The following is a 55,674-nucleotide window of genomic DNA, read 5'->3' on the forward strand; positions in this document are numbered from 1 at the left end:
GGCCCTCACTGCGGTTGCGGCTCAGGCTATCCCGAATCGCCTGATGACATTCCTTCGCCTGGCGCACCGCCGGCGCTACAGCGATCTTGGCTATGTCATCCACGACAAGGGCCGGCGCATCATCGATATAGGGGACGGCAAGAGCGGTAGCTTTGGGACGGCGGTCAAGAATGCAAAGCTGCCCGGCGTAACGCCGCACACGCTCCGGCACACCTGCGGCACGTGGCTGGCGCAGAAGGGGGTGCCGCTATTCCAGATCGGGGGGTGGCTTGACCACTCCGACGCGCGGACGACAGAGCTTTATGCCCATCATCACCCTGATTTTCAGGGCGAGGCGCTGGATGCTTTCTATCGAAGAGGTTGAGCGATTTCCGCTTGCATGGCCGGACATTCCGTATATGATTCCGGACATGGAAGAAGCGATGGACGCAAGTTGGCGCAACTACCTCACGCCGTCAGAGGCGGAGGAATTGGCAGCGATCGAGCGCGCAAGGGATGCTGGAAAGGCACAGGCGCGAAGGATTTATGACCGCTGCCGGAAGCGCATGAAAAGAGCGTAGCGCACACATTACCGCACACGATGACCAGATACCGGTCATGGCAGGAGTGGCTAAGTTGTTGAAAAATTGGTGCACCCAGCAAGATTCGAACTTGCGGCCTTTGCCTTCGGAGGGCAACGCTCTATCCAGCTGAGCTATGGGTGCATGACGCCGGTCAGAAGGGGCGCTTAGCAAAGGGCTTCGAACCGCGCCAGCCACAAAATCACCTGTTCCCGAAACTTATTTCGGGGCCTTCACCATCGGCTGGAATTTGCCCAGGCCACAGCTGGCACCCGGTTGCAGGCCGGGGCCGGCATTGAACAGCACGGTGATGATGTCGACCGAACACAGCTGGGACATGCTGGTGCGATAGGAAAAGCGCCGCTCGAAGCCCAGGCTGGGGCAGCTGTTGGGCAGGCTGTTGCGGTAGATCTTCTTGCCGCTCACCTCGAAATCGATGGTGCGATCGTCGCGCACGCTGCTCGACCGGATCTGGCTGATGGAAATGCAATCGACCGGATCGCCGCTGGGCACATAGGGATCCGGCTTGTCCTTGGTCTTGGCGAAAGCAGGCGTCAGGCCACAGGCCAGCAGCAGGCCGGCGGTGAGAATGGGGCGGATGGACATTGTCTCTCTCCTTCGTGCTGACAAGACGATTCGCGGAGCTGATTTCCGTACCGATCCTAGCACCGCTGGCCGGCGCGATCAGGCGGCTTTCGCGACGCTGCCGGGTTCCGGCGTCTTGGGCTTGAAGCGGCACAGGTCCGACAGGATGCAGCGCCAGCATTCGGGCTTGCGCGCCTTGCAGACATAGCGGCCATGCAGGATCAGCCAATGATGCGCGTCGCGGCGGAAGGGCTGGGGCACGCGCTTTTCCAGCTTGTCCTCGACCGCCAGCACCGTCTTGCCCGGCGCCAGGCCGGTGCGGTTGCCGACGCGGAAGATATGGGTGTCGACCGCGAAGGTTTCCTGCCCGAAGGCGGTATTGAGCACGACATTGGCGGTCTTGCGGCCGACGCCGGGCAGGGTGGTCAGCGCGTCGCGATCCTGCGGCACCTCGCCGCCGAAATCGCGCACCAATATCTCGGACAGGGCGATGACATTCTTCGCCTTGGTGTTGAACAGGCCGATCGTCTTGATGTGCTGCTTCAGCGCATCCTCGCCCAGGTCGACCATCTGCTGCGGCGTTTCGACCTCGCGGAACAGGGCGCGGGTCGCCTTGTTGACGCCGACATCGGTGGCCTGCGCCGACAGGGTGACCGCGACCAGCAGCTGATAGGCATTGCCATATTCCAGCTCCGTCACCGGCGCGGGATTGGCCTCTGCCAGGCGGCTGAAAAAGTCGAAGATCTGCGCCTTGTTCATGGCATCAGAGCCCCAATACGCCCTTCATGTCATAGCGGCCGACCGGCTGGCCGGCGAGCCAGCGGGCGCCCTTGATCGCGCCGCGCGCGAAGATGCTGCGGTTTTCGGCGCGATGGCCAAGCTCGATCCGCTCGCCCTCGGTCGCCAGGATGACCTGATGGTCGCCCGCGACCGATCCGCCGCGCAGCGCGGCAAAGCCGATCGCGCCCTTCGCCCGTGCGCCGGTGATGCCGTCACGGCCGCGCTCGCTATGGTCCGCCAGCGCGATGCCGCGCCCCTTCGCCGCTGCTTCGCCCAGCAGCAGCGCGGTGCCCGACGGCGCGTCGACCTTGTGGCGGTGATGCATCTCGACGATCTCGATGTCCCAATCGTCGCCCAGGCTGGCGGCGGCCTTTTCCACCAGCGCGGCGAGCAGGTTGACGCCCAGCGACGTATTGCCGGTCTGCAGCACCGGGATGCGGGCTGCCGCCTGGTCGATCAGCGCATGATGCTCGCCCTCCAGTCCCGTCGTGCCGATCAGGATCGGCTTGTTCGCGGCGATGCAGGCGTCGAGATTGGCGGAAAGCGCGGCTGGCACGGAAAAGTCGATCAGCACGTCGGCCGCCTGTGCCAATGCCAGCGGATCATTGGTGATCGCGACGCCGGGGGCCAGTTCGCCGCCGCCGTCGCGATCGGTGCCGCCCGCCACGGTCAGCCCGGCTTCCGCCGCGGCCTGCGCGATGGCGCGGCCCATGCGCCCGGCGGCGCCGAAAATCCCGATGCTGGTCATGCCCTGATCCGTTCCTTGGCTATAAGTCAGCGCGCGATGCCAGAGCGGCGGCCCTTTGTCATCCGGCACCATGAATTTCTTGGGAAAGGCGACCGACCATGGCTAAGAGATGGCCATGCTCGATCTTCCCCGACTCTCCGTTCCGACCCTGCCGATCGACGGCAGCGCCGATCGCTTTCCCGTCCGTCGCATCTTCTGCGTCGGGCAGAATTATGCCGAACATGCGCGCGAAATGGGCGGCGATCCCGATCGCGCGCCACCCTTCTTCTTCACCAAGCCGGCCGATGCTGTGGTCGAGAATGGCGCATCGCTGCCTTTCCCCACGCGCACGCAGGATCTGCATCATGAGGTCGAACTGGTGGTCGCGCTGGGCGCCGGCGGCACGGATGTCGCGGTCGAGGATGCGCCGGCGCTGATCTATGGCTGGGCGGTCGGCATCGACCTCACCCGCCGCGACATGCAGGCCGTTGCCAAAAAGGCGGGGCGTCCCTGGGACATGGCCAAGGGGTTTGATCGCTCCGCGCCGATCGGCCCGATCCGCCCCGGCACGCCGCCGGCCAGCGGCGCCATCGCGCTCTGCATCGAGGGCGACCCGCGCCAATCGGGCGACCTGTCCGACATGATCTGGTCGGTGCCCGAAATCATCGCCAATCTCTCCACCTATGTGGAACTGGCGCCCGGCGACCTGATCTTCACCGGCACGCCCGCAGGCGTCGGCTCGATCGCGCCCGGCCAGGCGGTGCAGGCGACCATCGCGGGCCTGCCGCCGCTCGACATCGCCTTTCAGAACTGACCATCAGAACAAGGACAAACAGGATGGATATCGACATTCCCCATGACCTCGGCCGGGACGAAGCGAAGCGCCGGGTGGAGCAGGGCCTGCCCAAGCTGGAACAGCATATCCCCGGCGGCGGCACCATGACCGCGACCTGGCCGTCCGACTATGCGCTGGACATGGAAATCTCGGCCATGGCCCAGACCATCCCGGTCAAGCTGTTGATCGAGGAGGACCGGGTGCGCGGCACCGTATCGATCCCGATGTTCCTCAAGATGATGTCCGGCCCGATCTCCGACTTCATCAAGACCAGCGCCCAGAAGATGCTGACCAAGGCGTAAGCCTGCCTGCCGAGGTGCCGCCATGCCGACCGACATCAGCAATATTGTCATCCTTACCGGCGCGGGTATTTCGGCCGAGAGCGGGCTTGCCACCTTTCGCGGGCCGGATGGCTTGTGGGAGGGGCATCGGGTGGAGGATGTCTGCACCCCGCAGGCGCTGGCGCGCAATCCGGCCTTGGTGCATCGCTTCTATGACGAGCGGCGGGCGAAGCTGGCGGAGGTGGCGCCCAATCCCGCGCATGATGCGCTGGCCGCGCTCGACCGCGCCTGGCCGGGCGATCTGCTGATCGTCACCCAGAATGTCGATGACCTGCATGAGCGGGCAGGGGCGAGCCGGCTGCTCCACATGCATGGGGAATTGAAGTCCGCCCTCTGTGCCGCCTGTGGCAAGGCGGTGGCCTGGGCCGATCCATTGCCGCCCGGCAGCGTCTGCGCCGGTTGCGGCGCGCCCAGCCTGCGGCCCGACATCGTCTTCTTCGGCGAGATGCCCTATGATATGGAGCGGATCGAGGAAGCGCTGGCGCAGGCCGACCTGTTCGTGTCGATCGGCACGTCGGGCGCGGTCTATCCGGCCGCCGGTTTCGTCCAGATGGCGCGCCATTATGGCGCCCGCACGCTGGAGCTCAATCTCGATCCGTCGGCGGGCAGCAGCTATTTCGAGGAAAGCCGGCTTGGCCCGGCAAGCGAACTTGTGCCCCAACTGGTCCGCGACCTGCTCGGCTGATCGGCCTTATTCGCCGGGTGCCGCCATGATGTCGGCGCCATCGGGTTCGTCGCGATAAAGCAGCATCACCGATCCATCCTCGCCATTCACCGCGCGGATCGGCAGGCTCAGTTGCAGCGCGGAGAGAAATTCCTTGCTGTCGCTGACGCGGAAGCGCCCGCCGACCCGCAGCGAGGAGACGCGGGCGTCGCCGATCAGGATCGGCGCGCGGCGATAGCGGTTGAACTCGCTGGCTGCTTGCTCGATCGTTTCTCCGTCTAGCTCGACCATCTGGTCGCGCCAGGCGGTGCGCTGGTCGATCAGCTTGGGGCTGAGATGGGTGAGGTCGATGCTGCGGGACTGGATCACGGCGCCGCTGCCGGCGCTGACCTTTTCCAGCCCGCTATTACCCGAATGGACCGTCACCGTGCCCTGCGTGACGGTCAGTTCCACCACCGACGGGCGCATGCGGACGTTGAAGGCGGTGCCGACGGCGCGGATCTGGGCCGATCGCACCTCCACGTCGAACGGGCGGCCCTTGTCATGGGCCACGTCGAAGGAGGCTTCGCCCTTCAGCACGCGCACCTTGCGGCCTATGTCGGTGAAGCGGACTTCCGCCTCGCTATTGCTGTTGAGGTGCAGGATGGAGCCGTCGGCCAGTGCGACGTCGCGGATCTGGCCCACTGCCGTCTCATAACGATCCACGCCGCTGAAGGTGCGGATGGTGACGATCGCGGCGACGATGAAGAAGGCGATGGCGATGCCGGCGGCGATCATGATGTTGCGCGACAGGCGGCGCTGCTGTTCCTCGCTGACGATCGCTTCGAGCGGGGGCAGATTGACTTCGGCGGCGGCGCTCTTCAGCCGCTCGGCCGCGTCCCAGGCGGCTTCGGCGCGGGCAAAGGCCACGCCATGGCGCGGATCGGCCTCGATCCACGCACATATCTCGTCTTCGTCCTGGGGGGTAGGGTCGCTGTTAAGCCTGGCCAGCAGGCGCGCGGCTTCCAACGCGATCGCGTCCCTGTCCCCGCTGTTTGAACCTGGTCCCGACGCCTGCACGTTCGAAATCCGTTTCCTCACGTTCTGCCCAGGCCCGCATAACTATGCCGATCGCTTTGGCCAGATGTTTTTCAACAGTAGAAACGGACAGAGACATTTCCTCCGCTATTTCCAGCATCGATTTTTCGTGGATACGGCGAAGAATGAAGACGCGGCGGCACTGGGTGGGCAGCGAATCGACAATCGCCTCGACCTGGCGGAGCGCCTCGCGGGCGTGAAGCTGTGCCTCGATGGTGTTTTCGCCGCCCAGCAATTCCAGATCGGCGATCGTCTCGAAGCTCACCACCTTGTTGCGGCGGGCCGTGTCGATGACGAGGTTGCGGGCGATGGTGAAGAGATAGGCGCGCCCGGTTGTGACATTTTCCCAGTTCTCCGTGGCATAGGCACGGGCGAGAACTTCGGCGACCATGTCCTCCAACTCGTGGGTGGAGGGCAAAATGCGACGCAGGCGGCCCCTCAAGGCAGCTTCCTGCGGCAAAATCACGGTCTTGAACCACTCTAGCTTGGCGCGAACCCTATGCACGTCGACCCCCTTTTATGTCAGCGCGCCTCTCCTGAATTTCTTTTTGTTGTCACATTTCAATCATGGATTCCGGGGGGTGTCCAGCACGTGATTACGCATATTCCGTAATCCGCCATAAAAAGTTCCACCCTGTTGCAAAAAAGTTTTCAGGTGCCTTCTTTTGTTGCGTGGTTACGAAATTATGTCAGGCGGAACCTCGTCCGGTGCGCTGTCGGGCTGGTCATAGTCGGGTTGGCCAGGGATGATTTCGGGCGGCTCGTTGATCGGAGTCTCGTCCGGAGTCGCGGGCGGCGGCGTTTCGGGCGGCGACTGGGGTTCGATCCGGTCGGGCGGGGGCAGGGTGTCGGGCGCTGGATCGGGCTGGGTGGCCATGCTATGCTCTCCTGCAAAGAAGAAGCTACGCGCGGGCAAGGACGCCGGTTCCACCAATGCATCCATATCCCTTGCTCTCGCCAATGCTTTTCTCTATGCCGCGCCGACCGGCGACCGATGCGGGCGTGGCGAAACTGGTAGACGCGCCAGATTTAGGTTCTGGTATCGCAAGATGTGGGGGTTCGAGTCCCTTCGCCCGCACCAGTGTCAGGCTTGGCTTGATCCGGCGCCAACGAGATTCAGCTAAGAAAGCGTTTGAGAGAAGAGATGCAGACTGTCGAGACGTTGAACGAGGGCCTGAAGCGCGCCTACACCGTGACCATCACGTCGAAGGATATCGACGCCCGCGTTGAGAAGGAAGTGCTGGCGATTGCGCCGCAGGTGCGTATGCCCGGCTTCCGCCCCGGCAAGGTGCCGGCGAACCTCGTCAAGAAGATGCATGGTGAAAGCCTGCAGCGTGACGCCCTCAACAATTCCATCCAGGAAAGCGTTCAGAAGCTGATCGCCGATCAGAAGCTGCGTCCCGCGATGCAGCCTTCGGTCGAGCTGGACGAAAGCTTCGAGTTCGGCAAGGACGCACAGGTCAAGGTGGAACTGGAAGTTCTACCCGTGATCGAGGTCCCGAGCATCGACGGTCTGAAGCTGGAGCGCCTGACTGCCGAAGTCAGCGACGCGCAGGTCGAGGAACAGGCCGGCCGCATCGCGACCCAGCAGGGCGCGCTGGAAGAATATGCCGCCAGCCACAAGGCGAAGGACGGCGACACGCTGGTCATCGACTTCGTCGGCAAGGTCGACGGTGAAGCGTTCGAAGGCGGTTCGGCCGAAGGCGTGAAGCTGAAGATCGGTTCGGGCCAGTTCATCCCCGGCTTCGAAGAGCAGCTCGGCGGTGTGAAGAAGGGCGAAGAAAAGACCATCGAAGTCACCTTCCCCGAAGATTATGGCGCCGCGCACCTCGCCGGCAAGGCCGCGACCTTCGACGTGACCGTGCAGTCGGTGCTGAACGCCGACAAGCCCAAGCTCGATGACGACTTCGCCAAGTCGCTCGGTCTGGAAGGTCTCGACCAGCTCAAGGATCTGCTCAAGGGCCAGATCGAGCAGGAGCATAACGGCCTGACCCGCACCTATATGAAGCGCAAGCTGCTCGACCAGCTCGCCGCTTCGCACGACTTCGACGTTCCGCCGAGCATGGTGGAAGCCGAATTCAACCAGATCTGGCAGCAGCTTCAGCATGAAGCCAGCCACGAGGCCGATCCGGAAGCCGCTCTGGCCGAAATGGAAGCCGAGAAGGAAGATTATCGCGGCATCGCCGTGCGCCGCGTGCGCCTGGGTCTGCTGCTGTCGGAAATCGGCCAGGCCAACAATGTCGTCGTTTCGGACAATGAAATGAACCGTCTCATCATGCAGGCTGCCCAGCAGTACAGCCCGCAGGATCGTGAGCGTTTCGTGCAGTATGTCCGCCAGGATCCGATGGCCGCCGCCCAGCTGCGCGCGCCGCTCTATGAGGACAAGGTCGTCGACTTCCTGTTCGAAAAGGCGGAAGTCAGCGACCGCGCTGTCAGCCGTGAGGAACTGGAAGCCGCGATCGAAGCCGAAGATGGCGATCTGAAGCCCCACGTCCACGGTCCGGGCTGCGGCCATGACCACGACCATGACGACAAGCCCAAGGCGAAGAAGGCCGCTGCCAAGAAGAAGGCCGAGCCCGCCGAGGCCGAAGCCGTAGCCGAGGAAGCGCCCGCCAAGAAGGCTCCGGCCAAGAAGGCTGCCGCCAAGAAGGACGACGCCCCGGCTGAGGAAGCTGCCGCCGAGGAAAAGCCCAAGGCGAAGAAGGCTCCCGCCAAGAAGGCCGCTGCCAAGGCTGAATAAGCCGGCAGGCTAGAGACGAGAAGGGCGCCCGGCTTCCAAATGGAGGTCCGGGCGCCTTTTCTTTATATCGTCCCCCGCATTCTTGGGGCAGGGCGGTCGAAATATTAACCATGGCTGGGCCATGGCAGGGGCAAGAGAGGCGCAGGAGCGTGCGGCAGATGAAGGAATTTCCGGCGGTGGCGAATGGCGAGGGCGTTGCGGCCCCGCATGTCGCAGTGATCCTGCCCTGCTATAATGAAGCGGGTGCGATCGTACAGACGGTGCAGGATTTCCGCCGCGCGCTGCCCGAAGCCGACATCTATGTCTTCGACAATAACAGCACCGACGGCAGCCGCGAACTGGCGGCTGGGGCAGGGGCGATCGTCCGGCGCGTGACCCAGCAGGGCAAGGGCCATGTCGTGCGCCGCATGTTCGCCGACGTCGACGCCGATATCTACATCATGGCCGATGGTGACGCGACCTATGAGGCCGCTGCCGCACCGGCGATGGTCGCAGCGATGCTGCAGGATAATCTCGACATGGTGGTGGGCTGCCGCCGCGACCAGGTGGAGGAAGCCTATCGCCGCGGCCACCGTTTCGGCAACTGGGCGCTGACCAGCCTGCTCAAGCAGCTGTTCGGCCGCAGCTTCACCGATATCCTGTCGGGCTATCGCGTCTTCTCGCGCCGTTTCGTCAAGAGCTTCCCGGTGTTGTCCGCCGGCTTCGAGATCGAGACCGAGATCAGCGTCCATGCCCTTGAACTGGCGATGCCGGTGTCCGAAGTGATGACCGCCTATGGTGCGCGGCCTGAAGGATCGGTCAGCAAGCTGTCCACCTATCGCGACGGCTGGCGCATCCTGCGCACGATCATCACCCTCTATCGCATCGAGCGGCCGATCCTCTTCTTCGGCATCATCGCGGCCTTCCTCGCGGCGCTCGCGCTCGGCCTGGCCGTGCCGCTGATCGTCACCTATGCGCAGACCGGACTGGTGCCCCGCTTCCCGACCGCAATCCTGGTCACTGGGCTCATGATCCTGGCGACCCTGAGCGGCATGTGCGGCCTCATCCTCGACACGGTGGTGCGCGGCCGCCGCGAAGTGCGGCGGCTCGCCTATCTCGCCTTCCGCGCGCCCAGCGACTACGCCTTGAAGGACTGAACCCGGCGACGCAGCCGCATCGCCAGGATCAGCAGGGTGACGCCCGTCACCAACGCGTAGAAGCCGATACCCCAGCCCAGCATCGCTACCGATACATGCGGGTTGGCAAGGGCCAAATAGAGGACGAACAGGCCCAGCAGCAGCGAGAGCAACCCGCTCAGCGCCAGCAGCCATTCGCCCTCTATCTCCTTGCGCAGCCGGATCGCGGCGATGATTTCCAGCCCGCCGGCGATGATCGCCCAGCCCGCGATCAGGAACACGGTGAGCAGCGCATAGGTGATCGTCATCGCGATCGGCGTGACGATGAAGATGATTCCCACGGCAATGCCCAGCAGCCCGCGCAGCAGCATCGCGCCCCAATGGCGGCCATGTCCCATCCGACGAAAGGCGCTGATCGCCGAGAATATGCCGTCGACCAGCGCATAGACGGCGAAGATCAGCGTCAGCGCGAACAGCGCGCTGAACGGGTAGGCCAGGGCGATGATGCCCAGGATAATCGAGGCCACGCCACGCAGCGCCAGCGCCTTCCAACCGAAGGAGAAGGCGGCGATCAGCCCCGGTCCGGCCCGGCCGTCATGGGGCGGAATATCGGAATGCACGTCGGAAACCATCGGCTTGTTCCCCCTGTCACGATTTGAAACGATTGTGGAACGAGAGGGGTGGCACATGGTTCCCCCTTGAACCAGTCGGGTTTTGTGCCGATGTAGGGGGTCGGGCAAAAGCACCTGACTGAAAGAGCACAATGACCAACATCATGCATGATCCCATGGCCGCGCTGGTTCCCATCGTCATCGAGCAATCGAACCGTGGCGAGCGCAGCTTCGATATTTACTCGCGTCTTCTGCGCGAGCGGATCATCTTCGTGACCGGCCAGGTCGAGGACCATATGGCCTCGCTGATCGTCGCCCAGCTTCTGTTCCTCGAATCGGAAAATCCGAAGAAGGACATCTGGATGTACATCAACTCGCCGGGCGGCGTCGTCACGGCGGGCATGGCGATCCACGACACGATGAAATATATCCGCCCCCAGGTCGGCACCGTCTGCATCGGCCAGGCCGCCTCGATGGGCAGCTTCCTGCTGGCCGCTGGCGAGCCGGGCAAGCGCATCGCGCTCAGCAACGCCCGCATCATGGTCCACCAGCCGTCGGGCGGCGCCCAGGGCATGGCGTCGGATATCGAGATTCAGGCCAAGGAAATCCTTCGGATTCGCCGCCGCCTCAACGATCTCTACGTGAAATATACCGGCCAGTCGCTGGAAGCGGTGGAGCGGGCGATGGACCGCGACACCTTCCTGGAGGCTGACGAAGCCAAGGCGTTCGGCTTGGTCGACGAAGTGTTCGATCGCCGCCCGGCCGCTGCGGAATCCGCAGAAGCCTAAAGGCGATCTTTACCGGGGCGCGGTATATCACCCCTTGTGAAACCGCCGTGCCCCGGTCTAGGATGGCCTTTGGACCAGAATATCCCCGGCCAGATCCGGCATGGTGCCGACGGCGGGGAGGAAAGATTGGCGAATGACTAAGCTTACGGGCTCCGATTCAAAAAGCACGCTTTACTGCTCCTTCTGCGGCAAGTCGCAGCATGAGGTGCGCAAGCTGATCGCGGGGCCGACCGTCTTCATCTGCGATGAATGCGTGGAACTGTGCAACGACATCATCCGCGAGGAGACCAAGGGCGGTCTCGTCGGCAAGAAGGATGGCGGCGTGCCGACCCCGCAGGAGATCTGCGATGTGCTCGACGATTATGTGATCGGCCAGAAGCGCGCCAAGCGTGTCCTGTCGGTCGCGGTCCACAATCATTACAAGCGCCTCAACCACGGCTCCAAGCCGGGCGAAGTGGAACTGGCCAAGTCGAACATCCTGCTCGTCGGCCCGACCGGCTGCGGCAAGACGCTGCTGGCGCAGACGCTGGCCAAGACCTTCGACGTGCCCTTCACCATGGCGGATGCCACCACGCTGACCGAAGCCGGCTATGTCGGTGAGGACGTGGAGAACATCATCCTCAAGCTGCTTCAGGCCTCCGACTATAATGTCGAGAAGGCGCAGCGCGGCATCGTCTATATCGACGAGATCGACAAGATCAGCCGCAAGGCCGAAAACCCGTCGATCACGCGCGACGTGTCGGGTGAGGGCGTGCAGCAGGCGCTGCTCAAGCTGATGGAGGGCACGACCGCCTCGGTTCCGCCGCAGGGTGGTCGCAAGCATCCGCAGCAGGAATTCCTGCAGGTCGACACGACCAACATCCTGTTCATCTGCGGCGGCGCGTTCGCGGGTCTGGAAAAGATCATCGGCGACCGTCTGGAAGCCAAGTCGATCGGCTTCGGCGCCCATGTCGCGGCGCCCGAAGAGCGCAAGACGGGCGAGCTGCTGCGTCAGAGCGAACCGGAAGATCTGCTGAAGTTCGGCCTGATCCCCGAATTTGTCGGTCGTCTGCCGGTGATCGCGACGCTGGAGGATCTGGACGTGACCGCACTGGTCAAGATCCTGGTTGAGCCCAAGAACGCGCTGGTCAAGCAATATGGCAAGCTGTTCGACATGGAGAATGTCGAGCTGAGCTTCACCGATGATGCGCTGACCGCGATCGCGAAGAAGGCGATCGAGCGCAAGACCGGCGCTCGTGGCCTGCGTTCGATCCTGGAAGCGATCCTGCTCGACACCATGTTCGACCTGCCCTCGATGGAGGGCGTTGGCGAAGTGGTGGTCGACAAGGATGTCGCTGCCGGCACCAAGGAACCGATTCGCGTGTTCAGCGAGAAGGACAAGCGCGCGGAAGACGCCGCCTAGTTCATTCGCCGTTCAGGCTGGAACAAAAGGGGCCGGTGGACCATCCACCGGCCCCTTTTTCGTGCAAGTCTTTCGCACTGCACAAAATTTCCTGCGCCGTTGCATAATTGCACCAGTGTTGGTGTGGCGTAAAATTTCGACATATTATACAATAAAATCAATGTGATAGATTGGTGTTTCGGGCTGTTTTTCAGTGTCTTGCCAGAACGTCCGCCCAATTGTGACAGTCCCGCACCTGCATTGTAACATAATTGCAATCATAGCATCACAGGGGCGTCGCCAGTGGCCGCCAGATGCGGCGCCGGCTCGAAGAGCAAAATGGTTATGGCGCCGTGGGGCGCACTCTTGAAAAAGGGACAAGGGTCAATGAAGCAGTTTCTCAAGTGCAGCGCCGCGATTCTCGCCGTCGCTGCCCCGGCTGTCGCTTTCGCGCAGTCGACCGGTTCGGACGATTTCGATTCGATCATCGTGACGGGCGCCGTCGTCAACCAGGGCGTTGGCGGCGTGAAGATCCCGGACTCGCCCAAGGCGAAGGTCGTTCTGGGCCAGGAAATCATCCAGGCACAGCGTCCTGGCCAGTCGGTCAACGAAATCATCAACTTGGTGCCGGGCGTCAGCTTCACCAACAACGATCCCTGGGGTTCGTCGGGCGGCAGCTTCACCATCCGCGGCTTCAGCTCGGACCGTATCTCGCAGACCTTTGACGGTATCCCGCTCAATGACTCGGGCAACTATGCGATCTACACCAACCAGCAGGTTGACGCCGAACTGATCGAGAACATCAACGTCAACCTGGGTTCGACCGACGTCGACAGCCCGACCGCCGCTGCGGTTGGTGGCACCGTCAACATCAAGACCCTTGAGCCGAGCGACGATTATGGCGTTCTGGCCAGCGTCAGCTACGGCAACATCGTCGCCGACGGTGCGGGCGATCGTCCCTATTTCCGCATGTTCGGCGTGGTGAACACCGGTGACCTCACCGGTCACGGCACCAAGGCCTGGATCTCGGCTTCGCGCATTCGCAACGACGCCGCCTTCGCCAATTATGGCAAGGTGTCGAAGCAGCAGTATAACGCCAAGATTTGGCAGGATATCGGCAGCAACGGCGACTTCATCTCGGTCGCTGCCCATTATAACCAGAACCGCAACAACTTCGGTGGTTCGCCCTTCCGCGCCAGCGCCTTCACCGGCGACAAGAGCGATCGTTTCTACGACATCGCCGGCGGCTATCCCTGCCAGGTCAGCCAGACCAGCACCCCCAACGCTTGCGGCACCGATTTCGAGCGTCGTTTCAACCCTTCGAACACCGGTAACGTCCGTGCGAACTCGAAGTTCACCCTGGCTGAGCGTCTGACCCTGTCGGTCGACGGCGCCTATCAGTGGGTGAAGGCCAATGGCGGCGGCACCACCAGCGCCAACGAAACCTTCTTCACGGATTCGACCGGCTTCACCGGCACCGGCAACTATGGCGGCAGCTTCTATTTCGGTCGTGACCTGAACGGCGACGGTGTGCTGGGTCGCGTGACCCTGCTCCAGCCGAGCCAGACCAACACCCGTCGCTGGGTCGGCATCGCCAACCTCGCTTACGAGATCAGCGATGGTCAGCGCGTCCGTCTGTCGTACAGCTATGACCGTGCCCGTCACCGCCAGACCGGCTATGCCGGCTTCCTGGATCAGGGCGGCACGCCGTTCGACGTGTTCCCGATCAACGATCCGGTCCTTGATGCTGCCGGCAACGCCCTGCAGAAGCGTGACCGTAAGTCGATCGCCGAACTGAACCAGATCGCCGGTGAATATCGCGGCCAGTTCTTCGAGGACAAGCTGTCGGTACTGATCGGTGGCCGTCTGCCCTTCTTCAAGCGCGAACTGAACCAGTATTGCTTCACCACCAGCTCGGGTGGTTTTGTGAACTGCGTGCCGGAAGACCAGCAGGCCGACTACATCGCGACCCACCCTTACAGCTTCAACGAGACGACTGGCCGTGCGACCGGTTCGGCTCTGCCGCAGGCGCGCAAGCTGAAGTATGACAAGTTCCTGCCGAACGTCGGCGCGACCTTCAAGATCACGCCGGAAATCAGCATCGCGGGCAGCTATGCCAAGAACCTTTCGGTGCCCAGCACCGATGCGCTCTACAACGCGTTCATCTTCCCGGTTGATAGCGACTCCGCTTATCGCGCGCCGGAAACCTCGGATAGCTTCGACGCCAGCCTCCGCTACACCTCGTCGAAGGTGCAGGCTGCTGTCACCGGCTGGTACTCGAAGTACAAGAACCGTCTGGTCACTGCCTATGACATCGACGGCAACGGCACCGACACCAACCTGGGTCCGGTGAAGAAATATGGCGTCGACGCCAATATTTCCTACAGCCCGATCAAGGAAATCACCGCCTATCTGTTCGGTTCCTACATCAAGTCGGAAATCCAGAACGACGCCGTGACCGGCAGCTGCGCCGCGACTAGCGACATCGCTCTGGCGGGCCTGTGCTATGTGCAGGATGGCGTTGCCTATCTCCGCACCTCGGGCAAGCGTGAACGCAGCGCGCCGAAATATCTGTTCGGTGGCCGTCTGCAGGGCAATCTGGGTGACTTCACCCTGGGCGTCCAGGCGAAGAAGACCAGCTCGCGCTATCTGAACGACATCAACGGTGAAATTCAGAGCGTAACGCTCACCGATGGCACCAGCAAGATGATCTTCCCCGGTGCGAAGTTCGGTGCCTACACCGTTGTCGACCTCGACCTGCGCTACTCGCTGGCCAGCGTCGGCATGGAGAAGGGCGCGATCCAGCTGAACGTCAGCAACCTGTTCGACAAATATTATGTCGGCTCGTTCAGCGGCGGTCTGGATACGCTCGCCAGCTCGTCCTCGGCCTTCGTGAACTTCGGTTCGCCGCGCGCGATCAGCGCTTCGCTGATCATCGGCTTCTAAGTCAGACGCCGACAGGCAAAAAGGAAGGGAGGTGCGGAGCGATCCGCGCCTCCCTTTTTCATGTCCTATTCGCCGCCGCTCGATTATGCTTGGGGTATGGCAGTGTGCGCTTTCCGATAGGATCAGGGCAGCGCAATAAAATGTCGAAATGTGCGGGAAATATGGGAAGTTAAGCGCCCGATTTCCTATTTTCGGGCGCTTGGCCGCTGTCTCAGTTCAGGCAGTCGTCCAGCCCGTCGCGCTGCACCACCGGGATGCGGGCGGAGATGCTGTTGCCATAGCGGCGGGTGAAGCCATGCGGGTCGATCGCCTCGCGCTTCTTGGGTAGCGGCAAGACCGCCGCCAGCCGCGCCGCCTCCGCCCGGCTCAGCTTGCCCGCACCATGGCCGAAATAGCGGATCGACCCGGCCTGCACGCCATAGGTGCCGATGCCGGTCTCCGCGACGTTCAGATAGACTTCCATGATCCGCCGCTTGCCCCAGATCGCCTCGATCAGCACGGTGAACCAGGCTTCGAAGCCCTTGCGGACGAAACCGCCACCCTGCCACAGGAAGACATTCTTCGCGGTCTGCTGGCTGATCGTGGAGCCGCCGCGAATGCGCCCGCCGCTGGCATTGTGGCGCATCGCCTGGGCAATTGCGACCGCGTCGAAGCCGTGATGGCTGCAGAAGCGGCTATCCTCCGCCGCGATCGCCGCGCGCGGCATGTCCGGATCGATCGCGTCCAGCCGCTTCCATTCCTTGGTGATGCCATTGGGGTCGAGCAGCATGGTGATCGTCACCGGCGGCGGCACGAAGCGATAGATGACCACGGTGCCCACCGACAGGCCGACAAAGCCGATGGCGACCTTGAGGGGGATGCTGATCCAGCGGGAGCGACGTTTCTGGGTGGAGGCAGGCTTGGGCGCGGCTTTGGCTTTTTTCATGGCCGCAAACTAGCGCCCCTGCGCGCCGCCGTCATCGATTCCTTCAGGCTGTCGCCAGGCTCGGCGTGCGGCCCCGGTTGATCAGCAACACCAGCGCCGCACCGATCAGGCACAGCACCCCCGCCGCGATGAAGGCGGGCATATAGCTTTGCCAGGCGGTGCGCGACAGGCCGCCGGCCAGCGCGGCGCTCGCCGCGCCCAGTTGATGCCCGGCAAAGATCCAGCCGAACACGATATTCGCCTTCTCCGGGCCGAAGCGCTGCGCCGTCAGCTTCACCGTCGGCGGCACCGTCGCCACCCAGTCGAGGCCATAGAAGATGGCGAACAGCGACAGGCTGTAGATCGAGAAGTCGCTGAACGGCAGGTAGAGGAGGGACAGGCCGCGCAGCCCATAATAGAAAAAGAGCAGCCAGCGATTGTCATAGCGATCGCTGAGCCAGCCCGATGCCAGCGTGCCGGCAAAGTCGAACAGCCCCATCATCGCCAGCATCGACGCAGCGCCCACCGCCGCCAGCCCATAATCCCCACACAGCGAGATGAAATGGGTCTGGACCAGGCCATTGGTGCTGGCGCCGCAGATGTAGAAGGAGAAGAAGAGGATCCAGAAGGTCGGCACCTTCGCCACGTCGCGCAGCACGATCAGCGGCGTCGCCAGCAGCGCGCCCAGGCTGGCCGGTTGGGCAGGCACGGGCTGGATCGCTTGCTCGCCATAGGGGGCAAGGTTCAGGTCCGACGGCCGGTCGCGCATAAGCAGCATGACCGCGACGGCCGCGACCAGGATTGCGCCGCACACCAGCAGCATCGCCGCGCGCCAGCCATAGCTGCCGGTCATGCTGGCCAGCAGCGGCAGGAAGGCGAGCTGACCGGTCGCGGTGCTGGCCGACAGCAGCCCCATCACCAGCCCGCGCCGCTCGCTGAACCAGCGGGTGGCGACCGTCGCGCCCAGCACCATGGCGGTGAGGCCTGTGCCGACGCCGATCACCACGCCCCAGAGAAGGACGAGCTGCCACAATTGCGTCATGCCAAGCGACAGCAGCAGGCCGCCAATGACGATCGACAGCGAAATCAGCATCATCCGCCGCACGCCGAAGCGGTTCATGAAGGCGGCGGCAAACGGCCCCATGCCGCCGAACAGCAGGAAACGGATCGCCAGTGCGCCTGAAATATCCGCCGCGCTCCAGCCAAATTCCTTTTGCAGGGGGACGATGAACACGCCCGGCGCGCCGACCGCGCCGGCCACCACCAGCATGGTGAGGAAAGTCGTGCCCGCGACCGCCCAGCCATAATGGACATTGCGCGCGGCCAGGCGGCGGGCGAACATGGTGGACAGCATCGACTTCCCCTTGGATTGGCCCTTGGACTGGCCCCTGAACTGCTTCTTGAGCCGGAAAACGGACTGGCGTTAAATGATAGGTATCATATATAAGGTCAAGAGGCCAATTGGAGATGCAGGATCATGAAAGTCAGCCGTGAACAGGCCGAGCGCAATCGCGAGAAGGTGGTGGATGCGGCGTCGCGCCTGTTTCGTGCCCGTGGTGTGGAGGGCGTCGGCATTGGTGAGGTGATGCGCGAATGCGGCCTTACTCATGGCGGTTTCTACAATCAGTTCGAATCGAAGGAGGCGCTGGCGGCCGAAGCCTGCGCCACGTCGCTTGCGCGGGGCGCGGCCAAGTGGCGTCGTCTGTCGGCCGAGGATGGGCCGGATGCGATCACCGCCGATTATCTGAGCGCCCGTAACCGCGACGCGCCCGAAACCGGCTGCGCCCTGATTGCGCTTGGCCCGGACGCCGCGCGCAAGGGCGGGCCGCTCGCCACCGCCTTTCGCGAAGGGTTTGAGGATCTGACCGCCGCGTTGCAAAATGCCGGTATCGCCGATCGCGACGCGGCGCTCGCCCGCATGGCCCAGCTGGTCGGCACGATGGTGCTGGCGCGCGCGGTGGACGATCCTGCGCTGTCGGAGGAATTGCTGGCGGCCAATCGCCGCGCCCTGGGTGTCGAGGCATGAGCGGCAGCGCCCAGTGGCGACCGATGGGGCAGGGGGATGTAGACGCAGCGGCGGCCATTTCCGACCGGGTCCATGGCGCCTATACGGAGAAGCCGGCCATCTATGCCGAACGGCTGCGCCTCTATCCGGCGGGTTGCTTCCTGCTGGAGGGGGACGGGCAGGTGCTGGGCTACCTCGTCACCCATCCCTGGGCCGGCGACCGGCCGCCGGCGCTCGACCAGTTGATGGGCAGGCTGCCAGACGCGGCCGACCGCTATTATCTCCACGACCTGGCGCTGCTGCCCGAAGCGCGCGGCACCGGCGCTGCTGCGGCCGCCGTGGACCTGGCCGTGGCACAGGCGCGCGCCGCCGGCTTCGACCGCATCACCCTGACCGCCGTGAACGGCGCGGATGCCTTCTGGCGCCGACAGGGTTTCGTCGACGCGCCGGTCGCCGCCGACAGTTATGGCGCGGACAGCGTCTCAATGGTGCGAATGCTCTAAGACGAAAAAAAAAGCCCCGGATCGCTCCGGGGCTTCTTCTTTGCCTGTATCGCCGGATCAGGCCGCGGCGAAGCGTGCCATCTTTTCCAGCTTGCCGCCGGCGATGCGCATCATCGCCTTCTGCAGCTTCTCGAAGGCGCGAACCTCGATCTGGCGGACGCGCTCGCGCGACACGCCATAGACCTGGCTCAGTTCCTCAAGGGTCTTGGGCTCCTCCGCCAAGCGACGCTCGGCCAGGATATGCTTTTCGCGATCGTTGAGGTCGGTCATCGCCTCGACCAGCATCTCGTGACGCTGGGTGCGTTCCTGCTCCTCGGCGACGCGTTCGTCCTGCAGCGGATCGGTGTCCTGCAGCCAATCCTGCCACTGGCCATCGCCATCCTCGCGCATCGGAACGTTGAGCGAGGTATCGCCGCCCATCGCCATGCGACGGTTCATCGACACCACGTCATCTTCCGACACGCCCAGATCGGTCGCGATCTTGGTCACGTCCTCGGGGCGCAGATCGCCATCCTCGAACGCCTCGATGTTATTCTTCATCCGGCGCAGGTTGAAGAACAGCTTCTTCTGCGACGCGGTAGTGCCCATCTTGACCAGGCTCCAGCTGCGCAGGATGAATTCCTGGATCGACGCGCGGATCCACCACATGGCGTAGGTCGCCAAGCGGAAGCCACGGCCGGCCTCGAACTTCTTCACGCCCTGCATCAGGCCGATATTGCCTTCGCTGATCAGTTCGCTGACCGGCAGGCCGTAGCCGCGATAGCCCATGGCGATCTTCGCCACGAGACGCAGGTGAGAGGTGACGAGCTGGGCCGCCGCCTCGGGATCCTGATGTTCCTCGTAGCGCTTCGCGAGCATATATTCCTGCTCAGGGGTCAGCAGCGGAAACTTGCGAATTTCCGACAGATAGCGGTTGAGGCTGGCTTCACCGCCCAGCGCCGGAACCGCGGGGACATTGCTCCGATTGGCCATGTCACAATTCCTTCCCTTTACATGCGCGCCAGGCGGACCCGAAAGTGGCATCCGCTGGCCGCGCAAACTTGTCAGAACCTATACGTGAAGCTCGCTTAACAGTTCCTGCATATCTGCAGGCAGGGGACTGTCGAAAGCCAGGGGTTCCTCCGTCACAGGATGTATGAACCCCAGCCGTTTCGCGTGCAATGCCTGCCTTTTGAAACCCAGCGTTTCCAGTATTGATTTGAAACCTTTTCTGTCTCTACCGTAAACCGGGTCACCGATCAAGGGGTGACCCAGATGCGCCATATGCACGCGAACCTGATGGGTGCGGCCGGTTTCCAGCCGGCATTCCACCATCGCCGCGCCGCGCAGGCGCTCCATCACGCGGTAATGGGTGACGGCATGTTTGCCGCGCCCTTCCCGATGAACCGCCATCTTCTTTCGATCAGCGTCGGACCGCACGATCCAGGCATCGACCGTGCCGGACCCCGGCGTTGGAATGCCATAGACGATCGCGGCATAGAGCCGGTCGATACTGTGATCCTTGAACTGCCGGGCCAGGCCCTCATGGGCCTTGTCCGACTTAGCAACGACCATCAGGCCGGAAGTATCCTTGTCGATGCGATGAACGATGCCGGGACGCGCCACGCCGCCAATGCCGGATAACTGACCATCGCAATGGTGCAGCAGCGCATTGACCAGCGTGCCGTCCAGATTGCCGGCCGCCGGGTGAACCACCAGGCCCGCAGGCTTGTCGACCACGATCAGGTCGGCATCCTCATGCACGATATCGAGCGGAATATCCTGCGCCACGGCGTCGAGCGCGACCGGCGCCGGCAGGGTGATGCTGTAATCCTGCCCCACTGCCACCTTCATCGACGGGTTGAGCGATCGACCGCCCGAGACGATCTGTCCCTCGACGATCAACGCCTTGATCCGCTCGCGCGACAGGTCGGGCAGCAGTTCGGCCAGTGCGCGATCGAGGCGCAAACCCGCCTGGGCTTCGCCTATCGTCGTTTCAATGATGGAAACCCCCGGAACCATTGCCTAGGGATGTAGGAATGAAGGCCGAAATTTCAAGGGTGCTGCTGGAACAAATCATGGCCTTGGCCGCGGCCGAGCCGGGGGAGGTCTGTGGCCTGCTGCTGGGGCAGGGCGCGCGCATCGACGCGATCCTGCCAGCAGCCAATGTCGCGCCTGACCCGGCCCGTCATTTCGAACTGGCTCCGTCGACGTTGCTGGCCGCGCACCGGGCGGCGCGCCGCGGCGGGCCGGCGGTGCTTGGCCATTATCATTCCCACCCATCGGGCGTGCCGATTCCGTCGGAAACGGACCGCGCCTGCGCCGCGCCCGACGGCGCCTTGTGGCTGATCGTCGGCGGGGGAGCGGTGCGCGCATGGGTGGCCCGGCCGGACGGGGAGGGGGGCGTGGCCTTCGTGGAGGCGTTGCTCGACATAAGGTGATGCAAAGGGGGTGAGCCGGGCTTGCATCATCGGCTGGGGAAGCCTAGCCGGGAAGGTGTCTTTTCCCGTAAATCCGGCGGCCTCCATCTCCATGACCCATCCGATCGACAGTATCGAATTTGCCAGCCTTCTCTGCTCGCGCCTCTGCCATGACCTGCTGAGCCCCGTCGGGGCGCTCAACAATGGCCTCGAACTGATGGCTGACGAAACCGACCCGGACATGCGCCAGCGCTGCCTGGACCTGCTGGCCGACAGTGCCCGCACCTCGGCCAACAAGCTGAAATTCTTCCGCCTGGCCTTCGGTTCGGCGGGCGGTTTCGGTGATGCGGTGCCGCCGCATGAGGCGAAGGTCGCGATCGAGGGCATGTTCGCCTCGGGGCGGGTGAAGCTTGGCTGGCTGGTCGAGGAACAGATGCTGGCCAAGCTCGCGGTCAAGGTGCTGCTCAATCTCGCGCTGATCGCTGGCGATGCGCTGGTGCGCGGCGGGCAACTCGACATCGGCGCGGAGAAGCGGCCCGGCGTGACCGAGATCGTGGTGCGGGGCGAAGGGCCCAAGGTCATTCTCGATCCCGAACTGCGCGCTGCGCTGGCGGGAACCTTGCCGGCCGGTGGCCTGGCGTCGCGCACGGCGGCGGCCTGGATGGTGCGCGCGCTGGTGATGGAGGCTGGCGGCGAGATCGTGCTGTCGCCGCCGGGCGATTCGGTGCTGCTGTTCGGCGCCGCCATCCCCGACCGCGCAGAATAATTCGGGCTGGAATGAATCAGGGCAGCAGGGCGCGCAGGGCTGCGTCGTCCTGTCCCTCCAGTTCCAGCAACGCGGCATAGGGATCGCCCGTCAGGCCGAGCAGCGCGGCAAAGGCGGGCTCGGTCTTCAGGCCGCGATGGCGCAAGGCCATGATCGCCTGCGCCAAAGCAGGACCGCTCAGATCGAGCAGGCGCCGCTCGACGCAGAAATGGCGCCAGCCATGTTGCTGCGCGACCGGCAAGGCCTGGCCGAAAATTTCGAATGGCCAGTCCCACGCGCGGAAGCGGACGATCATGGCATCAAGGTTGGGGCGCGCATGAACCGCAAAATCGGGGCGATCGCCGAAATGCTTGGTCAGCAAGGCGGCAAAGGCATCGAAATCCCGCACCTCGCAGACGATATCGATGTCGCTGTCTGGCAGGTCGAGGCCAAGCGGCGGCGTGCCCGCAACATGCGGATCATAGGGCGCCAATAACCTCAGGACGTCGGTGCGTTGCAGCGCGACCTGATGCGCGACGCGGCTCATTTAGCCTCCATCTCCTCTGCGATCGCCGCAATCAGGTCTGCCGCCGGCAAGACACGGGCGAGGGGCGCGCCTTGGCCGGCCCATTGCGCGCCATAGCCGCCTTCGCCCTGGATCTTGGCGGCCGCGTTGAGCGCCTTCCCGGCGGCATAGGCGCGTGGATAGTCGGGGACGTCGTTACCATTTTCAGCGCCCCATTGGGTGAAGCGATTGGCAAGGCAGCGGGCCGGGCGGCCGGAAATGGCGCGGGTCATGACCGTGTGCTGGGCGGCCGGGCTGGCAAGCGCGGCGCGATAGGCGGCGTCGGCGCTGCTTTCCGGGCAGGCGATGAACGCCGTGCCCAGCTGTGCCGCGATAGCGCCCAGGTCGAATGCTGCGCGCACGCCCCGTCCGTCCATGATGCCGCCGGCCGCGATCACCGGCAGGCCGGCCTTCGCCACCAGCAGGCGGGTCAGCGCGAAAGTGCCGAGCATCGCATCGGGCGTATCGGGATCGAACATGCCGCGATGGCCGCCGGCTTCAAATCCCTGCGCCACCAGAACGTCGATGCCAGCGGTGCGGGCGGCGACCGCCTCGTTCAAATTGGTGACGGATGCGAGCAGCAGGCAGCCCGCCTGCTTGAGCGCCGCGATCTGCGCCGCGTCGGGCAGCCCGAAATGGAAGCTGACCACGCGCGGCCGCGCTTCGACCAGCAGGTCGAGCATAGCCGGGTCTTCGGCAAAGCTGCGATAGATGGTCTCAAGGCCGGTGGGCGGCGCCGCATCCTGCGCGGCAAAGAGCGGTGCCAGCGCCGCCAGCCACGCCTGCTCCTCGGCCGGGCGAACGCGGGGCGGCGCATGGGCGAACAGATTGACGTTGAACGGCCGGTCAGTGAGCGCGCGCGTCGCCACAATCATGGCGCGCGCACCCGCCGCATCGGTTGCGCCCACGGCGATCGATCCCAGCGCCCCGGCATTGCTGACGGCCGCGGCCATCGCCGGCGTCGATACGCCTGCCATCGGCGCCTGGATCAGGGGAAAGGAAAGGCCTAGCGCGTCGATCGGGTTCATGCAGTCCATGTGGGCGGTGGCGATCGATCCTGCAACAGCCGGATCAGACGTCGTCAGTGCCCACCGGGCCGCCTTCGCCTTCCATGCGGTTGATCGCGCGCACGTCGCGTGCGGTGAATTTCAGCCGAACACCAGCGCCCTGTTCGCCATCCTCCGGCAGGAAGACGGCGCCACCCTGTTCCAGTATCAGGCGCAGTCGTGCCTTGGCATCGTCACCCGGATCGGCGCGCCCGGCTTCGAAATCGGCCAGCATCGGGGTATCGATCCCTGCAAGGCGAGCGACATGATCACGCGGCCATTCCACCAGGGCGCGGGCAGCGCGGGCAAGCTTTCCGCTGATCTGCAAGGTGAGTCTCCCTTCGTTGATGCGTGGCGCGCGAATAGAACAGCACGCCGGCCGCGCCGCAACGGAAAAGGCCCGGCCGCTTGCGCGACCGGGCCCGTCCTCCAGCAACCTGTGAAAGGATCAGGCGCTGTAATACATGTCGAATTCGACCGGCGAGGGCGCCATTTCCCAACGATACACCTCGGGCCACTTCAGTTCGATATAGGCATCGATCTGGTCCTTGGTGAACACGTCGCCCTTGAGCAGGAACTCATAGTCGGCTTCGAGGCTGTTGAGCGCTTCGCGGAGCGAGCCGCAGACGGTCGGCACCTGGCTCAGCTCTTCGGGCGGCAGGTCATAGAGGTTCTTGTCCATCGCGGCGCCCGGATGGATCTTGTTCTCGATGCCGTCGAGACCGGCCATCAGCAGCGCGGCGTAGCAGAGATAGGGGTTGGCCATCGCGTCGGGGAAGCGGAATTCCACGCGCTTCGCCTTGGCACCGGCGCCGTAGGGAATACGGCAGGAGGCCGAACGGTTGCGGGCCGAATAGGCCAGCAGAACCGGGGCTTCGAAGCCCGGCACCAGGCGCTTGTAGCTGTTGGTGGTCGGGTTGGTGAAGGCGTTGAGGGCCTTGGCGTGCTTGATGACGCCGCCGATGAAGTAGAGGCAGGTGTCGGACAGGCCGGCATAGCCTTCGCCCGCGAAGAGCGGCTTGCCGCCTTCCCAGATCGACATGTGGGTGTGCATGCCCGAACCATTGTCCTGCGCGATCGGCTTGGGCATGAAGGTCGCAGTCTTGCCATAGGCCTGGGCGACCATCTGCACGACATACTTGTAGATCTGCATGCGGTCGGCGGTCTGGACCAGCGTACCGAAGGTCAGGCCCAGTTCGTGCTGCGCGGCGGCGACTTCATGGTGATGCTTGTCGCAGGGCAGGCCCATTTCGAGCATGGTCGACACCATTTCGGCGCGGATGTCGGTGCAGGGATCGACCGGCGCGACGGGGAAATAGCCGCCCTTGGCGCGCGGACGGTGACCCAGGTTGCCGCCTTCATATTCCTTGCCGGTGTTGGTCGGCAGTTCGATGTCGTCGATCTTGTAGTAGCTCTGCGAGTAATCATTCTCGAAGCGCACATCGTCGAACATGAAGAATTCGGCTTCCGGGCCGACATAGATGGTGTCGCCGAAACCGGCCGACTTGACGAACGCCTCGGCGCGCTTGGCGCACGAACGCGGGTCACGGGCATAGAGCTCGCCGGTGTCGGGCTCGACGATGTCGCAGAAGATGATCAGCATCGGGGTCGCGCTGAACGGATCGACATAGACGGCGTCCAGGTCGGGCTTCAGGATCATGTCCGACTCGTTGATCGCCTTCCAGCCTTCGATCGACGAACCGTCGAACATCAGGCCCTGGGTCAGTTCATCTTCGCCGAGGACCGAAGACACCATGGTCAGGTGCTGCCACTTGCCCTTGGGATCGGTGAAACGGACATCGACCCACTCGATTTCCTTTTCCTCGATCATCTTCAGGATGTCTTTTGGCGTGTTGGCCATGTGCAGTTGCCCTTCTCTATGGATACCCCCCCGAAGGGGTCGTTGAAGCCTGTGTCCGCCGGACCCCTGTCCGCCGGCTAGAACCTGTTGAAAATCAGATGGCGTCGCTGTCGCGTTCGCCGGTGCGGATGCGCACCGCGCCCTCGATGGCGGAAATGAAGATCTTGCCGTCGCCGATGCGGCCGGTCTGGGCGGCGCTGCAGATCGCTTCGACGACCCGGTCGGCCAGCGCGTCGTCGACGACGACCTCCAGCTTCACCTTGGGCAGGAAGTCGACGACATATTCGGCGCCGCGATACAGTTCGGTATGGCCCTTCTGGCGGCCGAAGCCCTTCGCCTCGGTGACGGTGATGCCGGACACACCCACTTCGTGCAGCGCTTCCTTCACCTCGTCCAGCTTGAACGGCTTGATGATCGCCTCGATCTTCTTCATCACTTAATCCCAACCCATGACGCACGAACGGACGCGGGTTGGCCCCGCATCCTTCAACCTTCAAGCGACGATCATCATGCCCCCCGAGGCAAGCGCCGTCTCCCTTAACAATCAATTACCGTGCCAAGTGGCGAATCGCTAGGCCTGCTTTCGGCGATGCAGCAATCTTTGTCCATATTGCCCGGATTCCGGGCAATATCATGTCATTCTGCCTGTTTTTTGGGCAGTGGTTGAACGATCCATCATGCAAAAGGCCCGCCCCGTCGATGCCAGTCGGTCATGATCCCGATGGCATGAACGGAGCGGGCCTTTGGGACCGCCATGGGCAGGCAGAAATCAGCGCGCGTAGGGCGGGCAGTCGAGGCCGGTCGGGCTCTTGGTAAAGATCTCGCAGCCGGTTTCGGTGATGCCGATGCTATGTTCGAACTGGGCCGACAGGGTGCGGTCGCGCGTCACTGCCGTCCAGCCATCGTCCAGCATCTTCACGCCGGGCTTGCCGATATTGATCATCGGCTCGATCGTGAAGAACATGCCGGGCTTCAATTCGGGACCGGTGCCGGGGCGGCCGACATGGACCACTTCCGGGCTGTCATGGAAGACGCGGCCCAGGCCATGGCCACAGAAATCGCGGACCACGCCGTAACGATGCTTTTCGGCATGGCGCTGGATGACATGGCCGATGTCGCCCAGATGATTGCCGGGCTTGGCCTGCTCGATGCCCAGCATCAGGCATTCATAGGTGATCTCGACCAGCCGCTTCGCCTTGATCGGGGCGTCGCCGGCGATGAACATGCGGCTGGTGTCGCCGTGCCAGCCATCGACCAGCGGGGTGACGTCGATATTGAGAATATCGCCGTCCTTGAGCTTATAGTCGCCCGGAATGCCATGGCAGATGACATTGTTGAGCGAGATGCAGCAGCTGTGCGTATAGCCGCGATAGCCCAGGGTCGCGGGCACGCCGCCGCCGTCCAACGTCATGCGGCGGACGATGTCGTCCAGTTCGCCGGTGGTCACGCCCGGCACCACATGGGGCACCAGCGCGTCGAGGATCTCGGCGGCCAGCCGGCCGGCCTTGCGCATGCCGTCGAAACCGGCCGCGTCATAGAGCTTGATCGCGGTCGAGCGGGAAACCGGCGCGTCGGCCGTCATCGTCATATATTCGGTCATGTGGTTGATATAGACCCTGCGATCCGGCATTGCGAGTGTCTTCGCTCAGCCCCGCGGTCGCTATCAGGAAAAGAGAAACGGACATGGTGATGGAAGGCGGATGCGCCTGTGGTGAGGTGCGCTATCGGGTCGATGCCGACCCCATCTTCGTCAACAACTGCCATTGCAGCCTGTGTCAGCGGCAGAGCGGCGCGGCCTCCGCGGTCAACGCCTTTGTCGAGGTCGATCATCTTCATCTCCTGTCGGGACAATTGAGCGAACATGTCGTGCCGACCGGTAGCGGCAAGACCCAGGTGATCGTGCGCTGCGCCAATTGCGGCACGGCGGTCTGGAGCTTCTATCCCCGTCTCGGCCGGGCGGGGGCGGCGATCCGGGTCGGCACGCTGGACGATCGCGCGGCGATCCGGCCCGATGCCGCGATCTTCGTCGCCGACCGGTCGGACTGGACCGCCTTGCCCGCCGACGTGCCGGTCTTCGAGGCCAGCTACAAGCCGGCGGACGTCCTGCCGCCCGATCGGCTGGCCCGGCTGATGGCGCTTGCCGCCCGTGCGGAGCCGCTGGCATGAGCGACCGTATCTGGACCGCCGCCGTGATCGTGATCGGCGATGAAATCCTGTCCGGCCGCATCCAGGACAAGAATGTCGCGCAGATCGCCACCTGGCTCAATGTCCAGGGCATCCGCCTGCGCGAGGTGCGGGTGGTGCCCGACGTGCAGGACGCGATCGTCGAGGCGGTCAACATATTGCGTGCCCGCAACGACTATCTCTTCACCACCGGCGGCATCGGCCCGACCCATGACGACATCACGGTCGATGCGATCGCGGCGGCGCTGGGCGTCGGCGTCGAGATCCATCCGGAGGCGCGGGCGATATTGGAGCGCTATTATGTCACGCGTGGGGGCCTTACCGACGCGCGGCTGCGCATGGCGCGGGTGCCGGCGGGCGCCGACCTCATCGAAAACCGGATGTCGGGCGCGCCGGGCATTCGCCACGGCAATATCTTCATCATGGCCGGGGTGCCGCACATCACCGCCGGTATGCTCGAAAGTCTGACCGGCACGCTGGAAGGCGGCTTGCCGGTCCTGTCGGCGACGATCGGCTGCTGGGTCGCGGAAAGCGAGATTGCCGACCTGCTCGGCGCCACCGAGCGTGCTCATGACGGCGTCCAGATCGGCAGCTACCCCTTCTTCCGTGAAGGCCGCACCGGCGCCAATTTCGTGATCCGCTCGACCGACCAGGTGGTGCTGGATGCGTGCGTCACGGACCTCAGTGCCGCGTTGATGGAGGGGGGCTGGCCCCCGGTGTCGGGCGGCATCTAGCCAAGAAACATTCGTTGCGGTGACAAGAAAGGCTGGCGGCGGTACAGCGCAGTTCCACTTCTAAAAGAGAATTCTGCATGCTTACCGCGCGAACCTACAGTGTCACGATAGCGCGCAACTGGCGCGAGCTTTACGAAGCGATCTGGCAGCCGGAGATATTCCCGAAATGGGCATCGGGCCTGACCGAGGCCGATCTGCGCAGGGGCGGCACCGGATGGATTGCCGACGGTCCCGATGGGCCGATCGTCGTTCGCTTCACGCCGCACAATGAATTTGGCGTGATGGACCATTTCGTCGAGACCGGTGATGGGCGGGAGGTTCATGTCCCGCTGCGCGTCATTGAGAATGGGGATGGGGCAGAGGTGATGCTGACGCTTTTTCGCCAGCCCGGTATGAGCGACGAGGATTTCGCGCGCGACGCCAAGTGGATTACCCGCGATCTGCGCGCGCTGCGCGATTATGCAAAGACGCTGGGCTAAGGGCTGATGTCGATCCCAGCCAGGCGGCTCAGCTTTCGGGCCGTGTCCAGATCCAGCTGCCGCCGATCAGCGCTGCGGCCAGCGGGATCAGATACCAGGGGAAGGGGGAGAAGATCAGCGCCAGGATCGCGCTGAAGGCGAAGGCGCCGAGCGCGGCCTTCTTGCCCTTGCGGCTGATCGCGCCGCGTTCGCGCCAGCGGCGGATATGCGGACCGAAATGCTTGTGATCCAGCAGCTTTGCCTCCAGGTCCGGGCTGGAGCGGGCAAAGCAATAGGCGGCGAGGATCATGAACGGCACGGTCGGCAGCAGCGGCAGGAAGGCGCCCAGCGTGCCCAATCCGATCGAGAGGAAGCCGGCAATGAGATAGAGATGGCGCCGCACCCGTCGATCCCGTCTGGAATGGGCCGATGCGGCCCGGTCTATCCTGTCTATGCTATTGATTTGCAGGAACGCAATTGTCTTTCGTCTGGCGCCTTTTGTCAGGCGGCCGGCAGGCGCAGCCGGACCAGCAGCCCGCCCAGATCCTCGCTTTCCTCCAGCGCCACCGACCCGCCATAGATTTCGGCGACGTCGCGGACGATGGCGAGGCCAAGGCCCGTGCCGGGCTTGCCCGAATCGAGGCGCACGCCGCGATCGAAGATGCGCACGCGGTCGGCCTCGGGGATGCCCATGCCGTCATCCTCAACCATGATCTCAACCATCGCGCCAACCCGGCTGACCGTCGCGAACACGCTGCCGCCGCCATATTTGGCGGCATTCTCGACCAGATTGCCCAGCATTTCGTCCAGATCCTGCCGCTCGACGCGGACCGCCGCATGCTTGTCGCCGTCCATGTCGACCCGCGCATCCTGATAGAGATGGCGCACCGCGCGCTCGACCGCCTCCAGGCTGGCCCAGACCTCGGCCCGGCTCTGCGCCGCGCCGCGCCGGCCGACGGCGCGGGCGCGGGCGAGGTGATGGTCGACCTGGCGCCGCATCGTCGTCGCCTCGCGCACGACCGTTTCGCCCAGGTCCGCCGCATTGGCGGTCGCTGCGTTCATGATGACGGTCAGCGGGGTCTTGAGCGCATGGGCGAGGTTGCCGGCATGGGTGCGCGCTTCCTCCGCCTGCCGCTCATTATGGGCAAGCAGCGCGTTCAGTTCCTCGACCATCGGCAGCACTTCGGCGGGCATGGGTTCGGTCACCCGGCTCTTGTCGCCATCGCGCATCTTGATGATTTCCAGCCGCACCTTGCGCAGCGGCCGAAGGCCATAGATGGTCTGCAAGGTAGCGAGCACGATCAGGCCCAGCGCCAGCAGCGCGAAGCTCTTGAACAGGGTCGATCGCAGCGTCTTGATCTGGCCATCAAGGCCTTGGCGGGCCTGCGCCACCATGAACATCCAGCGCGCGTCGGAACCGGGCAGGATGACGCTGCGCTCCATGACGCGCAGGTCCTCGCCGGGAAACTGCTTGCTGTCATAGACATGGAAATTGCGGTCGGCATGGTCGCCCGGCACCTTGAGCGCCCGGTCCCACAGCGATCGCGACCGCCAATCCTCATGCCCCTTGGCACTGATCTGGTAATAGAGGCCGCTATTGGGTTCCAGGAAGCGCTGGTCGGCCAGTTCGCGGTTGAACAGCACTTCGCCGTCCGGGCCGATCTCGGCCGCCGCAATCATCGCGGTCAGCACATAATTCATGCCGTCGTCGAAATTGCGCGTCACCGCGTCCGACAGCACCCGGTCGAGCGCGACGCCGCCGCCCAGCAGCAGCACGCTGATCCACAGCGCGGCAATGCCGATCATGCGGCGGCTGATCGACCCGGTGGACCGGACGGGGGAGGGCGACGGGCTGGCCATGCGAAATGATCCTACACCCGTTCACTGCATACGCAGCCGAGAAACATGGCCGATGGGACGGACCTATTTGCCTGTCGACTTCGCCCGCAGCGAACGGAAGCGGATGGGGCGGGGATCAGCGCCCCGGCTCGTCCAGGCTGTAGCCAAGGCCGCGGATGGTGGTGATGACGTCGGCGCCGAGTTTCTTGCGGATGCGCGTCACGAACACCTCGATCGTGTTGGAATCACGGTCGAAATCCTGGTCGTAAATATGCTCGATCAGCTCGGTGCGGCTGACCACCTTGCCCTTGTGGTGGAGCAGATAGGACAGGAGCTTATATTCCTGCGCCGTCAGCTTCACCGGATCGCCCTTGAGCGTCACCTTGCCCGAACGGGTGTCGAGGCGGACGTCGCCGGCGATCAGTTCGCTCGACGCGTTGCCGCTGGCACGGCGGATGAGCGCGCGCAGGCGGGCGATCAGTTCCTCGCTCTGGAAGGGCTTGGCCAGATAATCGTCGGCGCCGGCATCGAGGCCGGCGACCTTGTCGGACCAGCTGTCCCGCGCGGTCAGCACCAGCACCGGGAAGCTGCGCCCTTCCTTGCGCCAGCGATCAAGCACGGTCAGGCCGCCGATCGTCGGCAGGCCAAGGTCCAGGACCACGGCGTCATAATTTTCGGTCGAGCCCAGGAAATGGCCATCCTCGCCATCGGTGGCGAGATCGACGGCATAGCCGGCACCTTCCAGCGTGTTCCTGAGCTGCTGGCCCAGACTCGGTTCATCCTCGACGATCAGCAGGCGCATAAGGTTCCGTTTCTTGTTATCGACGCAATGGGTTTGGCCGGCACGCGGTCAGCGTGCCCAGCCGATGATATCGCCTGTCCGGCCGTCGGCATCAACCCACATCACCTTGCCGTCCTTCACATATTTCAGGCGATAGCGATTGGTGGAAGGGTTGAACTCGCTGCCGACATAGGTGGCGCCGCCCACCTGGGCGTCGACCCGGCGCTTGATCATCGAAAAGGGCATGACCTGACCGTCCAGCATCGCGCGACGCGCGGCATCCTGCTCGTCACGGCGGCCACCGGCTTCGGCGACCGGTGTCATCAGGGACAGGGCCAGTAGGGTGCCCAGTCCGGCAGTCAGGCTTTTGGCGATCATTGTCATGGGCATGGCATACGCGAAGCGCATTGAACAGGTGGTGAATGACCGGTCATTCCGCGCTGGAAAGGAGCGGCCGGGCGAATTAGGCTTGCCAGCCATGCAGATGGAAGATGACAGGCCCGTAGCCGATGCGCCCTTGTGGCGTTCCGTTCCGCGCTGGTGGCGCAGCCATGTGATCCGCGGGATCGAGCATCAGGCGGTGCTCGAAAGGGTCCGGGCCGATGATGGCTGGACCCCGTCCTACGCCTTCATGATCCTGATGTCGGCGGGCATTGCGGTGCTGGGCCTGCTGCTCTCCTCGCCGGCCGTGGTGATCGGCGCGATGCTGATCTCGCCGCTGATGGGGCCGATCGTCGGGCTGGGCTTTGGCCTAGCCATGACCGATGCGCGTGAAATCCGACGGACGATCGTCGCGCTGGCGGGCGGGGCGCTGGTGGCGATTGCGTTCACCGCCTTCATCGTCCTGCTGTCGCCGTTGCAGACGGTGACCAGTGAAATCGCCGCCCGCACCCGGCCCAATCTGTTCGACCTGATGGTCGCGCTCTTTTCCGCGCTGGCCGGCGCCTATGCGATGATTCGCGGCAAGGCCGGCACGATCGTCGGCGTCGCGATCGCCACCGCGCTGATGCCGCCGCTGGCAACGGTGGGCTTTGGCCTGGCGACGCTTAACGCAACAGTCGCGGGCGGTGCCTTCCTGCTCTTCTTCACCAATTTCGTGACGATCGCGCTGGCTGCGGCGATCATGGCGCGCCTCTATGGCTTTGGCCGGCGGCTGTCGCCCAGCCAGAGCTGGCTGCAGATGGTTTTCATAGGCGCTATCTTCCTGGCGCTGGCAGTGCCGCTCGGCCTGTCGCTCGGCCAGATCGCCTGGGAGGCGCGGGCCGCCCGCGATGCCCGCGACGTCATCCGCCGCGAATTTCCAGATGGCGCCCGGATCGCCCAGCTCGACCTGGATTTCGCCGCCAGGCCGCTTGCCGTGACCGCCAGCGTCCTCACCAGCCATTATGAGCGCGACGCGTCCGCGCGGGCCGGCCATATTCTGGGCGACATGCTGGGCAAGCCGGTGTCGTTGGATATCGAACAGATCCGGGTGGGTGAGGGGACGGATGCCGACAATGCCCAGTTGCTCGCCGCCCAGACCGCGCGGCGTGAGGTGCAGGGGCAGATCGATCGCCTGACCGACCGGCTGGCGCTGGTCGCCGGTGTCAATCCCGATGCGGTGACGGTGGATACCGCGCGCAAACGGGCGGTGGTGCGGGCGCGGGCTTTGCCGGATGCGGGCCTTGGCGCCTATTGGGCGCTGGAGCGGCGGGCGGCGGCGGCAACGCCGGGCTGGGCGATAGAGATTACGCCGCCGACCCTGCCGCTGCCGTCGCTCGCGCTGGATGATGAAGGGGCCGTGACGGACAAGGATCGGCTGGCGCTTGTGCTGTGGGCGGCGCAGCGCACCGGCCTGCCGATTGACCTGTCGATCAAGGGGGACGGGCATGAGGGGCTGCTCAAGCCCTTTGCCGATCGCGGCATCGACGCGCGGCTGGTCAAAGGCGCCAGCGCGGACCTTGCGGTGCCGCACTGGCGCGTCGAGGAATGACGGCTTAGCGTTCCAGCGCGTACTGGACCGTCAGGCTGATCGATGCGCTGACCTGGCCGGGTTCCACCGGGGTCGGCGCGGCGTCGGCCTTGAAGCGGGCGGCCATCAGCGGCATCGGCGCATTGCCGCCGCTGCTGCTTTCCGAGATCGAGACCAGCCGGGCCGAGCGATAGCCTGCCGCCTGGGCATAGAAATCGGCCTGGGCCTTGGCCGTCTTGAGCGCGGTGGCGCGGGCCTGCGCCTGCAGCGGGCTCGGATCCTCGACCGAGAAGCTGGGCCCGTTGATGTTGGTCGCGCCGGCCTGCACCAGCGTATCGAGCAGCGCGCCAACCTTCTTCACGTCGCGCACCTTGACGCTCAGCTGGTTCGACGCCTCATAGCCCAGGAAGCGCGGGCCGGACGGCTGGCCATCGCGGTTGCTATAATCATATTGGGCGTTGAGGTTGATGCCGCTGGTCTGGATGTCGGCCTTGGCGATGCCGGCCTTGGCCAGAGCCGCGATCAGCCCATCCATCTTGGCAGCATTGTCCTTCATCGCCTGGGCCGCGGTCGGGGCCTTGGTCTGGACGCCGGTGCCGATGGTCGCGACATCGGGCGCGGCCTCGACGCTTTCGGTGACGTTCAACGTCACCACCGGCGCGGTCTCGGCGATGGTGACGCTGGTCTGGGCAACAGCCGCGACAGGCAGTGCGGCGGCGCCGAGCGCCATCAGGGCGAGAGCGGATTTCATGGACATGGTCTCCTCTGTAAGTCCTGCACCCGTTTTTGGCCGGGGTGCGATGAATGGACGCTGTCCTGCGTTGAAAGCCGTCCGACAGCTTTCCGGTTCCACTCTTGCCCCGACGCCCGATAGGCCCTAGCTGCACCGCCATGGCAGCACCCATTCTCTCGTTCGAAAATCTCGGCCTCTCGCAGGGCAGCCACTGGCTGTTCCGGCATATCGACATCCATGTCGGCCAGCGTGACCGGCTGGCGCTGATCGGGCGCAACGGCGCGGGCAAGACGACCCTATTGAAGCTGATCGGCGGCCAGATCGAGGCGGATGAGGGCATTCGTTCGGTGCAGCCGGGCGCGCGGGTGGTGACGCTGGAACAGGATCCGGACGTCAGCGCCTTCAAGACGCTGCATGATTTCGCGCTGGCCGGCGCATTCGCGCCGCCCGCCCATGAGGTCGAGGCGATCGCCGACCAGCTGGGCATCGACCTGTCGCGCGAGGCCGCGACCGCGAGCGGCGGTGAGCGCCGCCGCGCCGCGATCGCCCGCGCGCTGGCGAGCGAACCCGACCTGCTGCTGCTGGACGAGCCGACCAACCATCTGGATATCGCGGCGATCGACTGGCTGGAAAGCTGGCTCGCCCGCTATACCGGCGCCTTCATCGTCATCAGCCATGACCGTGCCTTCCTGACCCGCCTGACCCGCCAGACCTTGTGGCTCGATCGCGGCCAGATGCGCCGCAACGAGATCGGCTTCGGCGGTTTCGAGGACTGGATGGAAGCGGTCTATGCCGAGGAGGCGCGCGCCGCCGAGAAACTGGACGCCAAGCTCAAGATCGAGGCACACTGGCTGGAGCGCGGCGTTACCGCCCGGCGCAAGCGCAACCAGGGGCGCCTCGCCAAGCTGTGGGAGATGCGCGCCCAGCGTGCCGCGATGCAGGGGCCGCAGGGGACCGCCAAGATCGCGGTGGCGAGCGACGACAGCAAGACCAAGAGCGTCATCAAGGCCGAGCATGTCACCAAGACCTTCGGTGACCGCACCATCATCAACGACTTTTCCCTGCGCGTGCAGCGTGGCGACCGGATCGGCATCGTCGGCGGCAATGGTGCGGGCAAGTCGACCCTGCTCAAGCTGCTGACCGGCGAACTGGCGCCCGACAGCGGTGCGGTGACGCTGGCCAAGACGCTGGACATGATCTTCATCGACCAGCAGCGCAGCCTGATGCAGGGCGACAAGAGCGTACGCGACGTGCTGGCCGAAGGCGGCGACTGGATCGACGTGCGCGGCGTCCGCAAACATGTCCATGGCTATCTCAAGGACTTCCTGTTCGATCCCTCGCTGGCCGAGGCGAAGGTCGGCACCCTGTCGGGTGGCGAGCGTTCGCGCCTGCTGTTCGCGCGCGAATTTGCCCGCGAATCCAACCTGCTGGTGCTGGACGAACCGACCAACGACCTCGACCTCGAAACGCTCGACCTGCTGCAGGAAGTGATCGCGGACTATGATGGCACGGTGCTGATCGTCAGCCATGACCGCGACTTCCTCGACCGCACCGTCACCGTCACGCTCGGCCTCGACGGATCGGGCAAGGTCGATGTGATCGTCGGCGGCTATGCCGACTGGATCGCCAAGCGCGATCCGCGCCGCGCGCCCAAGGCGGAGAAGAAGGAGGCTGCGGCCCCGCCGCCGCCCAAGCCGGCCTCGACCAAGCTGACCTACAAGGACCAGCGCGACCTCGACCTGCTGCCCAAGAAGATCGAGGAACTGGAAGCGGCGATCGCCCGCGACGAGGAGGCGCTGGCCGACCCGGCGCTTTATACCCGCGACCCGAAGAAATTCGCGGCGCTGACGGCTGCGATCGAGAGGGCGCGGGCGGAGAAGGACGCGGCCGAGGAACGCTGGCTGGAACTGGCGGAGAAGGCCGAGGGCTCGGGCTGAGCCCCTTGCGCTGTCCCCTGCATCTGATAGCCAACGGGCTGGATGATCTGACAGGGGGCTCCATCATATGACCACGCCGCGCGTCGAGCCGCCACGGCCGCATCATGCCGTCCATTATGTCAACCGGGTCGGCTGGCTGCGCGCGGCCGTGCTGGGCGCCAATGACGGCATCGTGTCGACCGCCAGCCTGATGACCGGGATCGCCGCATCGGGCGCGACGGGCGAGTCCATCCTGCTGTCCGGCATCGCCGCGCTGGTTGCTGGCGCCATGTCGATGGCTGCGGGCGAATATGTGTCGGTGAGCGCCCAGTCGGATACCGAGCGGGCCGATCTTGCCAAGGAAAAGAAGGCGCTGGCGACGCAGCCTCATGCCGAATGGAAGGAATTGCGCGACATTTATGTCGAGCGCGGGCTGGACCGGGACTTGGCTGGGCAGGTGGCTACCCAGTTGATGGCGACCGATCCGCTGGGCGCCCATGCCCGCGACGAGCTTGGCATTTCCGACCTCAGCACGCCGCGGCCGGTACAGGCGGGGCTGGCCTCGGCAGCGAGCTTCGCCTGTGGCGCGGCGCCGCCGGTGGTCGCCGCAGCCATCGCGCCGTCGCTGGCCGGGATCAGCGTCGTGCCGGTGTCGCTGCTCTGCCTGTTGCTGCTGGGCTATGTCGGGGCGCGGCTGGGTGGGGCGCGGCCGGGCCGGTCGATGTTGCGTACCTTTTTCTGGGGCGCGCTGGCGATGGCTGTCACCGCTGCGGCGGGCCATCTTTTCGGCGCCGCCATATGATGGCAAGGTCCGCTGCCTGATATCCTAGGGAGACGATGCATGACCGACATCCAGCAGATACCGCTCAAGACCATCAAGGGCGTCGACGCGACCCTGGCCGATTATGCCGGCAAGGTGGTTCTCGCGGTCAATGTCGCCTCCAAATGCGGGCTGACGCCGCAATATGAGAGGCTGGAAAAGCTCTATGCCGATTATCGGGACAAGGGGCTGGTGGTCGCGGGCTTCCCGGCCAATGATTTCGGCGCCCAGGAACCGGGCAGCAATGACGAGATCGCGACCTTCTGCACCACCAATTTCGGCGTCGATTTCCCGATGTTCGAGAAGATCGTGGTCAGCGGGCCGGACAAGCATCCGCTTTATGCCGCACTGACGAGCGCCCTGCCGGAGGCGCAGGGCGATGGCGACAGCTTCCGCGAGCGCCTCAAGGGCTATGGCATGACGCCCAATCCGGTGCCGGAAATCCTGTGGAATTTCGAGAAGTTCGTGATTGCCAAGGATGGCAGCGTCGCGGCCCGTTTCGCGCCGACGACGGCGCCCGACGATCCGGCGCTGGTTGCCGCGATCGAAGCCGAACTGGCGAAATAAGCATCCGACGGGTGGCGTGTCTGCGCGCGCCACCCGTTCTATTCTGAAGCTGCCCCGGAGCGGCCCATTCTTCCTTTGTTTCGGTGAAGTTACGAACCCATGCGACAGACTATTGTGAAGGCGGCGCTGTGCGGCGCCATGCTGCTGGCGACCACGGCACAGGCGGCGCTGAGCCCGGCCGAACAGAAGATCGGCGCCAGCGTCGATGCCGGTCATGAGCCCGCGATCGCCCTCCTCGAAAAGATCGTGAATCAGAATAGCGGGTCGATGAATGTCGCCGGCGTCAAGGCGGTGGCCGACATGCTGCGGCCGCAGTTCGAGGCGCTGGGCTTCACTGTCACCTGGAAACCGATGGATCAGGTCAAGCGCGCCGGCCATTTCATCGCGGTCCACAAGGGCAAGGCGGGCACGACGAAGATGCTGCTGATCGGCCATCTCGACACGGTGTTCGAGCCGGACTCGCCGTTCCAGACCTTCAAGCGGGATGGCGACTGGGCCGCCGGGCCGGGTGTCGGCGACGACAAGGGCGGGGTGGTCACGATGCTGCTCGCGCTCAAAGCGATGCAGGCGGCCGGCACGCTGAAGAACGCCAATATCGAGGTGGTGCTGACCGGTGACGAGGAGGATTCGGGCGATCCGGTCTCGATCTCGCGCGCTGACCTGATCGCGGCCGGCAAGCGCGCCGACGTCGCGCTCGATTTCGAGGGGCTGAGCCGCGAGGATGGCAAGGATATGGGCTCGATCGCGCGCCGCTCCTCCAACAGTTGGACGCTGACCACCAGCGGCAAGTCGGCGCACAGTTCGGGCATCTTCTCGGCCGCCGCCGGTGATGGCGCCGTCTATGAAATGGCGCGGATCATCACCGCTTTCCGCAAGGAATTGCCGGAACCCAACCTGACCTTCAATGTCGGCCTGATCGGTGGCGGCCAGAGCGCCGATGTCGACAAGGATGGCGTGCGCATCGCCGTGACCGGCAAGACCAATATCATCCCGCCGATCGCCGTCGCCAAGGGCGATTTCCGCACCCTCAGCCAGGACCAGACCGAGCGGGTCCGAGCCAAGATGCAGGCGATCGTCGATACCGGCCATCTGTCCGGCACTGGTGCCAGCATCGCCTTCGATCTGGGCTATCCCTCCATGGCGCCAACGGCGGGCAATCGCGCGCTGCTCGGCAAATTGAATGGCATCAACAAAGATCTGGGCCTGCCTGAAATGCCCGAGCTCGATCCGCTCAAGCGCGGCGCCGGCGATATCAGCTTCGTCGCGCAGGATGTCGACGGGCTGGTGGGTCTTGGCCTCGCCTCGACGGGTGACCATAGCCCGGCGGAAAAGGCGGACCTGTCCACCATGCCGCGCCAGGCCAAGCGGGCGGCCATTTTGATGACCCGTTTGTCGGCCGAGAAGGGCCGGAAATGATCGTCCCTCGGGCGCCGGCTTCCGCTGGCGCCCGATAGCGGCTACGGAAAGCCATGCTGCCGCCGACCCCGACGATCGCCACCCATATCGGACCCGTGCTGGAGGCGTTAAGCCTGATCGGCACCTTCGTCTTCGGGGCTTCCGGCGCGTTGGCTGCCGCACGCCTGCGCCAGACATTGGTGACCTTTGCGTTCTTCGCCCTGCTGACCGGGGTGGGCGGCGGCACGGTGCGCGACCTGCTGATCGATGCGCCGGTCTTCTGGATCCATGATCCGGCGCCGTCGATCGTGTGCATGGTCGCCGCCATCACCGTCTGGATCACGCCGCGCCGCTGGTGGAGCGATCATGCGCTCGACTGGCTCGATGCGATCGGGCTGGCTGCCTTCGCGGTCTTCGGCGCGGCCAAGGCGATGAGCTTTGGCGTACCGCCCTTTGTCGCCGGGATGATGGGCGTGGTCACCGGCTGCGTCGGCGGCATCATGCGCGACACGCTGGCCGGCGAGCCGTCGATCCTGCTGCGCCCCGAACTATACGTCACGGCCGCAGCGTTCGCCTCCGGCCTGTTCGTGCTGCTGCGGCTGGCCGGGCTGGATGTGCCGGTCGCCGGCGTGATCGCGGCGCTGCTGGGATTTGGCCTGCGCGCGCTCGCGATCCGCCGGGGGCTGGGGTTGCCCGCCTATAAAGAGGCGGGCGAGTAATCGTCCTGCTTCGGGACCGTCACTTCCCGTTTCGATATTCCAGCGCCGGTCCCTTGTCGCCCAGCAGCGAGCGATAGACGAAATCTTTGCCGCGACGGCGATCCAGTTCGGCCTTCGCCTCTGCCAGTATGTCCGGGCTCTGGAACAGTTGCGCGGCGGTCAGCGCCATCGCCTTGGCGGCGACGACGGCACCCTTGGTGCCGACGCTGGTTCCGCTCGCGGCAACCGCCTGCCAGCTGTGCGGCGGGGTGCCCGGCGCCCAGGTGGCCGCGACCATGCCAACCGTCGGCGTCGTGTAGCTGACATCGCCGACATCGGTGGAGGCCGGCGTCAGGCCGCCGCTGCTATAAGCCTCGACGCTGCCGTCGCCGATGCGCGTGCCCTTGGGGAAGCTCGACTGGATCTGGGTGATGAACGCCTGTTCCTGCGCACTATAGCTGGGCAGGGTCACCTGTTTCAGATTGTCATACATGACATGGCCGAGCGTGTCGTTGGGCAGGAGGTCGAAGGTGCCGCCGACCTGGTTGAACTCGACCGTGGTGCCGGTGCCCATGGCCGCGCCCTCGGCCGCCTTCTTCACCCGGTCCATGATGTCGGCGACCACCTGCTGATTGGGGTGGCGGACATAATAATAGACCTCGGCCGTGTCGGGCACGACATTGGGCGCCTTGCCGCCATCGGTGATGACATAATGGATGCGGGTTTCCTGCGGCACATGTTCGCGCATCATATTGACCATGGCGTCCATCGCCTCGACCCCGTCGAGCGCGGAGCGGCCACGTTCGGGCGCGGCGGCGGCATGGGCGGCGGTGCCGTGGAAGCGGAACTTGCCGCTGATATTGGCGAGCGCCGTGTTCTGCGACGCGCTGTTGCTGTCGGCGGCATGCCAGTGGATCATCGCCGACACGTCCTTGGTGAGGCCCGCGCGGACGATGAAGACCTTGCCCGATCCGCCTTCTTCCGCCGGGGTGCCATAGAGGCGCAGCTCGCCCTTGATCTTGTGCGCGACCATCCAGTCCTTGGTGGCGATGGCAGCCGCGACCGAGGCTGCGCCGAACAGATTATGGCCGCAGCCATGGCCGGCAATCCCCTCGATCGGCTTGCGCACCGGCTCGGCCGCCTGGGGCAGGCCGGGCAGCGCGTCATATTCGGCAAGCAGGCCGATCACCGGACCGTCGCCGGTCCTGAAGCGGGCGACGAAGGCGGTCGGCATGCCGGCGATCCCGGCCTCGACCGTGAAGCCGGCGGCCTTCAGCTGCTGCTGCAACAGCGCCGAACTCTTGGTCTCCTGAAAGCCGATTTCGGCATAGTTCCAGATCTGCAGCGCGTTCTTGGCCAGCGTGTCCGCGCCGCGATCGACATCCGCCATGATCGCCATCTTGTCGCCATCGGCCAGCGGCCCGGCCAGGGCGGGCGCCGATGCGCCGAGCGCGAGAAGGGCAAGGAAGGAGCGGGCGAAGCGTGACATGGATGGATCCCCTGGCTGCATGAAGCGGGGCGGTCCGCACCATCCCCCACTGGTGAAACGGCTTATCGATCAGGGCGATGGATACCACCATCACAAAAGTGAAATTTTTGATGGGGGAAATTTTCGGGCCTGCGTCTCCGACAATGAGAGGGTTTCCGGCCACGCAGCCGGACGAGGGGACAACCTCAAAAGATCAGAGCCCATCCGAAGGGATCGGATGGCGGGAGCCAGGGGAAGACATATGGGTGTGTATCGGAACAAGGGAGCCTGCGCGGCGAGCCTGATCGCCATGGGCTGGGCCATGACCGCAGGCAGCGCATTGGCGCAGGACGCCGCCCCGGCGGCGGATGCGGCGGACGGCATCGTCGTCGTCGGCTCGCAGATCAAGGGCGCCAAGATCAACGAGGCGCTGCCGGTCACGGTGGTATCGACCGACGAGATCAAGAGCGCTGCCGCCGTGTCGGGCGACGAACTGTTCCGTTCGATCCCGCAATTTGGCGACGTCCAGTTCAACAGCCAGTATCTGCCCGGCAGCTCCAACGGCGCGCGCGGCGACGTCGGCTCGCTCGACCTGCGCAGCCTGGGCATCGGCAACACGCTGGTGCTGCTGAACGGCCGCCGTGTCGTCGCCCACCCGACCAGCCAGGCGAACGACCAGCTGGTGCCGGTGCTGAGCTACAACACCAATGCCATCCCGGTGAACGGGCTGGAGCGGCTGGAAGTGCTGCGCGACGGCGCGGCCGCCATTTACGGCGCGGACGCGGTGGCGGGCGTGGTCAACACCGTGCTCAAGACCGATTATCAGGGCGCGGAACTGTCGCTGCAATATGGCGGCGCGGAAGGCACCGGCCTGCGCGAGTTCAACGCCAATGGCGTGATCGGCACCAACTTTGCCGAAAATCGTGGCAACATCACCCTGTTCGGCAGCTATGACCATGGCACCGGCCTGGATTCGACCGAGCAATATTATACCGAATCCTCCGACCGCCGTGGCCTGTTCGAAGGCACCGCGTTCGAAGGCTCGACCTCGCTCGACGGCCGGTCGACCACCACGCCGTTCGCCAACCTGCGCACCTATGGCAATGTGCCGGTGACCATCAACGGCACGTCCCTGACCAACGCATCGGGCCAGTTCCACCTGCAGCCGACCAGCAGCACGGGCTGCGTCGCGGCGATCGGCAATGATCGCTGCATCCAGAATGGGGCGATGGCGACGGCGGGCGCGGACCGCGACCTGCGTTATGACTCGCTGGCGCAGGGCACGTCGATCATGCCGCGCCTCAACCGCCTCAACCTGTTCATGACCGGCCATTATGACATCAGCGACGATGTCACCTTCTTCGCCGAAGCCGGCTTCTATCGCAGCAAGACCAAGGCACAGCAGAGCCCGGTCGCAACGCTCAGCTCGATCCCCATCTATGTGCCGGCGAGCAACTACTGGAACCCGCTGGGTCAGGCCGTGTTCGCCAACGGCGCCGTCAATCCCAACCGCCTGGCCGGCACCAATGCGCCGGCCGCTGGCCTGCCGCTCACCATCAACAATTATCTGTTCGAGGACTTCGGTCCGATGAACGTCACCGTGACCAACCAGCAATATCGCCTGCTGGCCGGCCTGCGCGGCGAGTTCAACGGCTTCAACTGGGAAAGCGCGATCAGCTATTCCGAAGCCTGGGCCCGCGACGTCAGCGACAATATCAGCCGCACCAAGCTGCAGGAATATCTGTCGCTCTCGACCCCGGACGCCTACAACATCTTCGGCACGTCGGTGAACAGCCAGTCGACCATCGACGCGATGCGCGAGGAACTGGTCCGCTATACCAAGTCGACCCTGGCGACCTACGACTTCCGCCTCTCCAAGAGCGACCTGTTCACCCTGCCGGGTGGTAATGTCGGCTTTGCCGCCGGTATCGAGGCGCGGCGCGAGACCCAGCTCGACGATCGCGATCCGCGCATCGACGGCACCATCACCTATACCGATCCGCTGACCGGCGCGGTCTCGGGCGACTTCGTCAACTCCGCGCTCAACAACGACACCAGCGGCCATCGCGAAGTTTTCGGCGCCTATGCGGAATTTGCGGTGCCGCTGGTTTCGCCGGAAATGGACATTCCGCTGGTGCGCAGCCTGGATCTCCAGCTGGCCGGTCGGTACGAACATTATAGCGATTTCGGCGATGTCGCCGTGCCCAAGATCGCCGGTGCCTGGGAAGTGGTGCGCGGCATCCGCTTCCGTGGTTCCTGGGCCAAGTCGTTCCGCGCCCCGAACCTGGAGCAGACCAACGCAACGGTCGTGACGCGCGCGAACAGCCGCACCGACTATATCATGTGCGAGGCGGACGTCCGCGCCGGCCGCATCACCGACTTCTCGCAATGTTCGCGGGCGCAGACCACCTCGGCTCGGCGTTCGGGTAACCCAGACCTCGATCCCGAACGGGCAAAGACCCTGTCCTTCGGCGTCGTGTTGGAGCCGCCGCTGCCCGACGGCATGGGCCATCTGACCTTCACCACCGACTGGTGGCGGGTGCGCCAGACCGGCCTGGTCGGCATCTTCGGCGAAGGCAATGCGCTGATCCTCGACTATCTGCTGCGCAAGCAGGGTTCGAGCAATCCGAACGTGATCCGGGCCGCGGCGACCGCTTCGGATGTCGAAGCCTTTGCCGGCACCGGCCTGACCCCGGCGGGCGAGGTTCTCTACGTCCTCGACCAATATACCAATTTGCAGCCGCAGACGGTGAAGGGCCTGGATTTCAACCTGACCTATCGCACGCCTGAAACCAGCGTCGGCAGCTTCAACTTCGCGGTCAATGCGTCGCACTTCCTGAAATATTATCAGGAACCCTCGCCGGGCATCGCCGAACTGCTGGCGGCGCAGGACGCGGGCGACATCGACGCCGCCGTCAACATCTCGGGCGGCCGCAGCCTGCTGCAGCTCGACCGCAAGCCCAAGTGGCGCGGTTCGGCCTCGCTCACCTGGTCGCTCAATAATGTGACGGTCGGCGCCTTCGCCCAATATACCGGCAAGGTCTATGACACCGGCCTGATCGACGCCGACGGCGATTACTGGACGGTCAAGGCGACCACCACGGCGAACCTCTATGGCCAGTATCGCTTCACCGAGGGATCGCTGAGCGGCACCAGCATGCGCATCGGCGTGCGCAACCTGTTCGACAAGGCGCCGCCGCTGTCGTCCAGTGGCTATCAGGGCCAGCTTTATTCGCCGCTGCGTCGCTATTGGTACTTGAACGTCAGCCACAAATTCTGATGCCTCCTGGGGCACCGGCCATCCGGCCGGTGCCCATTTTTTTGCTTTCGGGACATGTTATTGATGAAATCGCTGCGCACGCTGCCGCTTGTCGCCCTGATGATCCTGAGCGTGCCGGCCGGCACCGCGCTGGCCCAGCCTGTGCCGGTAGCGGCAAGTCCGGCCCCGGCCAGCCTGTTCACGCTGGCGGGCGGGCAGAAGATCGTCCTGCCCAGGGCGGGCGCCAATGGCGTCATCGCCCGCTATCTCTACACCCCCTCGATCGCGGGCGGCCTGGGCGCAGCCGAGATCGGCCTGGATCGCGCGCGGCTCGGCGAGACGCAGGTGCTGCTGTTCCGCAAGGTCGGCAACAAGGTGTTGGCCGAGTTCGAGAATTACCGCTTCCGCGCGCTCAACGGAGACGCCGGCGAGGAACAGGCGGTTGCGCGCTCCTTCTCCAATTCGCCGATCTGGTCGGGCGATATTGTCAGCGAAGATGACAAGGGCATCACCCTCGACCTGTCCGGCCTGCTGATGCGCGATGCCTTCGACGTCGCCGGGCGACTGAAGGCGACCAAGGCCGGCAATTTCAAGATTGCGCCGGCGCTGTCCTATGTCGATCCGGCGCAGAGTCTGGCCTTCCCGGACAATGTCGAGTTCGAGGCGGCGCTGACCTTCACCAGCGACGAGCCGGGGCGTAGCATCGAGCGGGTGCTGCCCGATGCGCGCGGGCTGACGGTGCGGGTGCATCACAGCTTCATTCGCCTGCCCGACGACAATTTCCACACCCGCGCCCATGATCCGCGCACCGGCACGTCGGTCCAGGTCATCCGTAACAATTATGCCGCCGCGCTGGACGAGCCGATCGTCACCCGGCTGGTCCGCCGGTTCCGGCTGGAAAAGACCGATCCCAATGCCGAGCGTTCGGCGGTCAGGAAGCCGATCATCTTCTATGTCGACCGCGCCGCGCCGCAGGCGATCCGCGATGCGCTGAAGGAAGGCGCCCAATGGTGGGCACAGGCGTTCGACGCCGCCGGCTTCGTCGACGCCTTCCGGGTCGAGGAATTGCCGGTCGGCGCCAATCCGATGGACGCGCGCTACAATGTCATCGCCTGGGTCCATCGCGAAACGCGCGGCTGGTCGACCGGCACCACCATCGTCGATCCGCGCAGCGGCGAAATCGTGCGCGGCGTGGTGCAGTTGGGATCGCTGCGCGCCTGGCAGGACAAGCTGATCTTCGAGGGACTGGCCGGCGCGGCGAAGGAAGGCACCGGCGCCAGCGACGACCCGATCATGCTAGTCAAGGCGCGGCTGCGCCAGCTCGCCGTGCATGAGGTCGGCCATGCGCTGGGCCTGTCGCACAATTTCGCCGGTTCGACCTTCGAGAACCGGGCGTCGGTGATGGACTATCCTGCGCCGCGCATCGCCGTGCGCGACGGCGCGCTCGACTTTTCCGACGCCTATGCCACCGGCGTCGGCGCCTGGGACAAGTTCGCGATCGACTGGCTCTATCGCCAGTTCCCGGCCGGCACCGACGAGAAGGGCGCGCTCGACGCCATGACCCGCGCGGTCCAGGCCAAGGGCTATCGCTTTGTCGCCGATGGTGACACACGCGGCGATGGCGATGCCCAGCCCTGGGGCAATATGTGGGATGACGGTACGGATGCCGCCGCGCAGCTGACCCATATCATGGATGTGCGCCGGATCGCGCTCGACCGTTTCGGGCTCGACAATCTGCCGGCCGGGGCGGCGGCCGCCGACCTGCGCCGGATGATCGTGCCGATCTATCTGTTCCACCGTTATCAGGTGACGGCCGCGTCGAAGCTGATCGGCGGGGTGGATTACAGCTATGCGGTAAAGGGCGACGGCCATGAGCAGGCGCTGCCGGTCGACGCCGCGCAGCAGCGGGCGGCATTGCGCGCATTGCTCGCGACGCTCGATCCCGCCGCGCTCGATCTGCCCGATCGCCTGTCACCTTTGCTGTCATCGATCCAGTCGGGCATGAGCGATCGCCAGACCGACATCGAACTGCTGCCCGGCCGCACCGCCGCCGCCTTCGACTGGGCGCGCGCGGCCGAAGTGGCGGCCGACGGCAGCTTCATCGCGATGCTGGCGCCCGAGCGGCTCAACCGGCTGGTGGCGCAGCATGCCGCCGATGCCGGCCAATTGTCGCTCGACGAATATCTGGGCGCGATCGACGATCGGGTGATGGCCGCCGGGGCAATGGGCCGGCAGGCGGAAATCGCGCGGCAGGTCCGTGCCCGCTATGTCCTGCGCCTCATCAGCCTGGCCGATGACAAGCAATTGTCGTCGACCGCGATCGCGATCGTGCGGGCGCATATGGAAAGCCTGGCCGGGCGCCTCGGCAAGCGCGGCGCCGCCGCCGACGCTGCGCATAATCGCTATCTTGCCACCATGCTGACGGCCTCGCCCGAGGAGCGCGCCAAGCTGGCCGAGCCGATCGCGCCGCCGCCGCCGATCCCGCCGGGTGCGCCGATCGGCAGCGATGCCGAATGCTGGTTCTGCATGCCCGCCGTGCCGGCGACCGAAGAATAATCATTGCCTTTGAGGGGGAAGTCCCATGCGTAAATCTGTTGTCACTGCTCTGCTGGCCTCGGCCATCGCCTTGCCGATCGCGCTGCATTCCGCCGCCTCCGTCTCGGCCCCGGCCGATGGCGGCACGGTCGCCATCGTCGGCGCGACCATTTTCGACGGCACCGGCGCGGCGCCCGCGCCCGGCACCGTGCTTATCCAGGATGGCCGCATCACCGCCGTTGGCGCCGATGTGAAGGTGCCGCGCGGCGCCAGGGTCATCAACGCCAAGGGCAAGGCGCTGCTGCCCGGATTCTTCGACGTCCATACCCATTGGACCGCCGGCGGCAGCCCCAGCACCTTCCCGCAGATCGCCAATGCCTATGTCGCGGCCGGCGTGACCACGGTGAATGATTTCAACGAGGCGCCCGAGGCGTTTGCGCCGCTGCGCGCCTGGCTGGGCCAGATGAACGCGCCCCATGTCCGCTTTGCCGCGCGCATCAGCACGCCCGGCGGCCATGGCGCCGACTGGGCCGATCAGGCGACCACCATCTGGGTCAACACCCCCGGTGCCGGCAAGGCCGCGATCGAAAGCCTGGTGCCCTATCAGCCCGATCTGGTGAAGATCTTCTCCGATGGCTGGCGCTATGGCGTGTCGCCCGACAATACCAGCATGGACGAATGGACGCTGAAGGCCACGGTCGAGGCGGCGCATGTCCAGAACTGGCCGGTGCTGACCCACACCGTGACCGTCGATCGCGGCCTGGTCGCGGCGCGGGCGGGCGTGGACTCGCTGGCCCATGGCCTGCAGGACCGGCCGATCACCGCCGAGGAAGTCGCCGCGATCAAGCAGAGCGGCATGGCGATGGCGCCGACGCTGGCGGTCTATGATCCCTATAAGCGCGGCGACGTGAAGGCGGACGATCCGCGCCTGAAGCAGACCTTCCGCAAGTTCGGCTTTGCGCTGGGCAATGTGAAGGCGCTGTTCGATGCCGGCGTACCGATCGCGCTGGGCACCGATGCGGGCATGCCGGGCACGCCGCATGGCCCGTCGACCCTGCACGAGATGGAATTGCTGGTGCAGGCCGGGCTGACGCCGAGCCAGGCGCTGGTCGCCGGCACCCAGACCAGCGCGAAGGTCATGCGCATCGATGCCGATCGCGGCACCATTGCGGTCGGCAAGCGCGCCGACATCGTGCTGATCGACGGCACGCCCTGGACCAACATCAAGGATGTCTATAAGGTCTCGCAGGTGCTGATCGACGGCAAGCTGGCCTATGGCGCCGGCGCCCCGGCGCTGCCCGCCGCCAACAAGACCGACCGTCTGCCCTCGATCAGCGTGCCTGCGCTGATCGACGATTTCGAGCGCGACGATCGCCGCTCGTCGATCGACACGCTGCGCGTCGACACGCCCGATGGCGGCATCGACCGGTCGGTCGAGATCACCCAGACGGTGCCGCGCGACGAGGGCGGCAAGGCGCTGTCGCTGTCGGCGCGCATGGCGGTCAAGGAAGCGGCCTATGCCGGCTTTGCCATTCCGCTGAGCCGCGGGTCGATCACCCCGGCGAAGATCAGCGGCTATAAGGGCCTGCGGTTCGAGCTGAAGGGCGACGGCGCCTATACCGTCCGCCTGAACGGCCTGGACGGCGTGTGGGAAGCGCAGGTGCAGGGCGGCGCGGGCTGGGCTGCGGTCGAGGTGCCGTTCAACCAGTTCAAGCCGGTCGAGCGGCGCGGCAAGGTCGGCCCGGCCTTCACCGGTGACGGCATCACCCAGGTCGAGTTCGGCGGATCGCGCGGTCCCGGCAAGCGCATGTGGTTGCAGATCGACAATGTCCGCTTCTACTAAGGGCTGACGGCCTATTTCAAAGGGCGCGATCGAGCATCGCGCCCTTTCCTCTTTCTGCCCGCTTACGACCAGATATCTGGAGAGATTGCATGAAACCCCATTGGCTTTTCCTGTCGGGCGCGCTGTTGTTGCAGGCGGTTCCTGCTGCGGCTCAGACCACCGCCCAATCCGGCACGCCGACCCCGCCCGAGCGCTTCTTCAAGCAGCCGCCGGGGACCGACTATTATCTCGCCAACTACAGCGAATATGAGGCCTATCTCCAGAAGCTGGCGACCCAGAGCGACCGGATGAAGCTGGTCGACATCGGCAAGAGCGCGGAAGGGCGCAGCCAATGGATGGCGATCGTCTCCTCGCCTGCGAACCTCGCCAAGCTGGACGAGTATCGCGCCATTGCCGAGAAGCTGGCCCGCGCCCATGGCGTGGACGAGGCGCAGGCGCGCACGCTGGCGGCGCAGGGCAAGGCGGTGGTCTGGATCGACGCGGGCATGCACGCGACCGAGACGGTGACGTCGCAGGGGCAGATCCAGGTGCTTTACCGGATGCTGACCCAGTCGGACCCGGAAACGATGCGCATGCTGGACGACTGCATCATCCTGTTCGCGCATGACAATCCCGACGGCATGGAACTGGTCGCCAACTGGTATATGCGTTCGGCCGATCCCAAGAAGCGCGAAATGGCGACGCTGCCGCGCCTCTACCAGAAATATATCGGGCACGATAATAACCGCGACAGCTTCATGGCGGCGATGCCCGAGACCGAGAATGTCAATCGGGTGCTGTTCCGCCAATGGTATCCGCAGATCGTCTATAACCAGCATCAGACCGGGCCGGAGGGCATGGTGGTGTTCGTGCCGCCGTTCCGCGATCCGTTCAATTTCAACTATGACCCGATCGTCATGGCGCAGCTCAACGAAGTCGGCTTCGCCATGCATTCGCGCCTGATTTCGGAAGGCAAGGCCGGTTCTGGCACGCGCAGCGCGGCGCCCTATTCGACCTGGCACAATGGCATGGAACGATCGGTCGCCTATTTCCACAACAGCATCGGCCTGCTGACCGAGATCATCGGCGGGCCGACCCCGGCGAAGATCCCGCTGGTGCCATCGACCCAGTTGCCGCGCGGCGACGAGATGATGCCGATCGGCCCGCGCGACTGGCATTTGCAGGATTCGCTCGACTATCAGTGGACGCTGGACCGCGCGGTCATCGACTATGCTTCGCGCAATCGCGAGCGACTGCTGTTCAACATCTGGAAGATGGGCGCCAACAGCATCGAGAAGGGCAGCAAGGATAGCTGGACCATCACCCCGTCCAAGGTCGACCGGCTGGCCAATGCCAAGGCGCTGGACGAAGGGCGTGGACCCAAGAAGGTCGATCCCGGCCTCTACAAGACGATGTTGCAGGCCCCGGCCGAGCGCGATCCGCGCGCATACATCATCCCCGCCGACCAGCGCGACATGCCCACCGCGATCGCCTTCCTCAATGCCCTCATCAAGAATGGCGTCGAGGTGGAGCGGGCCGACGCCCCCTTCCAAGCGGGTGGGAAAAGCTATGCCGCCGGCGCCTATATCGTGCGCACCGACCAGGCCTATCGCCCGCATGTGATCGACATGTTCGAGCCGCAGGACCATCCGCACGATACGGATTTCCCCGGCGGCCCGCCCAAGGCGCCCTATGACATTACCGGCTATACTTTGGCCTATCAGATGGGGATCGGCTTCGACCGGCTGCTCGACGGGCTGGACCAGCATTTCACCCCGGTGCCCGATCTGCTGGCGCCGCCGCCCGGCCGGATCGTCGGCCAGGGCAAGGCGGGCTGGATCGTCGGCCATGAAAGCAACAACAGCTTCATCCTGACCAACCGTCTGTTGAAGGCGGGCGTGCGTCCGGCCTGGCTGAAGCAGGCGGTGAGCGCCGATGGCGAGGCGATGCAGGCCGGCGCGATCTGGATTCCGGCATCGGCCGACGCGCAGAAGATCGTCGGCGATGCGGTGACGCAGTTGGGTCTGACCGCCCATGCTGTCGATGCCGCGCCGCAGGGCGAGCGCATTGCGCTCAAACCCCTGCGCATCGGCCTGGTCGATCGCTATGGCGGCAATATCCCGACCGGCTGGACCCGCTTCCTGCTGGAGAAGTTCGAATTCCCGTTCGCGCCGGTCTATGCCAAGCGTCTGGATGCCGGCAATCTGGCGAAGGATTATGATGTGCTGCTGTTCGCCGATGGGGCGTTGCCGCCGAGCGGCGCCTGGGGAACGGCCCGTGCCGGCAAGCAGCCGGACGTCAAGGATACGCCGGCCGAGTTCGTGCCGATGCTGGGCGACCTGACCGATGCCAAGACGGTGCCGGCGGTTGCGGACTTCGCCCGCAATGGCGGCGCGGTGGTCGCGATCGGCAATTCGGCCCGCTTCATCGACCTGCTTGGCACACCGCTCAAGCCCGCGCTGGCACGGGAAGTGGAGGGGGCGATGAAGCCGCTCGACACCAAGAGCTTCTTCATCCCCGGATCGATCCTGCGCGCGCGCGTCGATAACCGCCAGCCGCTGGCCTATGGCCTGCCCGACCAGGTGGACATGTTCTTCAACCGCTCGCAGACCTTCGTCACGGCGAATGCCACCCCCTATGGCCAGGTGTCCTGGTTCGAGGGCCGCGACCTGCTGCGCAGCGGCTGGGCCGTGGGGCAGGAGAAGCTGGCCGGCACGATCGCCGTCGCCGATGTCGATGTCGGCAAGGGCAAGCTGCTGGTGATGGGGCCGGAAGTGGCGCAGCGCGCCCAATCCTATGGCACGTTCAAATTCCTGTTCAACGCGCTGCTCTATGGCGCGGCCGATCGGAAATAAGGAAAGGAGCGGGGCGTCATCGGACGCCCCGTTTTTTTGGATCAGCCCCGGACGGCGCAGTCGCCGGGGATGATCTGGTCGCCGCGGGTCAGGACGATCCGGTCGGCGCTACGCGCTACATGGACCAGCCCCTGCTGCTCCAGCGCTTCGGCCAGGCCATCGGCATTGTCGATGTCGAACACGCCGCTGATGGCGATATGCGCGGCATCCTCCTTCACCTCCAGCCGGCCCGAGCCATAGCGGTTCATTTCCGCCGCGACATCGGACAGGCAGCGACCGGTGAAGACGATGCGCCCGTCGCGCCAGGCGCTTTCGCGGGTCACGTCGACCGGGTCGACCGAAACGCTCTGATCCTTCTGGGTCAGCCGCATGCCGGCGGGCAGCAGGGTGGCGCGGCTGCCATTGTGGGTTGCCGCAGCCGTCACGACGCGGACGAGCCCCTCGGTCGTGGTCACCTGTTCCCGGCCCGAAAGGCGCGACACGTCGAAGGCGGTGCCGACTGCCGTGGCCGTGAGCTTGCCGGCCGACACGCTGAAGGGGCGGCTCTTGTCCTTTTGGACGGCGAAATAGGCACGGCCCGATTCCAGCGCGACCGCCCGCTTGTCAGTGGAGAAGGCGAAGCGGATCGCACTGTCGGCGTCCAGGATCACGCGCGAACCATCGGGCAGTTGGATATTGCGGCGGCGGCCGGCCGGGCTGAACAGGCGCGTGCCCGTCGCCTGCGCCACCTGTTCGCCGGACAGCGCAGGGGGCACGGGATGGTCGGCGGGGCGGCTGGTGAACCAGAGCGTCGCCGGCACCGCCAGCAGCGCGGTCAGCGAGGCCGCCAGCAAGGCCGCGCGCCAGGGGCGGCGGCCGGCCGAGGGGGCGGAGGCTTCGGTCTGGCGCGCCTGCATCTGGGCGAGCATCGCCGCGATCGCATCATCCTGTTCCGCAGCGCCGGCGACGTCCCAACCGCGCTCGACCGCGTCCATGGCCGCGCGATGCGCCGGGGCCGCGTCGCACCAGGCGGCGATCGCCGCCCGCTCGGCGGATGTCGCCGTGCCGGACTGCAACCGCGCCCAATGGGCGGCGGCGATGTCGAAGGGGTCGTCCCCGTCCTGGGTCATGAAGTGACCGCTATCCTATCGTGCCATGCGCCGGGCGATATGCGCGACGGCCTTGGCGACATGTTTCTCGATCGCGCTCACCGAAATGCCCAGCCTTTCCGCAATATCGCCATAGGCCAGCCCTTCGTAGCGCCGCATCAGGAAGATGTCGCGGGTCCGTTCCGGCAGCTCTTCCAGCGCGCGGACGACCTGGGCGATCTCTTCCCTTGCCTGTAAGACGCGGTCGGCGGTCCGTTCCTCAGCAGGATGATCCTTTTCCGTCAGTTCATCATGCCCCTTGGCATGACGGACCTGATCGCGCCGGGCCTGATCGCGCAATACGCTGGATGCGGTGCGGAAGATATAGCCTTCCAGATTGTCGATGCCGTCGGGCGACTGGCGCACATGCATGCGCAGCATCACGTCCTGCACCAGATCGTCGACGATATGGGCGCTGGTGACGCGGCGGGCAAAATAGCGGCGCAGCGCCGGGATATAGGCGGAATAGTCGGTCGCCCTGTTTTCCGCCCCGCCCGGTTGCGGCAATGACGATCCTGATAGACGGTTCAACCCCGAAACCCCTTGTCCGCGCTTTCAAACCCCTTGCGGGCCGCCCCGGCGACCCGCATCACCAATGCCGGTCCCAGCTCAGCAGGATCGATCGCGGTCCTGAACTGAACGTTTGACCGACCCCATATCCGTTAGTCACCGCGCGCAAATTCGCGACGCGATTGAAAATATTGCGTGCCCGCAGCGACAGGCTGGTCCGTTCCCGGCGCCAGCTGACCCCCGCACCGAACAGCGAGAAGCTCGACGTCTCGACGAAATCGGGATCGTCGCGGGTGAAGGTGGACCAGGAACCCGACTGATATTGCCAGTCGCCCTCGACCGTCAGTTGGCCATGGCCGCCGACCGACCAGTTGCGCGCCAGGCTGGCCTGCAACCGGCGATGCGGCACGAAGGGGATGCTGTCGCCCTTGTCGGCGCCGCCGACCAGCGGCGCGGCGTCGGAGACGCGGGTCAGGTCGGCGCGGATCAGGCTGGCTTCAAGCCGGGCGGTCAGGCCCGGTAGCGGCCGGGCGACCAGTTCGAACTCGGTGCCCAAAATCATCGCATTGCCGACATTGACCAGATAGGCGTGCGAGCGATTTTCCGACAGCGCCCGATACTGCATGTCGCGCCAGTCGTTCATATAGGCGGTCAGCGTCATCTCGCTGTCGCGCCAGAGATGCAGGTTGAAGCCCAGTTCGGCGCCCCACAGGCTGTCGCCATCATAGGTGCGCCGGTCGGGCAGCAATACCGAAGCCGTATTGACCCCGCCCGGCCGGATGCTGCGCGTCAGCTGGGTATGCCAGCTGGCCCCCGGCGCGATCGGCAGGTCGATATGGACGCGCGTGCTGAGCCCGCCCGACCGGCTGACGGTGCGCGGCCAGGAGTCGATCGATCCGCTGAGCAGATTGGGCACGACCACGTCATTCTGCGACGCGACGCGATAATCGTCATAGCGCAGGCCGAGGGAGACGAGCAGGTCGTCCTCGCGATAGGAGAGCGTCCCGAACAGCGCCGCCTGGTCGCGGCTGATCGCCAGCCGGCGCGCGCCGAATAGTTCGCCGGTCACATCGGGATCACCGCTGTAGGAAGAGAGTTCGCTGCGCAGCCGCTCGCTCCGATGGTCGATCAGCACGCCCGCCACCCAGCCCAGCCCGTGAACATTGTCATGGCACAGGCGCAGTTCCTGCAGGATGCGGGTCGACACGATCGGAATATGCAGCAGCGATGGCGCGAGGCTGGCGGCATAATCCGCGAACTGCTGCGTCTGCGCCGGATCGCAGGATGGACTGTCGAGCCCGAAATAGCGTTGGCAGGCTTCGGGATCCTGCCCCTGCAGCAAGGTGGCGTTGGTCCGATCATAACGCCGGTCGAGCGACCAGCGATAGGCGGCGGTGATGCTGGTCAGGCGGACCGGGCCGCCGCCGTAGCCGATCTTGAGCCGCCCCATCAGGAAGTCATGGGTGGTGGGCGCGGCGAAATAGCGATCGGTGCGATAGGAGTCGAGCGACTGGAACCAGGAGGAGGCGTCGGCGATGCGGCGATGCTGCCAGGTGAGCAGCGCCGATATGTCGAGATCGGGCTGCGGCACGATCCGCGCGATCAGGCGCAGCCCCGATATGTCGTCGTCATTGACGTTGCGCGCGCCGGTGCGGACATTGTCGACATAGCCGCCTGCGCGGCTGGCATAGGCGGTCGCGCGCAGGGCGGCGCGCGCGCCCAGCGGAATATTGAGCGTGGAGGAGGCCGAAAGATCCGGCTCGCCGCCCTGCTGCATGCCCAGGCCCAGGCTGGCGCCGCCGCCCCATTGGCCCAGATGCGGTTCTTCGGGCGCGATCTCGATCTCGCCAGCGAGCGCGCCGACGCCATGTTCGGCGCTGCGTGCGGTGCGCGCGATGCGGACCTGCGCCACGTCCACCAGCGACAGGTCGCTGGTCGTGCGCGCGGCGTCGCTGCCGGTGCCCGACGGGCCGGCGATCGGCACATCACCGAAATAGACCAGAGTGGTGGATTCCCCGGCCATGCCGACGCCGCGCACGACCAGCGCCCGCTGCCCGGCATTGCCCGGCTCGCTGCTGATGCCCGGACTGGCTTCGACCAGGGCGGCAATCCCCGCCGCGCTGGGCCGCAGCCGCAGGTCGCCGGCAAAGCTGACCGGGTCGGTGCGACGCAGCGCGGTGACGATCAGCGGGCGGGCCGGGGGCAGGGGGGATGAGGGGGCGGCGGCGGCAATGTCGGTCGTGCTGCGGACAGGGGAGGCCGGCTCGATCAGGATGACATGGGCGTCCGTCTCGCGGAAGGTCAGGCCGCTGCCCTTGAGCAGCCGGCGCAGCGCGCTCGAAAAGGGCATGGTGCCCGACAGCCGGTGCGACGTCGCCGAACCGGCAAGGGCGGATCGGAAGACGATCTGCCGCCCGGCCTGCAGGGCAAGCTGCTGGATCGCGGTTTCGAGCTTCTGAGGGGGTATGTCGAAAGCCGTGTCGCCGCCGTTGCGCGCGAATGCCGGGGCGGTGATGAGGGACATGGCCAGGAATAGGGGCGCGCCGATTGTCGCGATCCGGCGCAGCGCATGCCGCCCCGGCCGCGCGACACCGGCTCTTCTGCACCTTCGTATCACGGACACGCCTTATTCTTCCGACCCGATGTCCAGAACGAGCGACCCCCCACTTTCCATCACGGAATATCCGGTGTCGCGACGGGAGATTGCGCAAATTGTGCAAAGATCATGAACTATCCCCAGGGCCCGACGCCGGTTTCCGACGTTGCTGTCCCGTCAATGTGGAAGGAAGCGCATGACGTCGTCGTCTTTGCGGAGGCGAGGGCGATGGGATCGCGGCCGGATTG

Annotated in this window: 53 protein-coding genes and 2 tRNA genes (1 of these 55 running past the window's edge); 28 read left to right on the forward strand and 27 right to left on the reverse strand. The window is 65.1% G+C overall.

The genetic code is table 11. The features are described 5' to 3' along the window. Nucleotides 1-364: the 3' portion of a tyrosine-type recombinase/integrase gene (locus tag VHN57_RS05495; protein WP_278985531.1), read on the forward strand. Its footprint begins 119 nt before the window's first position; only the last 364 of its 483 coding nucleotides appear in the window; its start codon lies off the left edge, out of view; its stop codon occupies nt 362-364. Beyond that, nucleotides 342-560, forward strand: coding sequence for a hypothetical protein (locus VHN57_RS05500; protein ID WP_278985530.1), 219 nt, complete (start codon nt 342-344; stop codon nt 558-560). Before VHN57_RS05495 ends, VHN57_RS05500 begins: the two co-directional genes overlap by 23 nt. Nucleotides 561-627: 67 nt before the next feature. On the opposite strand, the gene VHN57_RS05505 is transcribed toward VHN57_RS05500, so the two are convergent. The 4 genes from VHN57_RS05505 to dapB form a co-directional block, all read right to left on the reverse strand. Then, nucleotides 628-704, reverse strand: a tRNA-Arg gene (locus VHN57_RS05505). A 75-nt stretch (nt 705-779) separates the two neighbouring features. Beyond that, nucleotides 780-1,166: a hypothetical protein gene (locus tag VHN57_RS05510; protein WP_423283041.1), complete on the reverse strand. Its 387-nt coding sequence runs from the start codon at nt 1,164-1,166 to the stop codon at nt 780-782. A gap of 78 nt (nt 1,167-1,244) precedes the next feature. Continuing rightward, nucleotides 1,245-1,904, reverse strand: a complete 660-nt coding sequence (gene nth, locus VHN57_RS05515) for an endonuclease III (RefSeq protein WP_423283043.1) — start codon at nt 1,902-1,904, stop codon at nt 1,245-1,247. 4 nt (nt 1,905-1,908) lie between these two features. Then, the gene (gene dapB / locus VHN57_RS05520) at nt 1,909-2,673 is read right to left on the reverse strand and encodes a 4-hydroxy-tetrahydrodipicolinate reductase (RefSeq protein ID WP_423283045.1); all 765 of its coding nucleotides are present in this window, start codon (nt 2,671-2,673) and stop codon (nt 1,909-1,911) included. A gap of 109 nt (nt 2,674-2,782) precedes the next feature. Here dapB and VHN57_RS05525 point away from each other — a divergent pair, with 109 nt between their 5' ends. From VHN57_RS05525 to VHN57_RS05535, 3 genes are read left to right on the forward strand one after another with little or no spacing between them, the layout of a single operon-like run. After that, nucleotides 2,783-3,466 carry a fumarylacetoacetate hydrolase family protein gene (locus VHN57_RS05525; protein WP_423283047.1) on the forward strand — a complete coding sequence of 228 codons (684 nt, stop codon included), beginning with the start codon at nt 2,783-2,785 and terminating at the stop codon, nt 3,464-3,466. Between the two features lie 23 nt (nt 3,467-3,489). Beyond that, on the forward strand, nt 3,490-3,789 hold the full coding sequence (locus tag VHN57_RS05530) for a polyhydroxyalkanoic acid system family protein (RefSeq protein WP_303760922.1): 300 nt from the start codon (nt 3,490-3,492) through the stop codon (nt 3,787-3,789). 22 nt (nt 3,790-3,811) lie between these two features. Further along, nucleotides 3,812-4,513 (forward strand): NAD-dependent deacylase, encoded by a 702-nt coding sequence (locus VHN57_RS05535; protein ID WP_423283049.1) that lies wholly within the window; start codon nt 3,812-3,814, stop codon nt 4,511-4,513. 6 nt (nt 4,514-4,519) lie between these two features. On the opposite strand, the gene VHN57_RS05540 is transcribed toward VHN57_RS05535, so the two are convergent. From VHN57_RS05540 to VHN57_RS05550, 3 genes are all read right to left on the reverse strand, one after another. Then, on the reverse strand, nt 4,520-5,500 hold the full coding sequence (locus VHN57_RS05540) for a FecR family protein (protein WP_004207571.1): 981 nt from the start codon (nt 5,498-5,500) through the stop codon (nt 4,520-4,522). Continuing rightward, nucleotides 5,469-6,074 carry an RNA polymerase sigma factor gene (locus VHN57_RS05545; RefSeq protein WP_004207570.1) on the reverse strand — a complete coding sequence of 202 codons (606 nt, stop codon included), beginning with the start codon at nt 6,072-6,074 and terminating at the stop codon, nt 5,469-5,471. The genes VHN57_RS05540 and VHN57_RS05545 overlap by 32 nt, the downstream gene beginning before the upstream one ends. A gap of 171 nt (nt 6,075-6,245) precedes the next feature. Beyond that, entirely contained in the window at nt 6,246-6,446 is a 201-nt protein-coding gene (locus tag VHN57_RS05550) for a hypothetical protein (RefSeq protein WP_278988335.1), read from the reverse strand. A 119-nt stretch (nt 6,447-6,565) separates the two neighbouring features. On the opposite strand from VHN57_RS05550, the gene VHN57_RS05555 reads away from it, so the two are divergent. The 3 genes from VHN57_RS05555 (at nt 6,566) to VHN57_RS05565 (ending at nt 9,445) form a co-directional block, all read left to right on the forward strand. Continuing rightward, a tRNA-Leu gene (locus VHN57_RS05555) sits at nt 6,566-6,650 on the forward strand. 63 nt (nt 6,651-6,713) lie between these two features. Further along, nucleotides 6,714-8,309 (forward strand): trigger factor, encoded by a 1,596-nt coding sequence (gene tig, locus VHN57_RS05560; protein ID WP_278988336.1) that lies wholly within the window; start codon nt 6,714-6,716, stop codon nt 8,307-8,309. Between the two features lie 158 nt (nt 8,310-8,467). Further along, nucleotides 8,468-9,445, forward strand: a complete 978-nt coding sequence (locus tag VHN57_RS05565) for a glycosyltransferase family 2 protein (protein WP_423283053.1) — start codon at nt 8,468-8,470, stop codon at nt 9,443-9,445. Here VHN57_RS05565 and VHN57_RS05570 read toward each other — a convergent pair. Continuing rightward, a complete protein-coding gene (locus VHN57_RS05570) occupies nt 9,427-10,056 on the reverse strand; it encodes an HdeD family acid-resistance protein (protein ID WP_303760933.1) in 630 nt (209 codons plus the stop codon). The two genes, VHN57_RS05565 and VHN57_RS05570, sit on opposite strands and share 19 nt — an antisense overlap. 131 nt (nt 10,057-10,187) lie before the next feature. On the opposite strand from VHN57_RS05570, the gene clpP reads away from it, so the two are divergent. The 3 genes from clpP (at nt 10,188) to VHN57_RS05585 (ending at nt 15,150) form a co-directional block, all read left to right on the forward strand. After that, complete coding sequence (gene clpP / locus VHN57_RS05575) at nt 10,188-10,823, forward strand: ATP-dependent Clp endopeptidase proteolytic subunit ClpP (protein ID WP_004207564.1); 636 nt, start codon at nt 10,188-10,190, stop codon at nt 10,821-10,823. Between the two features lie 133 nt (nt 10,824-10,956). Next, on the forward strand, nt 10,957-12,225 hold the full coding sequence (clpX, locus tag VHN57_RS05580) for an ATP-dependent Clp protease ATP-binding subunit ClpX (RefSeq protein WP_423283056.1): 1,269 nt from the start codon (nt 10,957-10,959) through the stop codon (nt 12,223-12,225). Between the two features lie 366 nt (nt 12,226-12,591). Continuing rightward, nucleotides 12,592-15,150 (forward strand): TonB-dependent receptor, encoded by a 2,559-nt coding sequence (locus VHN57_RS05585; RefSeq protein ID WP_278985606.1) that lies wholly within the window; start codon nt 12,592-12,594, stop codon nt 15,148-15,150. A 211-nt stretch (nt 15,151-15,361) separates the two neighbouring features. Here VHN57_RS05585 and mtgA read toward each other — a convergent pair whose 3' ends face one another. Both mtgA and VHN57_RS05595 read right to left on the reverse strand, forming a co-directional pair. Then, on the reverse strand, nt 15,362-16,075 hold the full coding sequence (mtgA, locus tag VHN57_RS05590; RefSeq protein ID WP_125986769.1) for a monofunctional biosynthetic peptidoglycan transglycosylase: 714 nt from the start codon (nt 16,073-16,075) through the stop codon (nt 15,362-15,364). Nucleotides 16,076-16,118: 43 nt separating this feature from the next. Further along, the gene (locus tag VHN57_RS05595) at nt 16,119-17,408 is read right to left on the reverse strand and encodes an MFS transporter (protein ID WP_278985605.1); all 1,290 of its coding nucleotides are present in this window, start codon (nt 17,406-17,408) and stop codon (nt 16,119-16,121) included. Between the two features lie 123 nt (nt 17,409-17,531). Between VHN57_RS05595 and VHN57_RS05600 the strand changes: the two genes are divergently transcribed. Both VHN57_RS05600 and VHN57_RS05605 read left to right on the forward strand, forming a co-directional pair. Continuing rightward, nucleotides 17,532-18,080 carry a TetR/AcrR family transcriptional regulator gene (locus VHN57_RS05600; RefSeq protein ID WP_004207559.1) on the forward strand — a complete coding sequence of 183 codons (549 nt, stop codon included), beginning with the start codon at nt 17,532-17,534 and terminating at the stop codon, nt 18,078-18,080. Beyond that, nucleotides 18,077-18,562 carry a GNAT family N-acetyltransferase gene (locus VHN57_RS05605; RefSeq protein WP_278985604.1) on the forward strand — a complete coding sequence of 162 codons (486 nt, stop codon included), beginning with the start codon at nt 18,077-18,079 and terminating at the stop codon, nt 18,560-18,562. The genes VHN57_RS05600 and VHN57_RS05605 overlap by 4 nt, the downstream gene beginning before the upstream one ends. 57 nt (nt 18,563-18,619) lie before the next feature. Here VHN57_RS05605 and rpoH read toward each other — a convergent pair whose 3' ends face one another. Next, nucleotides 18,620-19,534, reverse strand: coding sequence for an RNA polymerase sigma factor RpoH (gene rpoH / locus VHN57_RS05610; protein ID WP_423283059.1), 915 nt, complete (start codon nt 19,532-19,534; stop codon nt 18,620-18,622). Between the two features lie 78 nt (nt 19,535-19,612). Then, on the reverse strand, nt 19,613-20,563 hold the full coding sequence (locus VHN57_RS05615; RefSeq protein WP_278985603.1) for an RluA family pseudouridine synthase: 951 nt from the start codon (nt 20,561-20,563) through the stop codon (nt 19,613-19,615). A gap of 17 nt (nt 20,564-20,580) precedes the next feature. Between VHN57_RS05615 and VHN57_RS05620 the strand changes: the two genes are divergently transcribed. Together VHN57_RS05620 and VHN57_RS05625 are read left to right on the forward strand one after the other, a co-directional pair. Then, the gene (locus VHN57_RS05620; RefSeq protein WP_278985602.1) at nt 20,581-20,982 is read left to right on the forward strand and encodes a M67 family metallopeptidase; all 402 of its coding nucleotides are present in this window, start codon (nt 20,581-20,583) and stop codon (nt 20,980-20,982) included. Nucleotides 20,983-21,073: 91 nt separating this feature from the next. Continuing rightward, entirely contained in the window at nt 21,074-21,727 is a 654-nt protein-coding gene (locus VHN57_RS05625) for a histidine phosphotransferase family protein (RefSeq protein ID WP_423283062.1), read from the forward strand. Between the two features lie 16 nt (nt 21,728-21,743). On the opposite strand, the gene VHN57_RS05630 is transcribed toward VHN57_RS05625, so the two are convergent. From VHN57_RS05630 to map, 6 genes are all read right to left on the reverse strand, one after another. Further along, nucleotides 21,744-22,253 (reverse strand): DUF4269 domain-containing protein, encoded by a 510-nt coding sequence (locus tag VHN57_RS05630; protein WP_278985601.1) that lies wholly within the window; start codon nt 22,251-22,253, stop codon nt 21,744-21,746. Further along, complete coding sequence (locus VHN57_RS05635; protein ID WP_278985600.1) at nt 22,250-23,299, reverse strand: NAD(P)H-dependent flavin oxidoreductase; 1,050 nt, start codon at nt 23,297-23,299, stop codon at nt 22,250-22,252. The genes VHN57_RS05630 and VHN57_RS05635 overlap by 4 nt, the downstream gene beginning before the upstream one ends. 43 nt (nt 23,300-23,342) lie before the next feature. After that, the gene (locus tag VHN57_RS05640; protein ID WP_037511645.1) at nt 23,343-23,645 is read right to left on the reverse strand and encodes a helix-turn-helix domain-containing protein; all 303 of its coding nucleotides are present in this window, start codon (nt 23,643-23,645) and stop codon (nt 23,343-23,345) included. A gap of 120 nt (nt 23,646-23,765) precedes the next feature. After that, nucleotides 23,766-25,178: a type I glutamate--ammonia ligase gene (glnA, locus tag VHN57_RS05645; RefSeq protein WP_004207550.1), complete on the reverse strand. Its 1,413-nt coding sequence runs from the start codon at nt 25,176-25,178 to the stop codon at nt 23,766-23,768. A 94-nt stretch (nt 25,179-25,272) separates the two neighbouring features. Further along, the gene (locus VHN57_RS05650; protein ID WP_004207549.1) at nt 25,273-25,611 is read right to left on the reverse strand and encodes a P-II family nitrogen regulator; all 339 of its coding nucleotides are present in this window, start codon (nt 25,609-25,611) and stop codon (nt 25,273-25,275) included. A 336-nt stretch (nt 25,612-25,947) separates the two neighbouring features. Next, the gene (map, locus tag VHN57_RS05655; RefSeq protein WP_010336065.1) at nt 25,948-26,778 is read right to left on the reverse strand and encodes a type I methionyl aminopeptidase; all 831 of its coding nucleotides are present in this window, start codon (nt 26,776-26,778) and stop codon (nt 25,948-25,950) included. 83 nt (nt 26,779-26,861) lie between these two features. Here map and VHN57_RS05660 point away from each other — a divergent pair, with 83 nt between their 5' ends. The 3 genes from VHN57_RS05660 (at nt 26,862) to VHN57_RS05670 (ending at nt 28,575) form a co-directional block, all read left to right on the forward strand. Then, entirely contained in the window at nt 26,862-27,344 is a 483-nt protein-coding gene (locus VHN57_RS05660) for a GFA family protein (RefSeq protein WP_010336066.1), read from the forward strand. Further along, the gene (locus VHN57_RS05665; protein ID WP_278985599.1) at nt 27,341-28,096 is read left to right on the forward strand and encodes a competence/damage-inducible protein A; all 756 of its coding nucleotides are present in this window, start codon (nt 27,341-27,343) and stop codon (nt 28,094-28,096) included. The genes VHN57_RS05660 and VHN57_RS05665 overlap by 4 nt, the downstream gene beginning before the upstream one ends. A gap of 77 nt (nt 28,097-28,173) precedes the next feature. After that, nucleotides 28,174-28,575 (forward strand): polyketide cyclase, encoded by a 402-nt coding sequence (locus VHN57_RS05670; RefSeq protein ID WP_125998488.1) that lies wholly within the window; start codon nt 28,174-28,176, stop codon nt 28,573-28,575. 28 nt (nt 28,576-28,603) lie between these two features. Here VHN57_RS05670 and VHN57_RS05675 read toward each other — a convergent pair whose 3' ends face one another. From VHN57_RS05675 to VHN57_RS05690, 4 genes are all read right to left on the reverse strand, one after another. Beyond that, complete coding sequence (locus VHN57_RS05675) at nt 28,604-28,957, reverse strand: YbaN family protein (RefSeq protein WP_125998487.1); 354 nt, start codon at nt 28,955-28,957, stop codon at nt 28,604-28,606. A gap of 98 nt (nt 28,958-29,055) precedes the next feature. Continuing rightward, entirely contained in the window at nt 29,056-30,360 is a 1,305-nt protein-coding gene (locus tag VHN57_RS05680; RefSeq protein WP_125998558.1) for a sensor histidine kinase, read from the reverse strand. 169 nt (nt 30,361-30,529) lie between these two features. Then, entirely contained in the window at nt 30,530-31,195 is a 666-nt protein-coding gene (locus VHN57_RS05685; RefSeq protein WP_423283066.1) for a response regulator transcription factor, read from the reverse strand. A gap of 48 nt (nt 31,196-31,243) precedes the next feature. Continuing rightward, nucleotides 31,244-31,582, reverse strand: coding sequence for a hypothetical protein (locus VHN57_RS05690; RefSeq protein WP_278985597.1), 339 nt, complete (start codon nt 31,580-31,582; stop codon nt 31,244-31,246). A gap of 70 nt (nt 31,583-31,652) precedes the next feature. On the opposite strand from VHN57_RS05690, the gene VHN57_RS05695 reads away from it, so the two are divergent. Next, nucleotides 31,653-33,146, forward strand: a complete 1,494-nt coding sequence (locus tag VHN57_RS05695) for a DUF389 domain-containing protein (protein ID WP_278985596.1) — start codon at nt 31,653-31,655, stop codon at nt 33,144-33,146. Between the two features lie 4 nt (nt 33,147-33,150). Here the strand turns inward: VHN57_RS05695 and VHN57_RS05700 are convergent, their stop codons facing one another. Then, nucleotides 33,151-33,876 (reverse strand): SIMPL domain-containing protein, encoded by a 726-nt coding sequence (locus VHN57_RS05700; protein WP_010336071.1) that lies wholly within the window; start codon nt 33,874-33,876, stop codon nt 33,151-33,153. 140 nt (nt 33,877-34,016) lie between these two features. On the opposite strand from VHN57_RS05700, the gene VHN57_RS05705 reads away from it, so the two are divergent. The 5 genes from VHN57_RS05705 to VHN57_RS05725 all read left to right on the forward strand — a co-directional run bounded on the left by VHN57_RS05705 (nt 34,017) and on the right by VHN57_RS05725 (nt 39,275). Continuing rightward, nucleotides 34,017-35,795 carry an ABC-F family ATP-binding cassette domain-containing protein gene (locus VHN57_RS05705; protein WP_423283069.1) on the forward strand — a complete coding sequence of 593 codons (1,779 nt, stop codon included), beginning with the start codon at nt 34,017-34,019 and terminating at the stop codon, nt 35,793-35,795. Between the two features lie 67 nt (nt 35,796-35,862). Next, nucleotides 35,863-36,576 (forward strand): VIT1/CCC1 transporter family protein, encoded by a 714-nt coding sequence (locus VHN57_RS05710; RefSeq protein ID WP_278988427.1) that lies wholly within the window; start codon nt 35,863-35,865, stop codon nt 36,574-36,576. Between the two features lie 39 nt (nt 36,577-36,615). Further along, nucleotides 36,616-37,161: a glutathione peroxidase gene (locus VHN57_RS05715; RefSeq protein ID WP_423283071.1), complete on the forward strand. Its 546-nt coding sequence runs from the start codon at nt 36,616-36,618 to the stop codon at nt 37,159-37,161. 99 nt (nt 37,162-37,260) lie between these two features. Further along, nucleotides 37,261-38,577, forward strand: a complete 1,317-nt coding sequence (locus VHN57_RS05720) for a M20/M25/M40 family metallo-hydrolase (protein ID WP_278988247.1) — start codon at nt 37,261-37,263, stop codon at nt 38,575-38,577. A 53-nt stretch (nt 38,578-38,630) separates the two neighbouring features. After that, the gene (locus tag VHN57_RS05725) at nt 38,631-39,275 is read left to right on the forward strand and encodes a trimeric intracellular cation channel family protein (protein WP_037511674.1); all 645 of its coding nucleotides are present in this window, start codon (nt 38,631-38,633) and stop codon (nt 39,273-39,275) included. Nucleotides 39,276-39,294: 19 nt separating this feature from the next. Here the strand turns inward: VHN57_RS05725 and VHN57_RS05730 are convergent, their stop codons facing one another. Beyond that, the gene (locus VHN57_RS05730) at nt 39,295-40,743 is read right to left on the reverse strand and encodes an amidohydrolase (protein ID WP_278988249.1); all 1,449 of its coding nucleotides are present in this window, start codon (nt 40,741-40,743) and stop codon (nt 39,295-39,297) included. A gap of 241 nt (nt 40,744-40,984) precedes the next feature. On the opposite strand from VHN57_RS05730, the gene VHN57_RS05735 reads away from it, so the two are divergent. From VHN57_RS05735 to VHN57_RS05750, 4 genes are all read left to right on the forward strand, one after another. Further along, nucleotides 40,985-44,002, forward strand: coding sequence for a TonB-dependent receptor domain-containing protein (locus VHN57_RS05735; RefSeq protein ID WP_423283074.1), 3,018 nt, complete (start codon nt 40,985-40,987; stop codon nt 44,000-44,002). A gap of 63 nt (nt 44,003-44,065) precedes the next feature. Continuing rightward, nucleotides 44,066-46,537: a zinc-dependent metalloprotease gene (locus VHN57_RS05740; RefSeq protein WP_278987464.1), complete on the forward strand. Its 2,472-nt coding sequence runs from the start codon at nt 44,066-44,068 to the stop codon at nt 46,535-46,537. Between the two features lie 25 nt (nt 46,538-46,562). Beyond that, nucleotides 46,563-48,359, forward strand: coding sequence for a CIA30 family protein (locus VHN57_RS05745; protein ID WP_278987463.1), 1,797 nt, complete (start codon nt 46,563-46,565; stop codon nt 48,357-48,359). Between the two features lie 89 nt (nt 48,360-48,448). Beyond that, nucleotides 48,449-51,193 (forward strand): M14 family metallopeptidase, encoded by a 2,745-nt coding sequence (locus VHN57_RS05750; RefSeq protein WP_423283077.1) that lies wholly within the window; start codon nt 48,449-48,451, stop codon nt 51,191-51,193. 41 nt (nt 51,194-51,234) lie between these two features. Here VHN57_RS05750 and VHN57_RS05755 read toward each other — a convergent pair whose 3' ends face one another. The 3 genes from VHN57_RS05755 to VHN57_RS05765 form a co-directional block, all read right to left on the reverse strand. Beyond that, on the reverse strand, nt 51,235-52,302 hold the full coding sequence (locus VHN57_RS05755; RefSeq protein WP_278987852.1) for a FecR family protein: 1,068 nt from the start codon (nt 52,300-52,302) through the stop codon (nt 51,235-51,237). A gap of 15 nt (nt 52,303-52,317) precedes the next feature. Next, nucleotides 52,318-52,827 (reverse strand): RNA polymerase sigma factor, encoded by a 510-nt coding sequence (locus tag VHN57_RS05760; RefSeq protein WP_004207526.1) that lies wholly within the window; start codon nt 52,825-52,827, stop codon nt 52,318-52,320. A gap of 82 nt (nt 52,828-52,909) precedes the next feature. Next, a complete protein-coding gene (locus VHN57_RS05765) occupies nt 52,910-55,354 on the reverse strand; it encodes a TonB-dependent receptor (protein WP_278987855.1) in 2,445 nt (814 codons plus the stop codon). Between the last annotated feature and the right edge of the window lie 320 nt (nt 55,355-55,674).

It is taken from the genome of Sphingobium salicis subsp. salicis (genome assembly GCF_049472635.1).
GTDB classification, from domain to species: domain Bacteria; phylum Pseudomonadota; class Alphaproteobacteria; order Sphingomonadales; family Sphingomonadaceae; genus Sphingobium; species Sphingobium yanoikuyae_A.

What these genes read in the sequence shown, in the direction of transcription:
- tig (WP_278988336.1), top strand. Translation starts at nt 6,714, where the DNA reads ATGCAGACTGTCGAGACGTTGAACGAGGGCCTGAAGCGCGCCTACACC.
- VHN57_RS05735 (WP_423283074.1), top strand. Translation starts at nt 40,985, where the DNA reads ATGGGTGTGTATCGGAACAAGGGAGCCTGCGCGGCGAGCCTGATCGCC.
- clpP (WP_004207564.1), top strand. Translation starts at nt 10,188, where the DNA reads ATGACCAACATCATGCATGATCCCATGGCCGCGCTGGTTCCCATCGTC.
- VHN57_RS05700 (WP_010336071.1), bottom strand. Translation starts at nt 33,876, where the DNA reads ATGAAATCCGCTCTCGCCCTGATGGCGCTCGGCGCCGCCGCACTGCCT.
- VHN57_RS05525 (WP_423283047.1), top strand. Translation starts at nt 2,783, where the DNA reads ATGGCCATGCTCGATCTTCCCCGACTCTCCGTTCCGACCCTGCCGATC.
- VHN57_RS05530 (WP_303760922.1), top strand. Translation starts at nt 3,490, where the DNA reads ATGGATATCGACATTCCCCATGACCTCGGCCGGGACGAAGCGAAGCGC.
- glnA (WP_004207550.1), bottom strand. Translation starts at nt 25,178, where the DNA reads ATGGCCAACACGCCAAAAGACATCCTGAAGATGATCGAGGAAAAGGAA.
- nth (WP_423283043.1), bottom strand. Translation starts at nt 1,904, where the DNA reads ATGAACAAGGCGCAGATCTTCGACTTTTTCAGCCGCCTGGCAGAGGCC.
- VHN57_RS05720 (WP_278988247.1), top strand. Translation starts at nt 37,261, where the DNA reads ATGCGACAGACTATTGTGAAGGCGGCGCTGTGCGGCGCCATGCTGCTG.
- VHN57_RS05635 (WP_278985600.1), bottom strand. Translation starts at nt 23,299, where the DNA reads ATGAACCCGATCGACGCGCTAGGCCTTTCCTTTCCCCTGATCCAGGCG.
- VHN57_RS05615 (WP_278985603.1), bottom strand. Translation starts at nt 20,563, where the DNA reads ATGGTTCCGGGGGTTTCCATCATTGAAACGACGATAGGCGAAGCCCAG.
- VHN57_RS05535 (WP_423283049.1), top strand. Translation starts at nt 3,812, where the DNA reads ATGCCGACCGACATCAGCAATATTGTCATCCTTACCGGCGCGGGTATT.
- VHN57_RS05685 (WP_423283066.1), bottom strand. Translation starts at nt 31,195, where the DNA reads ATGCGCCTGCTGATCGTCGAGGATGAACCGAGTCTGGGCCAGCAGCTC.
- VHN57_RS05570 (WP_303760933.1), bottom strand. Translation starts at nt 10,056, where the DNA reads ATGGTTTCCGACGTGCATTCCGATATTCCGCCCCATGACGGCCGGGCC.
- VHN57_RS05750 (WP_423283077.1), top strand. Translation starts at nt 48,449, where the DNA reads ATGAAACCCCATTGGCTTTTCCTGTCGGGCGCGCTGTTGTTGCAGGCG.
- mtgA (WP_125986769.1), bottom strand. Translation starts at nt 16,075, where the DNA reads ATGAAAAAAGCCAAAGCCGCGCCCAAGCCTGCCTCCACCCAGAAACGT.
- VHN57_RS05500 (WP_278985530.1), top strand. Translation starts at nt 342, where the DNA reads ATGCTTTCTATCGAAGAGGTTGAGCGATTTCCGCTTGCATGGCCGGAC.
- VHN57_RS05620 (WP_278985602.1), top strand. Translation starts at nt 20,581, where the DNA reads ATGAAGGCCGAAATTTCAAGGGTGCTGCTGGAACAAATCATGGCCTTG.
- VHN57_RS05600 (WP_004207559.1), top strand. Translation starts at nt 17,532, where the DNA reads ATGAAAGTCAGCCGTGAACAGGCCGAGCGCAATCGCGAGAAGGTGGTG.
- VHN57_RS05680 (WP_125998558.1), bottom strand. Translation starts at nt 30,360, where the DNA reads ATGATCGGCATTGCCGCGCTGTGGATCAGCGTGCTGCTGCTGGGCGGC.
- VHN57_RS05650 (WP_004207549.1), bottom strand. Translation starts at nt 25,611, where the DNA reads ATGAAGAAGATCGAGGCGATCATCAAGCCGTTCAAGCTGGACGAGGTG.
- VHN57_RS05710 (WP_278988427.1), top strand. Translation starts at nt 35,863, where the DNA reads ATGACCACGCCGCGCGTCGAGCCGCCACGGCCGCATCATGCCGTCCAT.
- VHN57_RS05730 (WP_278988249.1), bottom strand. Translation starts at nt 40,743, where the DNA reads ATGTCACGCTTCGCCCGCTCCTTCCTTGCCCTTCTCGCGCTCGGCGCA.
- VHN57_RS05740 (WP_278987464.1), top strand. Translation starts at nt 44,066, where the DNA reads ATGAAATCGCTGCGCACGCTGCCGCTTGTCGCCCTGATGATCCTGAGC.
- VHN57_RS05595 (WP_278985605.1), bottom strand. Translation starts at nt 17,408, where the DNA reads ATGCTGTCCACCATGTTCGCCCGCCGCCTGGCCGCGCGCAATGTCCAT.
- VHN57_RS05690 (WP_278985597.1), bottom strand. Translation starts at nt 31,582, where the DNA reads ATGCGCTTCGCGTATGCCATGCCCATGACAATGATCGCCAAAAGCCTG.
- VHN57_RS05625 (WP_423283062.1), top strand. Translation starts at nt 21,074, where the DNA reads ATGACCCATCCGATCGACAGTATCGAATTTGCCAGCCTTCTCTGCTCG.
- VHN57_RS05695 (WP_278985596.1), top strand. Translation starts at nt 31,653, where the DNA reads ATGCAGATGGAAGATGACAGGCCCGTAGCCGATGCGCCCTTGTGGCGT.
- VHN57_RS05565 (WP_423283053.1), top strand. Translation starts at nt 8,468, where the DNA reads ATGAAGGAATTTCCGGCGGTGGCGAATGGCGAGGGCGTTGCGGCCCCG.
- VHN57_RS05660 (WP_010336066.1), top strand. Translation starts at nt 26,862, where the DNA reads ATGGTGATGGAAGGCGGATGCGCCTGTGGTGAGGTGCGCTATCGGGTC.
- VHN57_RS05605 (WP_278985604.1), top strand. Translation starts at nt 18,077, where the DNA reads ATGAGCGGCAGCGCCCAGTGGCGACCGATGGGGCAGGGGGATGTAGAC.
- VHN57_RS05670 (WP_125998488.1), top strand. Translation starts at nt 28,174, where the DNA reads ATGCTTACCGCGCGAACCTACAGTGTCACGATAGCGCGCAACTGGCGC.
- clpX (WP_423283056.1), top strand. Translation starts at nt 10,957, where the DNA reads ATGACTAAGCTTACGGGCTCCGATTCAAAAAGCACGCTTTACTGCTCC.
- rpoH (WP_423283059.1), bottom strand. Translation starts at nt 19,534, where the DNA reads ATGGCCAATCGGAGCAATGTCCCCGCGGTTCCGGCGCTGGGCGGTGAA.
- dapB (WP_423283045.1), bottom strand. Translation starts at nt 2,673, where the DNA reads ATGACCAGCATCGGGATTTTCGGCGCCGCCGGGCGCATGGGCCGCGCC.
- VHN57_RS05550 (WP_278988335.1), bottom strand. Translation starts at nt 6,446, where the DNA reads ATGGCCACCCAGCCCGATCCAGCGCCCGACACCCTGCCCCCGCCCGAC.
- VHN57_RS05585 (WP_278985606.1), top strand. Translation starts at nt 12,592, where the DNA reads ATGAAGCAGTTTCTCAAGTGCAGCGCCGCGATTCTCGCCGTCGCTGCC.
- map (WP_010336065.1), bottom strand. Translation starts at nt 26,778, where the DNA reads ATGACCGAATATATGACGATGACGGCCGACGCGCCGGTTTCCCGCTCG.
- VHN57_RS05665 (WP_278985599.1), top strand. Translation starts at nt 27,341, where the DNA reads ATGAGCGACCGTATCTGGACCGCCGCCGTGATCGTGATCGGCGATGAA.
- VHN57_RS05510 (WP_423283041.1), bottom strand. Translation starts at nt 1,166, where the DNA reads ATGTCCATCCGCCCCATTCTCACCGCCGGCCTGCTGCTGGCCTGTGGC.
- VHN57_RS05765 (WP_278987855.1), bottom strand. Translation starts at nt 55,354, where the DNA reads ATGTCCCTCATCACCGCCCCGGCATTCGCGCGCAACGGCGGCGACACG.
- VHN57_RS05755 (WP_278987852.1), bottom strand. Translation starts at nt 52,302, where the DNA reads ATGACCCAGGACGGGGACGACCCCTTCGACATCGCCGCCGCCCATTGG.
- VHN57_RS05745 (WP_278987463.1), top strand. Translation starts at nt 46,563, where the DNA reads ATGCGTAAATCTGTTGTCACTGCTCTGCTGGCCTCGGCCATCGCCTTG.
- VHN57_RS05630 (WP_278985601.1), bottom strand. Translation starts at nt 22,253, where the DNA reads ATGAGCCGCGTCGCGCATCAGGTCGCGCTGCAACGCACCGACGTCCTG.
- VHN57_RS05715 (WP_423283071.1), top strand. Translation starts at nt 36,616, where the DNA reads ATGACCGACATCCAGCAGATACCGCTCAAGACCATCAAGGGCGTCGAC.
- VHN57_RS05725 (WP_037511674.1), top strand. Translation starts at nt 38,631, where the DNA reads ATGCTGCCGCCGACCCCGACGATCGCCACCCATATCGGACCCGTGCTG.
- VHN57_RS05705 (WP_423283069.1), top strand. Translation starts at nt 34,017, where the DNA reads ATGGCAGCACCCATTCTCTCGTTCGAAAATCTCGGCCTCTCGCAGGGC.